Origin of the sequence: Kitasatospora sp. NPDC087314 (genome assembly GCF_044744365.1) — a bacterium.
Classification (GTDB): domain Bacteria; phylum Actinomycetota; class Actinomycetes; order Streptomycetales; family Streptomycetaceae; genus Kitasatospora.
Genome location: NZ_JBIUYE010000005.1, coordinates 382,000 through 425,148 on the forward strand (window position 1 = coordinate 382,000; position 43,149 = coordinate 425,148).

The 43,149-nt window shown below is 73.2% G+C and carries 17 protein-coding genes and 1 pseudogene (1 of these 18 only partly in view); 16 read left to right on the forward strand and 2 right to left on the reverse strand.

The genetic code is table 11. The features are described from left to right. Nucleotides 1–54, reverse strand: partial view of an N-6 DNA methylase gene (locus ACIO5E_RS13750; RefSeq protein ID WP_400666952.1) — the 5' end (the start) only. 1,602 nt of this gene lie to the left of the window's left edge; only the first 54 of its 1,656 coding nucleotides appear in the window; the start codon lies at nucleotides 52–54; the stop codon falls past the left edge of the window. Nucleotides 55–254: 200 nt separating this feature from the next. Here ACIO5E_RS13750 and ACIO5E_RS13755 point away from each other — a divergent pair, with 200 nt between their 5' ends. The 8 genes and pseudogenes from ACIO5E_RS13755 (at nucleotide 255) to ACIO5E_RS13790 (ending at nucleotide 13,253) form a co-directional block, all read left to right on the forward strand. Beyond that, nucleotides 255–3,338, forward strand: a complete 3,084-nt coding sequence (locus ACIO5E_RS13755; protein WP_400666954.1) for an AAA domain-containing protein — start codon at nucleotides 255–257, stop codon at nucleotides 3,336–3,338. A 560-nt stretch (nucleotides 3,339–3,898) separates the two neighbouring features. Further along, nucleotides 3,899–4,063, forward strand: a pseudogene (locus ACIO5E_RS13760) (pirin family protein); the annotation flags it as partial. A gap of 649 nt (nucleotides 4,064–4,712) precedes the next feature. Continuing rightward, entirely contained in the window at nucleotides 4,713–6,080 is a 1,368-nt protein-coding gene (locus ACIO5E_RS13765; protein ID WP_400666956.1) for an ABC transporter substrate-binding protein, read from the forward strand. Beyond that, nucleotides 6,080–7,033 carry a carbohydrate ABC transporter permease gene (locus tag ACIO5E_RS13770; protein WP_400666959.1) on the forward strand — a complete coding sequence of 318 codons (954 nt, stop codon included), beginning with the start codon at nucleotides 6,080–6,082 and terminating at the stop codon, nucleotides 7,031–7,033. The genes ACIO5E_RS13765 and ACIO5E_RS13770 overlap by 1 nt, the downstream gene beginning before the upstream one ends. Further along, nucleotides 7,033–7,878, forward strand: coding sequence for a carbohydrate ABC transporter permease (locus tag ACIO5E_RS13775; protein ID WP_400666961.1), 846 nt, complete (start codon nucleotides 7,033–7,035; stop codon nucleotides 7,876–7,878). Before ACIO5E_RS13770 ends, ACIO5E_RS13775 begins: the two co-directional genes overlap by 1 nt. A 40-nt stretch (nucleotides 7,879–7,918) precedes the next feature. Continuing rightward, nucleotides 7,919–9,721: a glycoside hydrolase family 36 protein gene (locus ACIO5E_RS13780; RefSeq protein ID WP_400666963.1), complete on the forward strand. Its 1,803-nt coding sequence runs from the start codon at nucleotides 7,919–7,921 to the stop codon at nucleotides 9,719–9,721. 76 nt (nucleotides 9,722–9,797) lie between these two features. Then, entirely contained in the window at nucleotides 9,798–10,787 is a 990-nt protein-coding gene (locus ACIO5E_RS13785) for a LacI family DNA-binding transcriptional regulator (protein WP_400666965.1), read from the forward strand. A 45-nt stretch (nucleotides 10,788–10,832) separates the two neighbouring features. Further along, nucleotides 10,833–13,253 carry an RICIN domain-containing protein gene (locus ACIO5E_RS13790; RefSeq protein ID WP_400666967.1) on the forward strand — a complete coding sequence of 807 codons (2,421 nt, stop codon included), beginning with the start codon at nucleotides 10,833–10,835 and terminating at the stop codon, nucleotides 13,251–13,253. 349 nt (nucleotides 13,254–13,602) lie between these two features. On the opposite strand, the gene ACIO5E_RS13795 is transcribed toward ACIO5E_RS13790, so the two are convergent. Further along, nucleotides 13,603–14,613 (reverse strand): LacI family DNA-binding transcriptional regulator, encoded by a 1,011-nt coding sequence (locus tag ACIO5E_RS13795; protein WP_400666970.1) that lies wholly within the window; start codon nucleotides 14,611–14,613, stop codon nucleotides 13,603–13,605. Nucleotides 14,614–14,793: 180 nt separating this feature from the next. Between ACIO5E_RS13795 and ACIO5E_RS13800 the strand changes: the two genes are divergently transcribed. The 8 genes from ACIO5E_RS13800 (at nucleotide 14,794) to ACIO5E_RS13835 (ending at nucleotide 43,023) form a co-directional block, all read left to right on the forward strand. Then, nucleotides 14,794–16,521, forward strand: a complete 1,728-nt coding sequence (locus ACIO5E_RS13800; RefSeq protein ID WP_400666972.1) for a glycoside hydrolase family 36 protein — start codon at nucleotides 14,794–14,796, stop codon at nucleotides 16,519–16,521. Between the two features lie 625 nt (nucleotides 16,522–17,146). Continuing rightward, nucleotides 17,147–18,916: a hypothetical protein gene (locus tag ACIO5E_RS13805; protein ID WP_400666974.1), complete on the forward strand. Its 1,770-nt coding sequence runs from the start codon at nucleotides 17,147–17,149 to the stop codon at nucleotides 18,914–18,916. Next, nucleotides 18,913–19,644 carry a thioesterase II family protein gene (locus tag ACIO5E_RS13810; protein WP_400666976.1) on the forward strand — a complete coding sequence of 244 codons (732 nt, stop codon included), beginning with the start codon at nucleotides 18,913–18,915 and terminating at the stop codon, nucleotides 19,642–19,644. Before ACIO5E_RS13805 ends, ACIO5E_RS13810 begins: the two co-directional genes overlap by 4 nt. After that, on the forward strand, nucleotides 19,641–28,640 hold the full coding sequence (locus ACIO5E_RS13815) for an amino acid adenylation domain-containing protein (protein WP_400666978.1): 9,000 nt from the start codon (nucleotides 19,641–19,643) through the stop codon (nucleotides 28,638–28,640). Before ACIO5E_RS13810 ends, ACIO5E_RS13815 begins: the two co-directional genes overlap by 4 nt. Then, complete coding sequence (locus ACIO5E_RS13820) at nucleotides 28,633–40,404, forward strand: amino acid adenylation domain-containing protein (protein ID WP_400666980.1); 11,772 nt, start codon at nucleotides 28,633–28,635, stop codon at nucleotides 40,402–40,404. The genes ACIO5E_RS13815 and ACIO5E_RS13820 overlap by 8 nt, the downstream gene beginning before the upstream one ends. Continuing rightward, a complete protein-coding gene (locus tag ACIO5E_RS13825) occupies nucleotides 40,401–41,444 on the forward strand; it encodes a DUF2817 domain-containing protein (protein WP_400666982.1) in 1,044 nt (347 codons plus the stop codon). Before ACIO5E_RS13820 ends, ACIO5E_RS13825 begins: the two co-directional genes overlap by 4 nt. Beyond that, a complete protein-coding gene (locus tag ACIO5E_RS13830) occupies nucleotides 41,444–42,238 on the forward strand; it encodes a CmcI family methyltransferase (RefSeq protein ID WP_400666984.1) in 795 nt (264 codons plus the stop codon). Before ACIO5E_RS13825 ends, ACIO5E_RS13830 begins: the two co-directional genes overlap by 1 nt. Next, complete coding sequence (locus tag ACIO5E_RS13835; protein WP_400666987.1) at nucleotides 42,235–43,023, forward strand: JmjC domain-containing protein; 789 nt, start codon at nucleotides 42,235–42,237, stop codon at nucleotides 43,021–43,023. The genes ACIO5E_RS13830 and ACIO5E_RS13835 overlap by 4 nt, the downstream gene beginning before the upstream one ends. The last annotated feature ends 126 nt before the right edge of the window (nucleotides 43,024–43,149 follow it).

The following is a 43,149-nucleotide window of genomic DNA, read 5'->3' on the forward strand; positions in this document are numbered from 1 at the left end:
GATCTCGGCACCGGTGATCAGCGGATCGGGGGCGGGGCGAGTGTCGTCCTTCATCCGGCCACCGTACACGGCTTGGCTGTCTTTCGGAAAGGTCATGCGTGTTGGCGGCGTACACATGCCTTCAGTCGGAGTCCCGTTTGCGCACATGATCGGAGTGCTTCAAGGCGGCGCTTGACGGAATTGGGTCCGGGTGTCGGTCGCACTCCGTACAGTGGGCGAAGCACTATGCACACGCCGCGGGGGAGCGCACACGTATGACGCAGGTCGAGCAGCCCTATCCGGTTTCCGAGCTACTGGCCGCCGTGCAGGCAGAGATCCGGGCGGAACGCCGCGACGACGCGAAAGAGGCGGAGAAGGCAGCGCTCTCGGACGGGCGGCCGGTGTCCGTGTCGGAGGGCCGTTACGAGTACCTCTTCGGTTGCCGCCGGTGGCCGGGCTCCTTCGATGGCAGCCCCGTCCTCGTGCGCCCCTCGCAGGCGCGCGGTGCCTGGATCCCCGGCGAGGCGTCCCCGATGCCGGACGGACAGGTCCGACTGGTGGTGGCCGAGAGCCTGCCGTCCGGGGCTCGCAACGTGCAGGTGCGGAAAGACGATTCGGCAGGCTTGCTGGTGCTCGCCGAACGCCTGGAGGCCGCAGGTACGGACGACGGCGGCATCCGGGTCGAGAGCGCCGGGTGGATCGTCGGACAGGGAGCACCGGCGGTGGGCCGGGTAGCGGATCCCGAACGGTGGGTAGCGGGCTGGCACGGACTGAAGCTCAACCCGCGTCAGCGGACCGCCGTCGCCCAGGCTCTCGCGAGCGAGGCGCTGTTCCTCTGGGGTCCGCCAGGCACGGGGAAGACCGATGTCGTCGGGCACATCGTGGAGGGCAACGTCCGGCAGGGGCACAATGTCCTGTTCCTGGCACCGACCAAGGTCGCCGTCGACCAGGCCCTGGAGCGGATCTGCGACCTCCTGAAGGCCGAGCCGGGTTTCACCGAGGGCCTCGTCCAGCGTGCCGGGGAGATCGAACTGTCATCGCTGCGCGAGCGGTACGGAGACTTCGTTGACCCCGCCCGGATCGCTGGTCGGGTCTCGGCGCAGCTGGATGAGGCGGTACGGACGGCGCGGGAGGCCCTGCAGCGTGCCCGTGCCGGCGTTGCTTTGTATGACGAAGTCCGGGAGCTGGAGCAGCGTCTCGCCGACGACCGGAAGGCCCACCAGAACGCGGCCGACTCCACCGGAACCGTGGAACGGGACGCCCTGCGGGCGGAGGCAGAAGCGGCCCGGCTGCGGCTGGCCATCAGCGAGGCGGGGGAGGCGAAGGGTTTCTTCGCCGGGCGAAAGGAGCAGCGGCTCGCTGCACTGCGGGAGGAACTCGCCCAGGCCACCGAGGCTGCCTTCACCTCTCAGTACGTCGGAGCGGCTGCCCGGAAGCAGGCGGAGGAACTGGCTGCCCGGATCAGCGCGACGAGCGGAAGCCTCGCGGGCCTCCGACCCCGACTCGTCGGTCTTCCCGCGTACGCGACGCTCGTCCACGAGGCCGGCACCTTGCAGGAGCGCATCCAGGATCTCGACCGGCAGCTCTCCCGTATCAAGCAGACCGTACGGTCTCGGTGCCGGGTCATGGGGGCCACAGTGGCCAAGGCGGTCCAGTCGCGCAAGCTGCTCGACCGGGTGGACGTCGTGGTGGTCGACGAGGCGGGCATGGTGGACCTGCCGTCGGCCTGGCTGGCCGCCAGCCTAGCCGGCAAGCGAATCGTCGTTGCGGGTGACTTCCGGCAGCTGCCTGCGGTCACCAAGGGGGACGGCGATCGGAAGGCCACGGAGGACGAACGTAGTCACTCTCGGTACTGGGCCGCCCGTGACGCCTTCCACGCCGCCGGCCTGGTGAGCGAGGAGGGATCTGTGCGCCAGGACCCCCGCCTGGTGGCACTGGACACCCAGTACCGCATGCGCGAGCCGATCTGCCGGCTGGTCAACGCCGTCGCCTATCCTGACGCGCCGCTCGCCACCGGCCGTGCCGACAGCAGCCGGATCCCGGCCAACCCGCTGATCGATGTCCCTGTGATCCTCGTCGACACTTCCGGACAGCGCATCCCGGGCCCCGACTACCGGGCCAACACCGTGAACGAGGCTGTCGTGCACGAGCTCGTCCGCGGCCTCCAGTACGAGGGGGTGCTTCCTGGCCGCAAGTGGGGGAGTGCCGAGATCGGAGTGGGCGAGCGAGCGACCGACCGGCTGGCGGTCATCGCGCCCTACCGCGCGCAGGTCAAGGCGCTCAAGGGAAGCCTGAAGTACCGGTTCGGAGAGGACTACGAAGGCCTGGTGGACACGATCCACCGATTCCAGGGCAGTCAGCGCCCGATCGTCGTCTTCGACACCGCCGTCGGTGCCGGAAAGGACCCCGGCATCTTCTACGCCGGAACCGGCCTTTCCTCGCAGACCTGTCGCCTGCTGAACGTTGCGCTCAGCAGGGCCCAGGACCACCTCGTCGTCGTCGCCGACGTCGAGCATCTGCGGAAGCACCTCAGCGTGCACAGCGAAGCCCGCGCCATGCTCGACCACCTGGAGAGCCACGCGCAGGTGATCTCGGCCGATCAGCTGATCCCGACGCGCGATGCCGCTCAGCTGTCGGTTCTGTCCGAAGAGGAGCTGGCACGTCCGGCCTTCTTCCCCGCTGACGAGGTGCAGAAGGCTGTGGAGTGGGACATCGCCCGGGCCCAGGCCAGCATCGAGGTCTATTGCGCCTTCCTGGATCCGCAGCCGGTGCGCCGTTGGTCGGGACTGCTCGGTAACCGCGTGGCCGACGGTGTACGGGTGGTCGTCCACACCCGGTCGCCCGAGGAACAGCGGGAAGCGACCGGAGCAGCCCGCCATCAACGGCAGATCGACATGCTCAGGGCGGCCGGCTGCGAGGTGAGCTTCCGCGAGCGGATGCACGAGAAGGTGCTCATCCTCGACAGCACCGTGCTCTGGCACGGCTCGCTCAACCTGTTCGCGAGCAGCGGCCCGACCGACCTGATGATGCGTTTCACCGACCCCGCATCCTGTGAGCGGGTCAGCCGAGTCATCGACCGGGCCCGTAAGGAGCGGGCTGCGTGGAACCCGCGGGCCGCCGGGGAGGCTGCCGGCAGCGTGAGGCCTGCCGCAGCCCGGCCTGCTGATCGCGGCGCGACTGGGACGGCGGGAATCCGCCCCGGGGACGTCATCGACGGGCGGCTCTACCTCAACGTCCCGTACGGGGAGAAGGATGAGGCCAAGGCTCTCCTCAAAGCCCGTTGGGACAAGCCGAACGGGCTCTGGTACGTCGACGCCGCGCGGGTGGCCCGGGAGCAGGCCGCCCGCTGGCTGCCGTGAGAAGAGGACGCGCGTGTCCAGCTGTGTTCCGGCAGCGGTGGGCGGCTCCTGCTGGCAGCCGCCCAGAGCGACGTCATGTCAATTGCGGAGCCGTAGTGCGCTTCAGGCGATGCTGGCGTCATCGCCGGGGTACGGTGCGGAGGGGGAGGCGGGATGGCGAGGGTGAACCTGTCGGCCGCGTGTATGAGCAGGTTGTAGCCCATCGGCGCGGCGAGACATGGCTTTTGCGACCGAGTCGACGAGTTGCTGCCTTCAACCGGCCGGTGGAGCGCCGGTGCCGGGCGCTGGATGGGGCCGAGGTCTGCGCCAGTGATGGGCTGGAAGCAGGGCGCCGCGCCGGACCTCGTGCAGTATCGCCCAGTGTCGCCCGCATTGACTGCTCATGGTCTGACCCAGTGTGCGGCTTCGACGACGCAGTGACGATCACAGGGATCCACCAGGCGGCGTCCGAAGCGTGACAGTTGTTGATCACCGTCGCAGTCCTGCCTCATGCTGACGCTGTGCTGACCGCGGATGGTCCACCAGGCCCCTGACCTGGGAAGAACCGTGGAGCGCGTGGTATGTGGTGGAACTTCATCGGGCGCACCGGTGAGGAGATCACCCAGGCGCGCGACGACTGGATGGCCACCTCCCGCTTCGGTGACGTCCACGGCTACGACGGCGCCCGCCTGCCCGCCCCCGATCTCCCCACCACGCCACTGAAGGCGCGAGGAAGGGTGCGCTGACCTGTGGTAATGCTGGCCGCGGGGGTACGTGCAAGGTTGCTGGCCCGGCTGCAGGATCCGGCGCCGCCTGCGGTGTCGGGCGTGGGGGCAGGTCGTGATGCCCGTGCCGGCGAACCCGGCGGCCCTGTCGATGATGCGGCCGCCTGCCCCTGACCCGGAGCTGGAGACGGGCGAGGGTCTGAACGCCGACCTCGCCGGCGCAATGGAGCTGCGCCTCCTGGCCACCGATGGTGGCGACGACAGCAGCAGTGACCACGCCGACCGGGCCGGGGCCTGGCGGCAGCCGCAGGCCCGTCGCTCGTTCGTCTGCGGTCCGGCCAGGGCGCTGCTTCGGGGCACCTGGCGGGGTCCGGGTTCCCCGATGGGCGATCAGCTGCCCTCGGGAGGGTGCTCGGGGAGGACGGTGACGACATGTGGCGTCCCGTGCCCGGTCGGTGACCGGCACTCTGCATCTCTGCAACATTTTCGCTATGCATGACGAAAGCTGAACGAAAACTATTGTTCACTCCTGGATGCGTTGACTACATTCGCTTCCGCCGCTCGTCAGGGGAGTGGCGCGGCGATCCCGGCCAGTGACGGTGGAGTCGTGACTACGCACGCGATCGCCGGAGTGCGGCGCGGTGGCGCATCGAGAGAGGAAGACCCGGAGATGGGTGGCAGAGTCATGGGCGGGCCGAGCCGGCGCGGTTTCCTGAAGGGACTGGGCGCGGCGGCGGTCGCAGCCGGCGGGAGTTCGGTCCTGGCCGCGTGCGGGGGTTCGAGCTCCGGTGGCGGCGAGAGCGGGGCCTCCGGCGAACTGTCCGGGTCGATCACCGTCTGGAGCTGGAAGAACCCCGCAGCGGAGTTGAAGGCCTTGGTGCCGGGCTTCAACGCCGTCCACCCGAAGGTGAAGGTGACCGTCCAGGACATCGGCAACCCGGCCATCTGGGACAAGATCACCATCTCGATGGCGGCCGGCGGGCAGGGGCTCGCCGACGTGCTCCACATCGGCGTCGACTATCTGCCCAGCTACATCGAGAAGTTCCCCGGCGGCCTGGCCGACATCTCCAAGCTCGGCGCCAACACGTACGCGACGTCGTTCGCGCCGGGCCTGTGGCAGACCGTTTCGCGCGACTCCAAGGTCTACGCGCTGCCGTGGGAGGCCAACGCCAGCGGCTTCTACTACCGTTCCGACCTCTTCGGGAAGGCCGGCGTCGACGACTCGACGCTCGCGACCTGGGAGGACGTCATCGCCGCCGGCAAGAAGGTCAAGGAAGCCACCGGTACCGCGCTGCTGGCGGTGGACCGGTCCGCCTCCCAGGCCGACTCGGTCAACCTCTTCCAACTGCTGCTCCAGCTCCAGGGTGCCTTCTACTTCAACCTGGACGGGAAGATCACCCTCAACTCGCCGGAGGCGGTCCGGGCGATGACGCTCATCAAGGAGATGAACGACGCCGGCCTGATCCTCGACGTACAGGGCTCGCCCGGCGCGCCGGGCTACGACTCCGCGGTGAAGGCCGGAAAGGTCGCGGTCTGCCCCAACCCGGCCTGGTACGGCGGGTACATGGAGTCCCTGGCCGCCGACCAGAGCGGGAACTGGAAGCTGATGCTCCCGCCCGCCGTCACCCCGGGCGGGTCACGCTCGGCCATCGTCAACTCCACGCACCTGGCGGTCGCCGGATCGAGCAAGAACCAGCGGGCGGCATTCGCCTTCGCCGAGTTCGCGCTGACCCGGCCGGAGTCGCAGGTCGCGATCTACAAGAACAAGGGCATCTTCCCCGCCCTGCTCAAGGCCTACGACGACCCGGTGTTCCACACCGAGGCCGCGTACTTCGGCGGACAGAAGTACGCGGAGGTCTTCCTGGACGAGCTGTCCAAGCCGTCGGTGGCGACCAACTACACCGCCGACTACGCCAGGGCGCTCAAGGTCATCGACGACGCTCAGACCAAGGTGCTCCTCCAGGGCGCGGACCCGGCCTCGGCGCTGAAGTCCGCCGCAGAGCAGCTCGCCCAGCAGACCCGGCGGGCGCAGGCGTGATGACCGCTGCACTCGATCGGACGGCTCCGCCCGGGGCCGGCCCCTCGCCCACGCGGACCGGTACCGCCCCGGCCCCACGGCGGGCCGGGCGCGGCGGCCGCGGCGCCCGCCTCGCGCCCTACCTCTTCGTGGCCCCGGCCCTCGCGCTGTTCGCGGCGTTCCGGCTCTACCCCGTCGTCTGGTCCTTCGTCCTCAGCCTCTACCGGACCGACGGCGTGGCGCAGACCTGGACCGGCCTGGGCAACTACGACCGCCTGATCCACGACCCGCTGTTCTGGAAGGCGCTGGGGAACACCGCGCTGATCCTGGTGGCCCAGGTGCCGGTCATGCTCGCGCTCGCGCTCGGACTCGCCGTGGCGCTCAACTCCGTCCTGTTGCGCTGGAAGCCGGTGTTCCGCCTCGGGTTCTTCCTGCCCGTGGTGACCGGCCTGGTCACCTACGGCCTGATGATGGGCGCGCTGCTGAACCAGGACTCCGGCGCGGTCAACTGGCTTCTGCAGTTGGTCGGACTGCCCGAGGTGCACTGGCTCAGCGACCCGTTCTGGGCCCGCGTCTCGATCATGCTCGCCCTGACCTGGCACTACACCGGCTACAACGCCGTCATCTATCTGGCCCGGCTGCAGACGATCCCGGCCGAGCACCACGAGGCCGCCGCCGTCGACGGAGCAGGCGCCTGGCGCCGGTTCTGGCATGTCACCCTGCCCGGACTGCGGCCCGCCATGCTGCTGACCGTCGTGCTGTCCACCATCGGCACCCTCCAACTGTTCGACGAGCCGTTCATCATGACCGGCGGCGGACCTGACAACGCGACGACCACGATCGGCGTGTACCTGTACCAGACCGGATTCCGGTACTTCGACTTCGGCTACGCGTCCGCGATCGGCTACGCGCTGGTCCTGATCATCTCGCTGCTCGGCCTGGTCCAGGCCAAGCTCGCCAAGGAAGAGGACTGATGGCCGGCACCAGCCCCGCCTTCCGTGCGTCCCGACGCGGCCAAGTGCTGCTCACCGGAGCGATGCTCGCCCTGCTCGCCTTCACCGTCGCACCCCTGTACTGGCTCGTGATCGCCTCGACGCACACCTCTCACGACATCTTCGGCCGCCCGCCCCACCTGCTGCCCGGCGGCGAACTCGGCACCAACCTCGCCCACCTGGAGGAGTCCGTCGGCTTCGGCCGCGTCGTGCTCAACTCCGTGCTGCTGTCCGTGACCTACACCGTCCTCGGTGGCATCGTGTGCACGCTGGCCGGCTACGGGTTCGCCAAGTACCGCTTCCGCGGCCAGGGCCTGCTGTTCTCCCTGCTGCTGCTCGCGCTGGTGGTGCCCACCCAGCTGACCATCGTGCCGCTGTTCAAGATGATGGTGAACCTGGACTGGCTCAACACCTACCAGGCCGTCCTGCTGCCCAACCTGGCCCTGCCGTTCGGGATCTTCCTGATGCGCCAGTCCATGCGGTCCCTGCCGGACGAACTGCTCCAGGCCGGACGGATCGACGGCTGCGGCGAGTTCCGCCTGTTCTTCCGCGTCGCGCTGCCGACCATGCGCCCGGCCCTCGCGGCGCTGGCGATGTTCCTCTTCCTGTTCCAGTGGAACGACTTCCTGTGGCCGCTGGTGGCGCTGCGCGACCCCGCCTCGTACACCGTCCCGGTCGCGCTGGCCGCCCTGACCGGCAGCTCCGACGTCGACTACGGCCAACTGCTCACCGGCACGGCCGTGGCCGCGGTGCCGATGGCCGTCCTCTTCCTCTTCCTGCAGAAGCACTTCGTCTCCGGGATGCTCGCCGGGGCCGTCAAGCAGTGACCGACCTCCGGACCCCGAACCGACTTCAGAGAGGCCTCCAGTGGAGACCGGCTACCTCGACCTCGCGACACTGCCCACCTTCACCCCGGACCAGTGGGGGAGCGGCACGCGCCAACTCCGCTTGCACGACGCCCGGATCACCGTCGACGCCGCACCGGACACCGCCGTCCTGGAGCCGACGGACGGCGACACCGCCGTGGTCACCGCCACCACCGCCACCGACGTGACACTCCGCATCGACGTGCCGCTCGGGGACGCCGCGGGCTTCTGGCACCCGAACGCCAACTGGGAGCGCACCCTGCCGGCGGACTGGTCACCCTGGCGCTCGGTCTCCCTCGTGGACTCGGCCCCGGCCGGCTGCCTGTACGACACCGCCGGACACGCCGTGCTCGCGTTCGCCGCGGACCGCACCGTCCGGCAGACCGCCGTGCGGTTCGGAGTCTCCGAGGAGCACAAGCGCTTCGGCGTGTGGCTGCGCTTCCCGCTCGGCCCGGGGGAGTCCTTCCGGCTGCGGCTCGCCGAACCGGGCACGACCCTGGCCGCCGCACTGCGCGAGCTGAGGACCTGGTTCGCCGGCCTGCCCGGGGGCGCGCCCCTGCCCACGCCCGACTTCGGCCGCACCCCGGTCTACTCGACCTGGTACGCCTTCACCCAGGACGTGAACGCCGCCGAGATCGAGCGCGAGGCGGTGCTCGCAGCCGAGCTCGGCTGCGGCCAGCTCTTCCTCGACGACGGCTGGCAACTGCACGGTGACGGCCGTGGCTACGCCGGCTGCGGCGACTGGCAGGCCGACCCGGCGAAGTTCCCCGACCTCCGCGCCCACGTGGGCGCGGTCCGGGCGACGGGCCTGCGCTACGTCGCATGGATCGCCCCGCTGCTGCTCGGCGAGCGCTCCGAGGCGCACCGCACCTGGGCTCGCCTGGCGCCCCACCACGTCCACCGCCTCGACTGCCGCATCCTCGACCCCAGGCACGCGCAGGTACGCGAGCACGTCGTGCGCACCTGCCGGGATGTGGTCGAGAACTACGGCCTGGACGGCCTGAAGATCGACTTCCTGGACGAGGCGGTGGCCTACGCCGGAGCACCCGCCCCCGGACAGAGCGGCCCCGGCTACGTGTCCGATGTCGGCGAAGCCATGGCCCTGTTGCTGACCGGGCTGCGGGAGGAGCTGCGGGAGCTGCGCGGCGACGACTTCGTGATCGAGCTCCGCCAGCGTTACACCGGCCCGGCCATGACCGCCTTCGGCAACCTGCTGCGTGCCATCGACTGTCCGGCCGACGCCGTCGCCAACCGGGTCCGGACGCTGGACATCGCCATGCTCGCGCCCGGCGGCGCCGTCCACTCCGACATGCTGATGTGGGACCCGCAGGGGCCCCCGGAGGTCGTGGCCCGGCAGATCCACGGGGCCCTGCACTCCGTTCCGCAGATCTCCACCCGACTGTCCGAGCTCTCCGGCTCCCACCGCGAGACCCTCGCCTTCTGGCTCGCCACCTGGCAGCGGCTCAGCCCGGTCCTCACCGGCGGCCACTACGAGCCCGGCCGACCCGACGAGCTGTACCCGCAGATCGTCGCCCGGCACGCGGACCGGTGGGTGATCACCAGCTACGCCGACCGGCCGGTCACCCTGCCCGCCGGACCGTGGCGCGACCTCACCCTGGTCAACGCCTCGACCGCGGGGCGCCTCCTGCTGGAGGTGGCCGGCCCTGCGCGCCGGGTCCGTCTGGAGGGGTACGACGCCGCCGGCCGGGCGCAGCGGCCGGTGGTCCTCGACCTGCCCGCCGGCCTCCACTCCGTCCCCGTCCCGGCCGGCGGGCTTTGTCAGGTCGTCGACGATGCCAAGTGACATAGTTACGGCCGTCGAGAACGATCAATGCATTGGGGGCAGGTAAGTGGAGCACGAAAAGGTAGGGATCACCGAGGTGGCCCAGCGTGCCGGGGTCAGCGTCGCCACGGTCAGCCGCGTGCTGAACCGCAAGGCGGGCGTTTCGCAGAAGACCCGGCAGGTGGTCGAGCGGGCCATGGAGGAACTCGGCTACGAGCGCGGCACCGCTGCGGGCGGCATCGTCGGCGTGATCACGCCCGGGCTGTCGATCCCGATCTTCGGCGTCCTGGCCGAACGGATCGGCCTGGCGCTGGCCCCGCACGGACTGCGCGCCGTCGTCTGCCCCGCCCTGCCGGGCGGCGTGCAGGAACGGGACTTCCTCAAGTCGCTGCTGGACCTCGGCGCCACCGGCATCGTGTTCTGCTCCGCCAGCAACACCCTGGACAACGTCGACCCCGAGGTCCTCCAGCTGCTGGAGAACCGCCCCGTCCCCTATGTGTGCATCAACGGCTGCTTCGAGGGCGGCTCTTCGGTCGCCTACTCCACCGACGACGCCTACGCGGCCGAGCTGTCCGTGCACCACCTCCACCAGCTCGGCCACCGCAGGATCGGCATGGCCGCCGGCCCGGCCGGCAACCGCCCCGCCGACCGCCGGGTCGCCGGCTACCAGGCCGCCATGACGGCGCTCGGCCTCGGCCCGGACGAACAGCTGGTGGTCCATCAGACCTACTCGGTCGAGGGCGGCCAGTTCGCCGCCGAGCAGCTCCTCGCGCAGGGCGCCACGGCCGTCGTCGCGGCCAGCGACCAGATGGCACTCGGCGCGATCCGTGCCATCCGCCGTCAGGGGCTGACGGTCCCCGGCGACATCTCCGTGATCGGCTACGACGACGGCCCGCTCATGGAGTTCACCGACCCGCCGCTCACCACCGTGCGCCAGCCCGTGGACCGGTTGGCCTCCGAGGTCGCCCGCGGCCTGGTCGGCCTGCTGTCCGGGCACCAGGTCCCGGTCGGCGAGCTGATGTTCCAACCCGAGGTCGTCGTGCGCGGCACGACGGGCCCCCTTCATGACCGGCGGTCATCCACCTGAGGCCGCCGGGGACCGCCTTCCAACAACGCTGTCGGAGGATCCCCTTTGTCCCCCATCGTGTCTCCCGGCGCGCGCCGCCGCGCCCAGGCCCACCTGGGCCTGTTCTCCCTGGCCCTGAGCGCCCTCACGCTCGCCCCCGCGGGAGCGGCCCACGCCGCGTCCGGCGACTCCGTGGCCCCCGGAGGGAGCTACGTCCTCACCTCGGCCGCCACCGGACTCTGCCTCGGCGGAAAGTGGTCCGGCACCGACGCCCTCACCCCGATCGTCCAGCAGCCCTGCCAGGGGCTGCTCAACCAGCGCTGGCAGCTGGTGGCCGACGGCACCGGAGGCTACACCGTCGTGAACCGGTCGGCACCGGCCTCCTGCCTGAACGTCCAGGGCGGCTCGACATCCCCCGGGGCCCCGCTGATCGCGTACGCGTGCAACGGCGGTGCCAACGAGCGGTTCACGCTCGCCACCTCCGGCGGCGCGACCGTCATCCACCCGCAGAACGACGCGCTGTGCGTGGACGTGCCCGGCGGCTCCACCAGTTCGAACCTGCAGATCCAGCAGGACACCTGCCACGGCGGCACCAGCCAGGCGTGGCTCCTGACCCGGGCCGAGCCGCTGGTCTTCGCCAACCCCGGCTTCGAGCAGGGCGCCGCGGGCTGGACGTTCACCGCGCATGCCGGCACCGCCGGCAACAACCCGCACAGCGGCGGCGGCCTCGCCTACCTGGACGCCGGAAACGGCTACCGGGTCAGCCAGAGCATCACCGCCCCGCAGAGCGGCACGTACGACTTCAGCGCCTGGATCGCCTCGGGCGCGGGCGGCGGCACCCTGACCGTGCAGGTCAACGGGAACGGTGCTGGCTCCGTCGCCGTCCCCCAGCAGAGCACCTACGCCAAGTACACGGTGGCGCGCGTCCACGTCGACGCCGGCGACACCGTCACCCTCGCCATCGGCTCCGCGCCCGGCGGATGGGTCAACGTCGACGACGTCGCGGTCGCCCCCTCCGCCCCCAACGACCCGCAGATCAGCTCCTCCAACGCCACCGTCACGGCGCTGTTCGACTGGGCGAAGACCAAGGCCAACTCCTTCGCCAGCCAGCCCGGCGCCACCGGCCCGATCAACGCCGACCAGGGCCACAGCGGCGGAACGGGCCAGGGTATCTACAGCAACACCTACTGGGCGGGCTACCCCCACCGATCCGACTTCTACTCCCGCGACTTCGCTCACCAGCTGGTCGGCGCGCACCTGCTCGGCCTCGACGCGGCCAACAAGACCATGCTCCGCGCCTTCGCCTCCTCGGCCACCGCCGCCCGCGGCTACACGCCCTACTGGGCGATCAACTTCGATGCGAAGACCCCGGCCTCGATCGACTACCGAGGCCCCAGCTCCTTCGTCCGCGAGCTCCCGGCCCCCTTCGAACTCGCCCAGAAGATCAACGAGGCCTACACCTGGACCGGGGACAGCGACTACCTCGACGACCCGGCGCTGTCCGGCTACGTCGCCAACACCGTCGGGCCCTACGTCACCGGGCACACCGGCCCGATCGACAACGGGGGCGTCCCCGTCGCCCAGGCCACCAGCGGCGACATCTTCCAGGGCGTGGCCAGCTACAACGAGAACGGCGCCACCCTGGCCGAGGCCGGCGACGCGATCGGCTCCCAGTACCAGGCCTACCTGGCCGCCGCGGCGCTGGCCACCGCCAAGGGCGACACCGCCAGGGCCGCCACGTACACCAATGCCGCTGCCACGCTCAGGAGTTACTTCAACTCCACCTGGAGCGTCGACCCCGCCGATCCCGCCAAGGTGGTGCGCGCCTACGACGTCAACGGCACCAGGTACACCGACTGGGGCAAGGAGAACTCCTGGTTCATACCGCTCAAGGGCATCATGGACCCGGGCACCCGCCGCAGCGACTACCTCAACTGGATCGACGCCCAGGCGTCCGGCTCCGGCGCGCCCGACAACCTCGAGGCCGCCACCTACCTCCCGGACGTGTTCTTCGCCAACAACCGGGCCGCCACCGGTTGGAAGTGGATGCAGAACGTCTACACCAACGTCAACACCCTGCACAGCAGCGGCCGCTTCCTCAACGGCGACTACCCGGAGATCCCCTTCACCCTGCTCAGCCAGACCGTCCAGGGTCTGATGGGAGTCCAGCCCGACGCCGGCCCGCACGCCCTGACGACCACCTCCCGGCTCCCCGGTGACATCGGCTGGCTCCAGCTCACGTCCATCCCGGTCGGCCCGGACACCGTGACGCTGCGGCACGACGGCACCGCCGAGTCGACGCTGACCAACAACTCCGCCACCGGCAGCCTCACCTGGACGGCGCGGTTCACCGGCACCCACAGCGGTATCACCGTCAACGGCGCCGCGCGGACCGTGCAGACCGTTACCGTCGACGGCACGGCCTACACCTACGCCACCGTCACCGTGCCCGCCGGGCAGAGCGCGGTGGTTCAGGTCAGCGGCTGACCACCGGGCGGGCCGGTCCCGCCGCCTCGGCGCCGCCCGACTCCGGTGGCATCAGGCGTCATGCGGGCTGGACGCGATAGGCCCCGACCTGCGCGATGCGGACTGGTGAACATCGGCCGGGCACCCGTTCGGCCGCCGGGGGTCGAGGGGGCGCAGGTTCACATCCCGTCGTCCCGACTGTGAAGTCGGTCGTGAGAGCCGGTACTTGGGAAACCAGGTACCGGCTCTTTCGGTCTTTGCGTCAGCCGGTGGTCGCATGGTGGTCGCCGGCGACATCGGCCAGGGTGTCGATGGTTGTTCTGTTCGTGCCTGCTGACAGGCGGGCAGGTGCCGGGTGGGACGTCGCCGGTCAGGTGGAGGCCCGGACGGTGAGCTCGGGGCGGACGAGGGTGTGGGCCACCGGTCGGGCCGGGTCGGCGAGTTGGGCGACGACCTGTTCCACGGAGCGGGCGCCCAGGAGGTTCTTGTCGATGTCGAGTGTGGTCAGTGGCGGATTGGTGACCTCGGACATGGCGAGGCCGTCGCAGCCGACGACGGCGCAGTCCTGCGGGGCGGTCAGGTTCCGGCGTTCGAGTTCGCGGAGGGCGCCGACGGCCATGACATCGTTGTAGGTGATGACGGCGGTGGTGTCGGGGTGGGCGTCGAGGAGGCGGCCCATTGCCTCCTGCCCGCCGGGGATCGAGTTGCCCGCGCCGGCGATCCGGGTGGCCGGGTTCCCGGGAACAAGGGATGCCGCGAGTTCGCCGAAGACGAGTCCACGCGGGCTCCGGGGCCCTTCCCGGCCCAGGTCGAGCATGCCGATCCGGGTGTGGCCGCGGGCGGAGAGGTGCGCGAGGATCTGCGCGACGCCGTCGCGGAAGTCGATGTCGACGCGGTTGAAGAGTCTGGTCCCCGGGGGCAGTTCGGCATCCCAGCCGAAGATGGAGAAGGGTATGCCCAGCTGCTGGGCCTTGGCCAGTGCGGCGGGGTGGTGGAGGTAGCCGACGAAGCCGTCGGTCTGCCGGTCGATGAGGTCGAGGGCGGCGAGTTCTCCGTCCTCGGTTGCCCGGGTCGCGACCATGACGACGTGGGCGCCCGCCGTCTCGGCCGAGTGCATGACTCCGTCGGCGACCTCGGGAAAGAACGGGTTGGTGAGGTTGGGGAGGACCATGCCCAGCGTGAGCGTGTCGCGGCGCATCATGCCGCGGGCGAAGCGATTCGGCCGGTAGTCGAGCGCGCGGGCGGCCTCAAGGACGCGGTCCCTGGTCCGGGGGTCGATTTCGCCCTTGTCGTTGATGGCGCGGGAGACCGTCTGCCGTGAGACTCCCGCGGCCCGCGCGACGTCCTCGATGGTGGGTCGTTTGGCGGACGACGGGGGCATCCGGACTCTCCTCCTGAAGATCGGTTTCGCCGCAATAGCCGCGGCTTCGGACAGTTTATCTGTGCCCTCACCGGTGGGTTTTACCGGCGTAGACAGAGTCTTGACTTTGCTTGCCGTGATCGATGAGCATGATCCGTGACAGCTCACGTGAGCGCTCACGGATCAAGGGATTGGAGCCGCATGACCGAGGTGTGGGAGCCGTACGCCCCGGCTGTCGCCGACGTGCCGCACGAGATCCGGGTGGGGGATCTGGACCTGCGGATCATCGGAGCCGAGTCCGAACCCACGGACCTGGGGCGCGGAGTGCTCGAACTGGAGGTTCGCGGTGCGGGGGAGGTCCGGGTCGAGTGGCGTATCCCCTGCACCGGGGCCACCGCCTACTGGACGCCGACGAACAACGACGCCTACTGGCTGCCCACGGCCTGGGCTGCGCCGACGCCGGTGTCCTTCGTCCGCGGCGCGCCCGTCGCGGCCCTGATCGGGCAGAACGACCGGGCCCTGTGCGCGTTCGCGGCGATGCAGACCGACGCCATGATCGGCAGCGGGGTGGTCGAGGCGACCGGAGACTTCCGCTTCTGGGTCAAGTCCGACAAGGTGCTGCGGCTGCGGATCGACCGGTCCGGTCGGCACTTCGCCCGCTGTCTCCAGGACTTGGTGAGCTGGTGGCCGGGGAGCGACCGCCGGATTCCGGATGCCGCCCGGATGCCGGTCTACTCGACCTGGTACTCGATGATGCAGGAGGTCTCGCCCGAGCGGATCGAGCAGCAGGCGGTCCTCGCCAAAGCGATCGGCTGCGACAGCATCATCGTCGACGACGGGTGGATGACCACCGACCGCGCTCGCGCCTTCGGGCACTGCGGCGACTGGGAACCGCTGTCCCTGCCGGAGACGGCCGCGCACGTCGCGCGGGTCCGTTCGCTGGGCATGGCGTACATGCTCTGGTACGGCCTGCCGCTGGTCGGACAGGAAAGCTCGGTGTGGGAGAAGTTCCAGCCCTACGCGCTCCAGCGGGTCGAGCCACTGCGCGCGATCGTGGTCGACCCGCGCTATCCGGTGGTCCGCGAACACTTGGTGGAGACGACCGTCCGGGCGATCGCCGAGTGGGGGATGGACGGGTTCAAGTTCGACTTCCTGGAGCGGTTCACCTCCGTCGGCGCCCCGCCCGCAGGCCCCGAAGCGGACTTCCTCGACGTCGGCGATGCCGTGGCCGAGCTGCTCCGGCAGATCGTGGAGGAGGCGTCCGCGGGGCAGAAGTCCGTGTTGCTCGAAAGCCGCCAACCGTACATCGGACACGGCTTCTGGCCGTACGCCACCATGGTGCGTGCCGTCGACTGCCCACTGTCCACGGCCCAGAACCGCAGGCGCACCATCGACCTGCGGCTGACGGCCGGTCCGATCGCCGTGCACGCGGACATGGTCATGTGGCACCCGCAGGAGAGTGCTGAGCAGATCGCCGCACAGCTGATCAGCATCCTGTTCTCGGTACCGCAGATATCCGTCGACCTGGCGGAGCAGACTCCTGAGCAGATCGAGGCGCTGTCCTTCTGGCTGGGCTTCTTCCGAAGGCGCGCGAAGGTCCTTCAGCAGGGCGAGTTCGAGCCGTCCCGCCCGGACCTCGGCTACCCGGTCGTCCGGGCCGGGGATGGCCGGGCAGTCGTGGTCGCGCGCTACGCGCCGGTGGTGGTGGACGTCCCGATGGAGGGCTGGTCGGAGTTCCTGCTGGCCAACGCCGACGCCGACAGCCGGGTGACTCTCGCCGGCGGGCCACGCAGGAACGTTTCTGCGACCGTTCGGAACGCGCGGGGACACGTGCTCCGGGAGGAGGTGCTGGAACTGGGCCGGGGCACCGTCGTGGTGGAGGTGCCGACGGGAGGCCTGCTCTCGCTGGCCGATGCCGCCAAGGCCTGACCGGGTCGCCGGCCCGGCCAGGCCTTGGAGCCTGCCAGCCGGTCGGGGTGACGTCTTCAGCCGCCGCCCGAAGCTCCGCTGCCCGGCGGCCCCGGCCGATCGGCTCGAGACCCGAGGGGCCCGGCATCGTTCCTCGGGGAATCTCCCGGTCACATTCCCCCCCGCAGGCACGGGGAGATTCCCGCTGTCGCGGACGTTCTGGGCCCGCCGCTTGGGCGGTCACGGCTGCTCCGCCGCGGCCGGCTCGTGTCGGATCGATCGGCGGGTCTTTCGCGACTTCGGAACGAATCCTCGGGTGACTCCTCCGTGGATTCGGCGAAGCTTCGCTGCTGCCGAATTCCACATTCCCGCATGTCCGATTCAGAATCCCCCGTGCGAGGAATTCCGCCGCGCATTTCAGTACGGCACGCAACGACGCGCATTTCAGCACGGCACACAACGAACAGGGCAGAGCCGAACAGAAAGACGGCGCGGGGTGCGCCGCGCACGGACAACAGCGAGTCTTGGCGATGAGAGGCGAGTGTCTGGAGTGGCTCGACAAGGTGCGGTTCAAGGCGCGACGCTGGTGCTCGGTGGGTTGGGCGCAGACTCCCACTCCGTAGGTCTCTTCGTACTCCGGAACGCGTTGGAGGCAGCCGGCTTCGGGGTGGTCGACCTCGGTATACAGAACGACTTCGCACGCTTCGCCGCGATGGCGGACACCTGCGACGCAGTGCTGATCTCCAACATGGACGGGCACGCGGAGTACTACCTGCGCGACGTCGAGGCCCTGCCGGGAGGGTGTCTTTGGTACCTGGGCGGGCTCCCGGCAGTCGCCGGGCGGACACAGGAGCTCCTCGTTCGGGGGTTCTCCCGGGTGTACGGCGGCTTCGTCGATACCGATGAGGTGGTCGCAGCCCTGGGTGAGGACCTCGCCGGCCGCGCCCGATGTACCCAGCGTCTGCCGGTCCTTCCGGTTCCCCCGCCCCGGTCGGGGCGGGGTACGGATCCGGACCTGCCGGGGCGGGCAGAGGTCCTTGCCCAGTGGCCGACGGGTGCAGGGGCACGCGACATCGAGGCCAACTCGGAGGTGCTCGCCGCGCGGCCCTCGCTCGCCCTGCTGCAGGGTGGCGACGCCGCTCGGACTCTCCTGCACCCGCGATCGGGGGTGCGCGGCAGCGGCGACCAGCAGCAGCTCTTCGCGGACCTGTGCTCGGCGGGCGCGGAGGTGCTGTCCTTCCAGGTGGACTCGCTGACTCGGGACGGGCGTTACGCCGAGGTCGAGCAGGTCGCCCGGGACGGCGGCGCGCTGAACGGCTTCCCGGTCGTCAACCACGGCGTGGACACGCTGCGGAGGATCAGTGCCGCCTGCCCGGTGCCATTACAGACCCGTCACAGCGCGCGCGATCCACGGCTGCTGGCGGAGGTGAGCTACGCGGGTGGCGTGACGGGCTTCGAAGGCGGTCCGATCTGCTACAACATCCCGTACTACGCGGAGCTTCCGCTGGCGGTGTCGTTGGCGCGCTGGCGTTACGTGGACGAGCTCACCGCCCGATACGCGGAGCTCGGGGTGGTGCTCGACCGGGAGTTCTTCGGCACTCTGACCGCCACCCTGATCCCCCCGGCGCTCGCGATCTGCACCAACATCCTGGAGGGCCTGCTCGCGGTCGGGGCCGGGGTGCGCTCCGTGTCGCTGGCCTACGCGGAGCAGGGGAACCGGGCCCAGGACGTGGCGGCCGTCGAGGTGATGGGACGGCTCGGGCGGGAGTACCTGGGGCGTGGCGGCCAGGTGCGGGTCGCCACCGTCTTCCACCAGTTCATGGGGGCTTTCCCGGCCGACCGGGACGCGGCCGAGCTGCTGATCCGCGAGTCGGCCCGGACGGCGGCGCTCGCGCGGGCGGACCGGGTGGTGGTGAAGACGCCGGCCGAGGCGCTGCGGATCCCCGACGTCCGCGACAACGCGCGCGGCCTGGCTCTGGCGGCCGCCGGGCTGGAACTCGCCGCCGCCGACCCCGGCGCCGTCGACGTGACGGAGGCGCACCGGATCGAGCGGACCGTACGGCACCTGTTGGAGGCGGTGCTCGCGCTGCGCCCGGGCGATGTCGGGGGCTGCGTTGAGGAGGCGTTCGCCAGCGGGATGCTGGACGTGCCGTTCTCGCCGAGCAGGTTCAACGCGGGCCGGCTGCTGACCGGCCGGGACACGAGCGGTGCCGTCCGTGTCATCGACCCGGGGGGAATGCCGCTGCCGGAGGACGTCCTGGCCTTCGAGACCGACCGCATGCGCGAGCGGCTGGCGATCGCCGGGGTGCCGCGCGACGAGGCCTGGCGGCTGGTCGCCCGGGACGTGCTGGAGGCGAGCCACCCGCGGGCGGGCTGGCCGCTGGATGGGCGCCGGACGATGCGAGCGGCCGGGTGATCCCGGACCTCTGGCTGCCCGCCGCGGCCCGGCCCGGGGCGTCCCGGCGGCTGGTGATCCTTCCGCACGCGGGCAGCGGCACAGCCGTCTGGTTCCGCTGGGCCGCCGGCCTGCCCGCCGACGTGGAGGTGCGGGTAGCCAGGCTGCCCGGCCGGGAGAACCGGTTGGCCGAGCCGCCGCTGACCTCGGCGGCCGAGGCGGTCGACGCCCTGGCACGGGCCCTGCGGTCACTGCCCGCGCTGCCCCTGGTCGTCCTGGGGCACAGCCTGGGTGCCGTCCTGGCCCATGGACTGTGCGCGGCGGTACCCGGCGCCGCGCGGGCGCTCGTCCTCTCGGGGGAGGTGGCGCCCGGCGCCTCGCGCGACCACGACGACCTGCTGGGGCTGGGGGACCGGGAGCTGGCACGGACCGCCGACCAGCTCTGGGGCGGCGTCCCGCCGGAGGTCCTGGACCACCCGGAGGCGCTCGCGCTCTTCCTGCCCGCGCTGCGCGGGGACCTCGCTCTGGCGGCGAGTGTGCCGGCGCCGGCGGGCCCGCCGCTGGACGTTCCCTTCGATGTGTTCGTGGGTGCGGACGACCCGCTCGACGAGGACGGCTGGCGCGGCTGGGCTGCCCACACACGCGGCGCCACCACCTTCCACCGCCATCCGGGCGGGCACATGGCCGTGCTCGACGACCCGGCCGTTGCCGACCGGATCACCCGCACCTGTCTTGGGAGACTCTCGTGACGTTCCTCCACCGGGCTGTCGCCTTCGCCGAGATGGCGCCGGACACGCCCGCGACCACCTTCCTGTTGCCGGATGCCGAGCCGATCACCCTGACCCGTCGTCAACTGATGGACCGGGCCGGCAGCGTGGCGCGGCAGGTCCGCGGGCGGACGGCGCCCGGTGACCGGGTCCTGCTCGCGCTGCCGACCGGGCCGGAACTGGTCGCCGCGCTGGTCGGCGTCCTGGTGGCCGGCCGGGTCGCGGTCCCCGCCCCCGCGGACCACGGCGTCCGGACGCGGGACCGGCTGCGCGGCATCGTCGCCGACGCCGGGTGCGCGCTGGTTTTCACCCGGCTCGACGTCGCGGACGCGGTGCTTCCCGACCTGGAGGGCGAACCCGACCTCCGGGTGGAGCCCGCCGACCTCGCGGTGCTCCAGTACACCTCGGGGTCGACCTCCGACCCCAAGGGCGTCCGGGTGAGTAGGGCGAACCTGGAGGCGAACCTCGCGGCGATCGAGCGGGCCTTCGACCAGCGGCACACCGACGTGGTCGCGGGCTGGCTGCCGCTCTTCCACGACATGGGCCTGGTCGGCACGCTGCTGCACCCGTTGCGGATGGGCCTGCACACGGTCCTGATGTCCCCCGAGCACTTCGTGCGCCAGCCCGAGAGCTGGCTGCGGGCCGTCTCCGACTTCGGCGTCACGACCAGCGGTGGGCCGGACTTCGGGTACGCGTGGAGTGCCGACCGGGTGGATCCGGCGCGACTGGCTGACGTCGACCTGAGCCGGTGGCGGGTGGCCTTCACCGGGTCCGAGCCGATCTCGTCCCGCACGCTGCGGCGGTTCACGGAGGCGTTCTCCGGGAACGGCTTCCGGGCCGAGGCACTGACGCCCTGCTACGGCCTCGCCGAGTCGACGCTCCTGGTCTCCGCCCACCCGGTCGGCGCGGTGCCTCGGACCGGCGGGTCCGGGGTGAGCTGCGGACGACCGCTGGAAGAGGTCGTGATCGTCGACGCCGACGGCGCACCGGTCGACGGCGTCGGGGAGATCTGGGTGCGCGGCCCCAGCGTGGCCGAGGGCTACCACGGCCGGCCCGGGGACCGGTCATTCGACCTGCACACGGTCGACGGGCGCGGCGGCTGGCTGCGCACCGGCGACCTGGGCGAGCTGCGGGACGGTGAGCTGTACGTCCGTGGTCGGTCCAAGGACGTGGTGATCCTGCGTGGGGAGAACCACCACGCGCCCGACCTGGAGGAGATCGCCGGTACCGCGGACGGGGTCCTGGCCGCCTGCGCCTTCGCCGCGCCGGGCGGCGACGGCCGGGAGCGGATGGTGGTCGCGGTGGAGGCGCGCCGGGCCGCCGGGGAGATCGTCGAGCGGGTCCGTCGGGCGTTCCGCGACAGGCTCGCGCTCGAACCGGACGAGGTGATGGTGGTCCGTGGCCGGGCGCTGCCCCGGACCACCAGCGGCAAGCTCCAGCGGTCCGCGTGCCGGGACGCCTGGGTAGCGGGCGAGCTGCCGGTCCGGCACCGGTGGACGGCGGCCGAGGCCACCGGCGGAGCGGCCGCCGACCGCGCGGACCCCGACGGCCCGGTCGAGGAGGCCCTGGCGGAGCTGTGGCGGGACCTGCTGGGGGCGGAGCTCCGCTCCGCCCACGAGAGCTTCTTCGCCGTCGGCGGAGCCAGCGTCCTGGCCGTGGAACTGTCTGCGCGGGTGGCCGACCGATTCGGCGTCCGGGTCACGCCGGCCGAGCTGCTCGCGGCCGGCACCCTACGGGCCCAGGCCGGGCTGATCGGGACGGCCCCCCGGGGTATCGCTGCCGTATCCGAGCCGGACACCGCGCCGCTCTCGCTCCAACAGGAGGGCCTCTGGTTGCTCTCCCGGCTGTCCCCTGATGCGCAGCCCGCGGTTCGGGTCACGGTGGGCGTGCCGGAGGGCGCGGACGTCGACGCGGCCCTGTCCGAGCTGGTGCGCCGGCACCCGGGGCTCGCAACGGCGGGTCCCGACGAACGAGGCCACCAGCGCCGGACGTCGTGGAGTGCCCCGACGGGTCGGCCCGCCCCGGCTGCGGGCCGCCCGTTCACGGCGGAACTCCGAGGTGACCGGCTGGAGTTGGCCTGGGACCACCGGGTGGTCGACGGCTGGTCGATACGGGTGTTCCTGGAGGAGCTGGACGCGCTGCTGGCCGGTCGGCCGCTGCCGCCGGCCCCACCGTCCGCACTCGCCTGGGCGCAGGCACAGCGCGAGGCGTTGGCCGTCGGCGACGTCGCCGACGACCTGGCCTTCTGGCGCGACCGGCTCTCCGGCGGCCGCACCGCCCTGCCGTGGGCCGAACCGGGGGGCGGTGCCGAGGCCGGCCTGACCTCCCGCCGCCTGCGCGACGCCGAAGCCCTCGGACGGCTGGCGCGCGAGCTCGACACCACGGTCGCCGTGCTGGTGCTGGCCGCAGTCACGGTCGTACTCGGCCGGCTGAGCGGCCAGCAGGAGGTCGCCGTCGGCATCCCCTTCGCCAACCGCACCCCGCCGTGGACGCGCACCGTCGGCTGCCTCGTCTCCGTGCAGCGCGCGGTGGCGCAGTTGCCCGACGGCGTCACGGGCGCCGAGCTGGTACGGCAGCTGACGGCGGAGCTGCAGGAGCTGCGCGGGCACGTGTCCGTCCCGCTGGAGGCACTGCCGGGGCAGCTCGGCATGCCCGGGGATCTGGCCCAGACCGACGTGGTCTTCGACCACCTGCACGTGCCCGGCCGGGTCGGCGCCCTCACCGTGCACGGGACCTCGCTGGAGAGCTGCCCGCCGCAGGCCAAGGCCCCGCTCACGATCACGGCCGTGGAGGACGGCGGCTTGCGGCTGCACCTCCTGCACCGGCGCTCGTACCTGAGCGACGAGACTGCCGGGGAACTGGCCGACCAGGTGCAGCTCGCCCTGGACGCCTTGGTCGCCGCGGCGGACACCCCGTGCCTGGGCTGGTCCCTGCGCAGCGCTCGGGCCGATCGCGAACTCCCGTTGGTGACAGCACCGTCGAAGCGGCCCGAGGTTCCCTCGGTGCCCGCGTCGGTGCTGGCCGTCGACCCGGGCCGGACCGCCGTCCGGCGCGGTACGTCGACCTGGACCTACGGTGAGCTCCGGCACCGGGCCCTGCAAGCGGCAGGGACGCTCCAGGAGGCAGGCCTGTGCCCCGGGGACGTGGTCGGCGTGCTCGGCAGCGCGGGCTTCGACACCATCGCCGCCGCGCTGGGCACCATGCTGGCCGGCGGGGCCGTGCTGCACCTGGACCGACGGCTCCCGGCAGGCCGGCTGACCACCATGGTGCGGGAGGCCGGAGCCGCGCTGGTGCTCCGCGCGCAGGGCCGGGACGTCCGGGACGTCGAACTCGGGACGGTGCTGGACCTCGGTACCCGGCCCGGCCACGTGGTGGCCGTCGACCCCGGCGCGCCTGCGTACGTGGTCTTCAGCACCGGGACGACGAGCACGCCCAAAGCGATCGTCGGCACCCATCGCGGCCTCGGCCACTTCCTGGACTGGCAACGGCGGGAATTCGCCGTCGATGGCGAGGACCGGTTCGTCCTGCTCACCAACCTGGCCTTCGACATGGCGTTGCGGGACCTGTGGCTGCCCCTCGTCACCGGCGGCGTCCTGCATCTGCTGGAGGACCCCGAGCGGGTCGGCGGCGACCACGTGGTGCCGCTCCTCGCCGCGCGCGGAGTGACCCGGCTGCACCTGGTGCCGACACTGGCCCGGTCCTGGCTGGCGACCTCGGAGCCCACGCCACTGCCCGCGCTGCGCAGTGTCTTCCTGGCCGGCGAGCCGCTGAGCGGCGCGCTGGTGGAGCGGTTCCGGCAGCACTTCCCCGGCGACTACGAGGTGCTGAACTTCTACGGCCCCTCCGAGACCACCCAGACCAAGGTGTTCCACCGGGTACCCGACCGGCCGCCGCTCGGCGTGCAGCCGATCGGACGCCCGCTGCCGCACACCGCGGTCACGCTGGTCAACCGGGCCGGAGCCGCGTGCGGCCTGGGCGAGCCCGGGGAGATCGTGCTCAGGACACCGTTCGCGACCCAGGGGTACGCCAACGCGCCGCAGACGCAGGCGGAGCGGTTCCTCCCCGACCCGTTCGGCAGCGGGGAACTCGTCTACCGCACCGGCGACCTCGGCCGGGCCCGGCTCGACGGGACACTGGAGATCCTCGGGCGCGGCGACCGCCAGGTGAAGGTCCGCGGGGTGGCCGTCGACCCGGAGGAGGTCGCGGACCTCCTCGGCGGCCTCCCCGGGGTCCGGCAGGCCGCGGTCCGTGCCGAGCCCGGGGAGGACGGGGACCACCGCCTGGTCGCCTGGTTCGTCGCCGACCGGGACTGGGACGCCCTGCGGGCGGAACTGGCCGACCGGCTGCCCCGGGCGCTCGTCCCCGAGCGCGCCCTGGCATGTGAGCGGCTGCCCGTCCACCCGAACGGAAAGGTCGACCTGCGCTCCCTGCCCAGCCCCGGAGCGGCGGCACCGACCGCCGCCGAGCCGCCGGCGGACGCGCTGGAGGCCGCCGTGCTCACGATCTGGCGGGCCGTCCTCGGCGAGCCCGAACTCGACATGCACGCTGACTTCTTCGTCCACGGGGGGCACTCGCTCAAGGCCCTCGAACTGGTCGCCGCGCTCGCCCGCGAACTCGGCCGTGACGTCCGGCTCGCCGACGTCCTGGCCGCCCGAACCCCGCGCGAGCTGGCCCGGCGGCTGCCCTCGGCCTCGGCCCCGGTCGGGGCGGGCCTGCCCGAACTGGTCCGGGCGCCGGACCGGGCCCACCTGCCGTTCCCCATGACCAGGGTTCAGGAGGCGTACTGGGTCGGGCGTCGGGACTTCCTGGAACTCGGGGGCGCGGCCGCCCAGACCTACCGGGAGCTGCGCTGCCCCGCCGGCCTCGACCTGGACCGGCTGGAGCAGGCGTTCCAGCGCCTGGTGGAGCGGCACCCGTCGCTGCGCACCGTCGCCACCGAGGACGGGCAGCAGTACGTGCTGTCCGACACTCCGCCGTTCCGGATCCGGGTGCAGGACCTGCGCCCGGAGGCCGACCCGGAGGCCGACCCGGAGGCCGGCCTGCGACGGTGGCGGGAGGAGCTGGGTCATCGGGTGCGCCCGCTGGAGAGCTGGCCGCTGATCGAGGTCCGGGCCAGTCTGCTCCCGGACGAGGTCCGGCTGCACATCGGGATCGACGCCTGGGTGTGCGACGCCTGGTCGCGGGTGATTCTGGTGGACGAGCTGAAGGAGCTCTACGAGCGGCCGGGGGCGCCGCTGCCGGAACTCGGGCTGACCTTCCGCGACTACGTGCTCAGCGCGGACGCCGTCGTCAAGGACACCGATCTGGAGTGGTGGCGCGGCGAGCTGGAGACCCTGCCGGAGGCTCCCCGGCTGCCCCTGGCGCAGCGCACCGGCTCGCGGTTCGTCCGGCGCCAGGGCCGCCTGGACGACGCGGCCTGGTCCGCATTCCAGCGGCGGGCGGGCGAGAGCGGGGTCACCCCGTCGGCCGCCCTGCTGGCCGCCTTCGGTTGGGTGCTGGCACGCTGGGGAGGCCAGGACCGGCTGGCGCTGAACGTCACCGTGTTCCGCCGGCTGCCGGTGCACCCCGACGTGAACCGCATCCTCGGCGACTTCACTTCCGTGCTGCCGCACGCGATGGCCTGCCGGTGGGACGACTTCCAGGGCCACGCCCGCGACGTCCAGGCCCGGCTCTGGCAGGAGCTGGCCCACGGCTCGGTCTCCGGCGTGGACCTGGCCCGCGAGTCGGCCCGCCGGTCCGGGCGGCTGGACGCGACGAGCCTGCCCGTGGTGTTCACCAGTGCCCTGACCGCCCCCGGCTTCGGGCGTGCGTTCGACTGGGCGTGGCTCGGCGAGCTGGTGGACGGCATCTCCCAGACGCCGCAGGTGTGGCTGGACCTCCAGGTCTACGAGCACCGCGGCGAGCTGCACTTCAACTGGGACGCGGTGGAGGAGATGTTCCGGCCGGAGGTGCTTGACGGTCTGTTCCGGGCGTGGACCGCCCTGCTGGCCGAACTGGCCGGCGGATCCTGGCGGACGCCCGCCCCCGAGCTGCTGCCCGAGGACCAGCGCGCGCTGACCGACGCGGCCAACGCGACCGACGGCCCGGTGCTCGCGGAGACCCTGGTGGACGGGGTGCTGGCGACGCTCGCCCGGACGCCGGACGCCCTCGCGGTGGTCGACGCCGACCGGTCCCTGACCTTCGCCCAGCTGGTGGAGGAGGCCGAGCAGGTAGCCGCCGCCGTGTTGGCGCGGGGCGTGCCGGCCGGCGGCAGGGTGGCCGTGCTGCTGCCGCACGGCCGGCGCCAGGCCGTCGCCGCCCTGGGCGTCTCGCTCGCCGGCGCGGCCTACATCCCCGTCGACACCGCACAACCCGCCGAGCGCGTCGACCGGATCCTCGCGGACGCGCTGCCGGACTGCGTGCTGGACCTCGACGGCTCCCGCCCCGGCGCGATCGGGTTCGACACCCTGCCCGCGGGCCGCGCCCGCCGGCTGCCGGGTCCTGCCGACGTCGCCTACCTGATCTACACCTCCGGCACCACCGGCCGCCCGAAGGGCGTCGTCGTCCGCCACGAGGCGGTGGTGAACACCCTCGCCGACATCGCGGCCCGGATGGACCTGTCCGCGGGTGACCGGGTGCTGGCGGTCTCCCCGTTCGCCTTCGACCTGTCGGTGTGGGACCTGTTCGGCAGCTGGCGGGTCGGCGCGGCGGTCGTCTACCCGGGCGACCGCGCGGACCCGCGCGACTGGGCCGCGACGGCGCACACCCACCAGGTGCGGCTGTGGAACTCGGTGCCCTCGCTCCTGGGCATGCTGGTCGACGCCCGGGAGACCGATCCGGATCTCCCGCTTCCCGCGCTGCGCACCGTCATGCTCTCCGGTGACTGGATCCCGCTCCAGCTCCCGGAGCGGCTGCGCGGCATCGCGCCCGAGGCCGCGCAGTGGTCGCTCGGCGGGGCCACCGAGGCCGCCATCTGGTCGATCGCCCACCGGATCGAGAAGGTCGACCCGGCCTGGTCGAGCATCCCCTACGGCCGGCCGCTGACCAACCAGACCGTCGAGGTACTCGACGAGCACCTCCGCCCGTGTCCCGTCCACGTCACGGGCGCGCTCTTCATCGGCGGGCGCGGCCTCGCCGACGGCTACTGGAGGGACGAAGCCCGCACGGCCGAACGGTTCCTCGTCCGCGACGGGGAGCGCATCTACCGCACCGGGGACCTCGGGCGCCGGCTGCCCGACGGTTCCATCGAGATCCTCGGCCGGGACGACTCCCAGGTGAAGATCCGGGGCTATCGGGTCGAACTGGGGGAGATCGAGCACGCACTGGAGCAACTGCCCGGTGTGGAGCGCGCAGTGGTCCTCGTCGTCGGCGACCCGCAGGGGGACCGGCGGTTGGTCGGCTTCGTGGTGGCCCCCGGCTGCAGTGAGGAGGAGCTCCACCGGGGGCTGTCAGACCGGCTGCCGCCCTACATGGTGCCGTACACCTGGCGGCTGCTGGACACGCTCCCGCTGTCCGCGAACGGTAAGGTCGACCGGGCCGCCCTGCTGCTGCGGGCGCCCGGGGAACCGGCGGTCCGCGCCGTGCTCCCCACCGACTCCGAGGTGCTCGCCAAGGCCTGGACCGACCTCCTGGGCAACCCGCCGACCGGGCCGGACGACAACTTCTTCATGGCCGGCGGCGACTCGGTCACCTGGCTGCGCCTGTGCGCGCAGGTCTCCCGCGCCGGCCGGAGACTGCCGGTGGCGGCGATCGCCCGGGACGCCACGTTCGGGGGGATCAGCGCCGAACTCGGCCCCGCCGAACCGGAGCAGCCGCTGCCCGAGGGGCCCGTCCCGCCCGGACCGATGCGGACCTGGCTGGCGGCCAGGGGCCTGCCCGGGCACTTCAACCAGGCGATCGTCCTGCGGCTGCGCCGGCCGCTCGACGCCGGGACGCTGGACCGGGCCCTGGCCGCCGTGGTCTCGGCGCACCCCGTGCTGGCCACGACCCTCGGCGGGGAGACCGACGGCGGCCACCTGGTCGAGCAGGGCGGGAGCGTCGCGGACGCCTGCCGGGGCTTCCCGCCGGACGGGCCGCTCCTGCGCGCCACCCTGCTCCCCGGACACCTCGTCCTGTGCGCCCACCACTGGGTGGTCGACGCGCAGTCCTGGCGGGTCCTGGTTGCCGACCTGGACCAGGCTCTGGACGCGCTGGAGGCGGGCGAACGGCCGGACCTGCTGCCGGAGGCCACCGGGTACGACGCCTGGTGCCATGCCGTGGCCGCCCTGCCGGTCCCCGACCTGCCCGTCCCGCCCGCGACGTCCCCGGCCGGTGCCGAGGGTGAGGCCCGGGTCACCACCAGGGCCTTCCCGCAGGCCGGTGAGGAGCAGACGGCCGCGGCCCTGCGGACCCTGCGCTGCACCCGGGAGGAACTGCTGCTCGCCGCCGCGGCCTGGGCCAACGGAGCCGCCACCGGCCACTGGGAGGTGGAACTGGAGCGCCACGGCCGGAGCCTGCGGGACCTGGACCTCAACCGCACCGTCGGCTGGCTCACCACCCTGGTGCCGCTGATCCTGCGGCCGGGAACACCGGCCGAGGTCCTCGTCCAGGTCAAGGGGCTCCTCCGGGCGTTGCCCGAGGGCGGGCTCGCCCTGGGCGCGGCCTACGCGGCCTCGGGACGCGCCACCACCCTCGCCGTGAACCCGCTCGGCCGCTTGGACGACGAGGTCTCCGGACGCTTCGAACTGGTCAGGGACGCGGAACTTCCGCTGCGGTCGGCGGACCTCCCCCGGCCCAACGAACGGCGCGGCACGCTCTTCCATCGCGAGGGGACGCTGCACGTGGAGCTCAACCACCGCGGCGACGGCGAGAGCTGGCTGGCCGCACTGGACGACGCGCTGACGCGGCTGCTGGCCACCACCGGCCGGGCCGCCGCCAGCGCCCACGACTTCCCCGACAGCGGGCTCGACGATCAGGAACTACAACGGCTTCTGGCCGGCCTGGAGAACGCAGATGACTAGGATTCAGGACATCCACACGCTTGCCCCGCTGCAGCAGGCCATGCTGGTGCGCGCGGTACTGGAGCCCGACTCCGGGGCGTACGTCGAACAGCTGCGGATCGAGCTGGCGGCGGCTCCGGACCCGGACGCGCTCCGGCGGGCATGGGCCGAACTGTCCCGGCGCCACCCCGTGTTGCGCAGTTCGTTCCACCACGCAGGACTCTCCGAGCCGCAGCAGGTCGTGCACGCCGAGACGGCGCTGCCGTGGCGGGTCGAGGACTGGCGGGACGGCGGCGGGCCCGACCTCGACGCGCTCGCCGTCGCCGAACGCGAGCGCGGCTTCGACCTCACCCGTCCACCGCTGTTCCGCCTGGTCCTGGTGCTGCTGCCGGACTCCGCCGTCCTGGTGTGGACCTTCCACCACCTGCTGCTGGACGGGTGGAGCCTGGGCCGGATCCTGACCGAGATCGACCAGGGGTACCGGGCAGCGCTCGACGGGCAGAGCGATCCCGCTGCCCCGGCGGAGCCGTTCTCGCACTTCGTCCGCTGGCTGCGGGCCGCCGACCCGGCCCCCGCCCGCGCGTACTGGAGCACCCGTCTCGCCGGTGCGGCCACGGCCCCGCTGACCGGCGAGCGCGGGGGCGGCGGCGGAGAGCGCCGAATCCTGCTGGGCGCCGAGGAGTCCGAGCAGGTCCGGGAGCTGTGCCGACCCCGTGCCATCACGCTGGGGACGCTGGCGGCGGCTGCCTGGGCGGCTTGCCTGGCGGAGCCGGGCGGTCTCCAGGACGTCACCTTCACCTCCCTGGTGTCGGGTCGGCCCGCCGATCTGGCCGGCGCTGACCGGATCGTGGGCATGCTCGTCAACACCGTCGCCAGCCGGGCGCGCTTCGCCGCAGGGGAGACGGTGCACGCCTTCCTCACCCGGTTCCAGGGCGAACTGGCCCTCGACAGGCGGCACGGCTGGCTGCCGCTCGACGAGGTCGCGCGCGCCGCCGGGCTCGGGCCGACCGAGTCGGTGCTGGTGGTCGAGAACTACCCGCTCGACCGCGCGGTGATCGAGGACTCGCCGCTCGCCGTCCGTGCCGTCACCGTCCACGAGCAGGCGGACGTCCCGCTGGTGGTGGCCGTGGTGCCCGGCGAGCGGATCGAACTCCGGCTGGCCACGCCGCCCGGAGGCCTCACCGACGAGGCGCTCGACACCCTGGGCGAGCGGCTGGCGGCTTGGCTGGTCGACCTCGCCGAGGGCATGGACCAGGAGCTGGCCGAACTGCTCGGCCGCCGCGAGCGGCTGGCTCAGCAGCGATTGCGGGAACGCGTGCGTGCGGCGCCGCCGGAGGCCGACAGCCTGGCCGCGGCGATTCTGGCCGCCGGACCGGCCGTGGACGACGGCGACGAGATCTGGAGCGCCGAGCGGGTCCTGACGGCCGCCCGGGAGTTCGCCCGCGCGGTCGCGGCGGGCGGGCCCGGTCCGGTCGCCCTGGTCGGCGACACCGACGCGGAGATGGTCGCCAGGATCCTCGGCTGCGTCCTGGCCGGACGGGCCTACGTGCCGCTGGAAGGTTCGGACCCGCGCCGACAGGAGCGGCTCGCCCACGTCGGCGCTCAGATCGTCGACCCGCTGCCGACAGACGGTCCGGCGGCCCGACCGGACCTTCCGCCGCCGGCGCCCGACACCACCGCCTACCTGCTCCACACCTCCGGATCGACGGGCCGACCCAAGGCTGTCGTCCAGACCCAGGCCGGGGTACACGCCCACGCCCGGCGCTACGCCGCCGCCATCGGGCTGCAGCCGGGCGACCGGGTCTGCATGACCGCGTCGTTCGCCTACGACGCCGCCGTGATGGACATCTTCGCCGCGGCGACCGTCGGCGCGACGCTGCTCCTCGGCTCGCCCAGGCGGCACACCCTGCGGGAGCTGCGGGAGCGAATCCTGGTCCGCGCCACCGTCCTGCACACCACGCCGAGCCTGTTCCGCCTGCTGGCCGAGGAGCGGCTGCCCGCCGGGATCCGGATGGTGGTGCTGGGCGGCGAGGGCGTCCTGCCGTCCGACCTCGACCTCTTCGACGCCGTGGCCCCGGCCGGTTGCCTCCTGGTCAACGGCTACGGGCCGAGCGAGAGCAGCACCGGGCTGCAGTGGTTCGCCGACCGCGGCACCCGTACGGTCCCGGTGCCGGCGGGCGTGCCGGTGGCCGGTACGGAAGCCTGGATCATCGACGCCGAGGGGCGACGCGACGACGCGCCCTGGGCCCGGGGCGAGATCGTCCTGGCGAGCGACGCGGTCTCCCGCGGCTACCACGGCGACGACGCGGCTGAGGCGTTCCGCGAGACCGGCGCCGGCCGTAGCTACGCCACCGGCGACCTCGGCCGGCGGCGACCGTCCGGCTGCATCGAAGTGCTGGGACGCCGGGACGACCAGGTGCAGATCGGCGCGGTGCGGGTGGAACCGGGTGAGGTGCGCGCCACGCTCGCGGCCCTGCCCGGGGTGACGGCGGCCGAGGTGCTCGCGGTCGGCGAGGGGGCCGAGACGCGACTGCACGCCTGGGTGACGCCCGGCATGCTCGACCCGGGCACGCTGCTGCGCGAGGTGGCGGCCCGGCTGCCCGCCGCGTTCGTCCCGCGCCGGGTCGACTGCCTGGACCGGCTGCCACTGCTGGCGAACGGCAAGGTCGACCGTGCCGCGCTGCGCTCCGGGCCGGTCCCCGTCACGGCGGGGCCGTCCGGCGATCCGGTGTCGGAGCCGGTGTCGGAGCCGGAGCCGGTGCTGGAGACGGTGCTCGCCGTCTTCACGGAGGTGGTCGGCTCTCCGGTGGACCCCGACCGGCCCCTGTTCGAACTCGGCGCCCACTCCCTCGATGCGCTGCGGATCGCGGGTCGGCTGGAAGCACGGTTGTCCCGTCGGGTCCCGCTGCAACTCCTCTTCGAGCACCCCGCCGCCCGCGCCCTCGCCGCCGCGCTGGCAGCGGCCCCCGGAGCAGCAGCCGCCGGGGCGATCCCGCGGGCCCGGCGGGACTGGCGTTCGGACGGCACCCCGATGGTGACCCGCCGGTGGCCGAGCCTCAGCCTGTTCTTCTTCGCCGGCCACGCCGAGGACCCGGCCGCCGCCTACCGGCTGATGCTGGACGCGGCGGTCCGCGCGGACGAACTCGGCCTGGAGGCGGTCTGGACCCCGGAACGGCACTTCGACGAGTTCGGCGGCGTCTATCCGAACCCGTCCGTGATCGCGGCCTTCCTGGCCGCCCGCACCCGCCGGATCAGGCTCCGGGCCGGCAGCGTGGTGCTGCCGCTGCACGACCCGGTCCGGGTCGCGGAGGAGTGGGCGGTGGTGGACCAACTCTCCGGCGGGCGGGTGGACCTGGCCATCGCCTCAGGCTGGCACCAGCGGGACTTCGTGCTGGCACCGGACGCCTACCACGACCGCAAGGGGCGGCTGACCGAGCGGATCGAGCTGCTGGGCCGGCTCTGGTCGGGCGAGCCGGTGGAGCTTCCCGGTCCGGACGGCGAGAGCCACGCCGTCCGGACCTGGCCGCGACCGGTCCAGGGCCGGGTGCCGCTCTGGCTCACCGCGCAGTCCGCGGAGACCTTCGAACTCGCGGGCGCCGCCGGGCACCACGTCCTGACCAACCTCAACTACAAGTCCCTGGACGAACTCACCGAGCGGGTGGCGCGCTACCGCCGCGCCGGCGGCGGTGACGGCCGGGTCACGGTCATGACCCACACCCTGGTCGGCAGCTCCGACCGGGAGGCGCGCGAGTCCGCGACCGAGGCCTACGCGGCGTACACCCGCCGGAACCTGGTGCTGCAACACGCCCACGCGCGCGGCGAGGACCGCGACCTGCGGCCCGCAGAGGCCGACGTCGCGGCGCTGGCGCGGCGGTCCGCCGAGCGCATGGTGCGGTCCGGCGGGCTCGTCGGCGACCTCGACCGGTGCCGCGAGCGACTGGCCGAGCTGGCAGAGGCCGGCGCCGACGAGGTCGCCTGCCTGATCGACTTCGGGGTGCCGGAGGCGCAGCTGCTGGAGGGCGTCGAACTCCTGGGCGAGCTGGTCGAGGGGCCGGCGCGGCGGTCGGGACCGCGCTCCGCCGAACTGCCGGCCGCCCCGCTCCAGGCGCAGCTGTGGGTGCTGGACCAGCTCTCCGACACCCCGGGGACCTGGATGATCCCCACGCTGGTCCGGCTGGAGGGCGTACTCGACCCGGCCGAGCTGCGGGAGCGGCTCCGGCAGGTGGTCGCCCGGCACGAGGCCTTGCGCACCTCCCTCCAGGAGCGGCGCGGCCGGGTGGTGCAGGTGGTGGAGCAGGACGGCACCGTCGACCTCGAGGTGCGGCCGGTGGCCGACGAGGCCGAGGCGTTGCGGCAGGCCCGGCGGATCCTGGACGAGGGACTGGACCTCACCAAGGCCCCGCTCGTGCGGGCGGTGCTCTTCGCGGTGACCGCCGAGCACCATGTGCTGCTGCTCGCCTGCCACCATGCCGTCGCCGACGGCAGCTCCACGGTGGTGCTGGCCCGCGAGCTGCTGAACGGCGTGTCCGGCCCGGACCCGCTGCAACTCGGCGACTGGGCGGCCTGGCAGGCCGCGCGCGAGGAGCGGGGCGAAACGGAGCAGCAGGAGGCCTGGTGGGACGCCGCCCTGCGGGACCTGCCGCCGCGCCCGCGGCTGGGCGACGGCGTCGCGGACGGGCGGCGCGCCGTCCACCCGGTGCCGTTCGAGCCCGGGGACGGCACCGCGCTGCGGGCCCTGTGCCGGGACTCCGGCTCGACCGCGTTCGAGGTGGTGCTGACCGCCTTCGCCCAGGCGCTCGGCGCGTTGTCCGGGCAGGACGACCTCCTGATCGGGCTGCACCACGCCAACCGCGACCGGCCCGAACTCGAAGGCGTCGTCGGCCCGTTGGTGAACCTCCTGCCGTTCCGCGCGCGGCTGGGCGCGGACGGCGGCCTGGCCGGCGTCCGCCGACAGGTCCGGGAGGCGCTGGAACACCACGCGGTGCCGTACGCCCGGCTGGCGGCCCGGCACGGGGGAGCGCGGCACACCGGCGCCGACCCGCTGCTCGACGCCGCGCTGCTCTACCAGAACCTGCCCGAGGTCAGCTCGGGTGGCCCGGTCCGGTGGACCAGGATCGACCTGCCGGGTGGGCGGGCACGTTTCCCGCTGACACTGGTGGCGACCGAGCGTGCGGACGGGCTCTCGCTTCAGCTGGAGGTGGACGCCGGACTGATCCGGGAGGCCGAGGCCGACCGGCTGGTCCGCGGCCTGCGGACGGCCCTGGACGCCCTGCTGGGCGTCCCGCGAGCGGCGGCGCCGGCCCGGATCGATGCCGCTGCGGCGCGGTACTCGGCCGGCCCGCACCTGCTGGCCGCGTTCGTCGAGCACGCCGGTGCGGCGCCGGACGCAGTGGCCGTCACCGGGGCGGACGGCAGCCTCACCCGGGCCGAACTGCTGGACTCGGCCAGGAGGTTGGCAGGTGCGATCCGCTCCCGGGTGCCGGCCGGCACCCGGGTGGGGGTCCAGGTGCGGCCGGGCGTGGACATGCTGGTCGCCGTCTACGGAATCCTGCTGGCGGACTGCACCGTCGTTCCGCTCGACCCGAGGACTCCCGCCGTCCGGCGCCGGCTGGAACTCCAGTTGGCCGAGGTGGAACTCGCGGTCGCCGACACGGAGGTGGAGGTGCCGTGGCTGGCGCCCGCCCAGAGCGGCCCGCCCCGGACGGATCCGCCGTCCGGCCGGCACCTCGCCTACGTGATCTTCACCTCCGGGTCGACCGGGGTGCCGAAGCCGGTCGCGGTCGGCCACGACAGTGTCCGGGCGCTCATCGGCTGGGCCCGCACGGCCTTCTCCGAAACGGAGTTGAGCGGGGCGCTGCTGACCGCCCCGATCCGCTTCGACATGTCGGTGTTCGGCCTCTACACGCCGCTGGCAGGCCCGGGCTCGGTGGTGGTGGTCGACGACCTGACCGCCCTGCTCGACGGCCCGCCACCGGCGCCGGTCAGCCTCGTCTACACCGTGCCCTCCGCCCTCCGGGCCCTGCTGAGCGTCGGCGAACTCCCCGGCACCGTAGGCACGGTGAACCTGGGCGGGGAAGCACTGCCGCCCGACCTGCTGGCCTCCCTGCTCGACCGGGTCGGTCGGGTGTGCAACCTCTACGGCCCGACCGAGAGCACCTCCAACGCCTTCTTCGAGGATTACACCGGACCCGCGGAGCCGACCATCGGCCGTCCGATCGCCGGGACCGGCGCCTGGATCCGCGACACCGTGACCGGCGGATGTGCCGCGGTCGGCGAGACGGGGGAACTCGTGCTGACCGGCGCCGGCCTGGCCGTCGGCTACCTCGGCGACCCGCAGCACCCGTCCTTCACCGCCGACGGCTACCGCACCGGCGACCTCGCCCGGCTGCTCCCGGACGGCCGGACCGTCTACCTCGGCCGCTCGGACGACCAGGTCAAGGTCCGCGGCCACCGGGTGCAGCTCGGCGAGATCGAGACGGCGCTCAACGCGCTGGACGGCGTGCGCGCGGCCGCCTGCCGGCACGACGACGGAACCCTGGAAGCCTGGATCGTCCCCAGCGCCGGCTGCGCCCAGGCCGCCCAGGCGGAACCGGCGCGGGCCCGGGCCTGGGCCGACGAGCTGGGAGAAGCACTTCCGGCCCACCTGCTGCCCTCGCGCTGGATCCTCCTGCCCGAACTACCGCTGACCCGGCACGGAAAGCTCGACCGCGCCGCCCTGGCCGCCGTCACCTGGGCACCCCTGCCCGCCGGCGCGTTCACCGGCCCGGCCCAGCTCCGGCTCGCGGCGGTGTGGGAAGAGGTGCTGGGCACGCCGGTGCCCGACGCCGAGGCCGACTTCTTCACCCTGGGCGGGCACTCGTTGCTGGCCATCACGCTCTGTCGGCGGATCGAGGACGAACTGGGCGTCCGGGTACCGCTGCGCACCCTCTTCGACCACCCCACGGTCTCCTCCCTGGAGGCGGCGCTGCGGGGGGCCGAGCAAGCCCCGGCCACGGCCGCGGAGCTTGTGGCCGACCCCGCGGCCGCTGCCGAGCCGTTCCCGCTCACCGAGCTCCAGCAGGCCTATTGGGTGGGTGGACGGGACGACCTGGAGCTGGGCAGCGTCGGCACCCAGGGCTACGTGGAGATCGACACCGAGGTCCCGGCCGAGCGGGTCGCGGCCGCGATCCGCGCCCTGGTCGACCGCCACGCCATGCTGCGCGCGGTCGTCGAGCCGGACGGTACCCAGCGGGTGCTCACCGACCCCGGGGAGTTCCCGATCGTCGTGGAGGACCTCGGCGACGTCCCCGAGGCCGAGTTGACGGCCCGTCGCGCGGCCCGCTCGCACCACCGGCAGGACCCGGCCGACTGGCCGCTGGTGCGGGTGTGGATGGCCCGGCTGCGGGAGCGCACCCGGATCCAGCTGAGCGTCCCGGCGCTCGTCGCCGACGCGCACAGCGTCTACCTCCTCGCCCGCGAGCTGACCGCGCTCCTGGAGGACCGGCCGCTCCCTCCGCCCGGCCCGAGCTACCGCGACCTGGCCCTGGCCCTGGCGGCCGAGGACCGGACCGCCGACGACGCCGAGTTCGCCGAGCTGGCGCCGACGTTCCCCGGCGGCCCACTGCTGCCGCTGGCGGTCGACCAGGCCGAACTCGACGCAGTCCGGTTCGACCGCCGGGAGCTACGGCTGGACGCCACCACCTGGCACGCCGTGCGGGAGGCCGGCGCGGCCCACGGCCTCACCCCGGCCGGCACCCTGCTCGCGGCCTACGCCTGGGTCCTCGGCGCCTGGGCGGAGGACCCGCACTTCGCGATCAGCGTGACCTTCTTCGACCGGCCGCCCGTCCACCCTGAAGTGGACCGCGTGGTGGGCGACTTCACCAGCGCCCGGCTGGTGCAGGTGACCCCGGCGGACGACCTGGGCGCGTTCGCGAGCGGCGTGCAGCGCCGGCTCTGGGAGGCACTCGACGGGCGGGCGCGCGACGCCGTCCGCTGCGTACGCGCGCTGCGGCGGCTCGGCAGACCGCACACCTTCCCGGTCGTCTTCACCAGCACGCTCGGCCTCGACGTGCCGGCCCGCGGCAGCCTCGGTGAGGTGGTGTACGCGCTCACCCAGACCTCGCAGGTGTGGCTGGACCACAAGGTCCGGGAGGACGCCGGTGAACTGGTCAGCACCTGGGACTTCGTGGACGGCCTGTTCCGGCCCGGCGTGGTCGAGGCGATGATGGAGGCCTTCGAGGCGACCCTGCGCGCGTTGCCGGAGGACGGCTGGCGGTCACCCTCTCCAGGGGTCCCCGCCGGGCAGGCCCTGGTACGGCCCGCAGCGCGGGCCGTACCCTGGGAACGGACCGGCCCGGCGCTGCTCCACGAGACGCTGCTCGGGAATGTGGACCCGGACGCCCCAGCCCTGGTGGCCCCGGACGGGGAGTCGCTGACGCGTCGCCAACTGGCCTCGGCGGCGGCCGCGGTGGCAGGCAGGCTGGTCGCCGCCGGCCTGCGGGTCGGCGAGACCGTGGCGGTCGAGTCGCGCCACGGCTGGCGCCAGGCCGCGGCCGCGCTGGGCGTGCTCGCCGCAGGCGGCGCGTTCGTCCCGGTGGACCCGTCCTGGCCGCAGCGCCGGATCGACGCGGTGCTGCGGACCGCTGGCACCGAACGTGCCGTCGAACCGGGCGACTGGGGCGCGGGGCTGCGCCGCGTCACCCTGGACGACGGCGACCGGTGGGCCGACGCCACCCTGCCGGACGTCCCAGTGGGCCCGCAGGACCTCGCGTACGTCCTCTTCACCTCCGGATCCACCGGGGAGCCCAAGGGCGTCGAGATCACACACGCCGGGGCGATGAACACGATCGCGGACCTGTGCGACCGCTTCGGACTGGACGGGGACCGCGTCCTGGGCGTCTCCGGGCTCCACTTCGACCTGTCGGTGTTCGACCTCTTCGGCAGCTGGCTCGTCGGCGGCGCCGTGGTCCACCCGGACTCCACCCGGGACCCGGCCGTCTGGGTGGAGCGGCTCACCGGCGAACGGATCACGGTGTGGAACAGCGTCCCCGCCCTTGCCGAGATGCTGGTCGCGCACCTGGAGACGACCGGCACGCGCCTGCCCGGGCTACGCCTGGTGCTGCTCTCCGGCGACTGGATCCCGGTCACCCTGCCGGACCGGCTGCGCGCCGTGGCCCCCGGCTGCCGGGTGGTGAGCCTGGGCGGCGCGACCGAGGCCTCGATCTGGTCCATCGCCCACGAGGTCGGGGAGCACGACCCGGGCTGGGCCAGCGTGCCGTACGGCCGCCCGCTGCGGAACCAGGGCGTGCACGTCCTCGACGGCCGGCGTCACGAGCGCCCGGACTGGGTCACCGGCGAGATCCACCTCTCGGGGTTCGGCGTAGCCCTCGGCTACCGGGGCGATGAGGACCGCACCCGCGCCGCGTTCTGGCGGCACCCCGACACCGGCGAGCGGTACTACGCCACGGGGGACCTGGGCCGGTACCGCCCCGACGGCACGATCGAGTTCCTCGGTCGGCGTGACAGCCAGGTGAAGGTGCGCGGACACCGGGTGGAGCTCGGCGAGATCGAGGCCGTCCTGCTGGAGCACCCGCTGGTGCGCCAGGCCGCGGTGACCGCTCCGCGGGGCCGGTCGGGACAGCGGCAGCTGGTCGCCCACGTGGTGACGACGCTGGACCGGGCTGAGCTGCGGGCCCACCTGGCCGCGTCGCTGCCGGACGCCCACGTGCCGCGGACGCTGCGGCTGATCGACGCGCTGCCGCTCACCGCCAACGGGAAGGTGGACCGGTCGGCGCTCGACTGCGGGCCGGAACCGGAGCCGGTGGCGAGCACCCCGGTCGGGGACGCCGTGCTCGGCCTGTTCCGAGCGGTGCTGGAACGGGACGGGATCGGCCCCGAGGACGACTTCTTCGCCGTCGGCGGCGACAGCGTCCTCGCCATCAGGCTGCTCAGCCGGGTCGAGCGGGAGTTCGGCCGACGGGTGCCGATCCGCAGCCTCTTCGCGAACCCGACCGCCCGGGGCCTCTCCGCTCTCCTGCGGCCCGACCCCGCCGACCCCGCCGGACCCGACGGGCCGCTCGACCCCGCCGACGCGGCCGGGCTCATCGCCTCCGCCACGTGGCCTGCGTCGGTGGCCGAACTCGACCCGCGGCGTCGGGCCGAAGCCAAGGCACGCCAGGGACAGCGCGCGTTCGACGGCCCGGCTCGGCCCCTGCCCCGGCCCCGGGTGCCCGACGCGCTCCGGGCCCGGCGCAGCGTCCGCGAGTTCGACCGGGACCCGCTGCCCGCAGCGGCGGTCGAGCAGCTGCTCGGCCTGGTGACGGCCGAGGACGGCAGGCGGCTGTACCCGTCCGACGGCGACGCGCACGGCGTGCAGGTGTACCTCCAGACGGCCCCGGGCCGGGTCGCGGACCTGGCCGGCAGCTGGTTCGCCGACGGTCTGAACGCCCGGCTGCTCCAGGTCTCGGCGGAGGGCTGGGACCCGGGCACGGCCGGCCTGCCGCCGAACCGGGCACTGTCCGAGGGAGCCGCCTTCGCCGTGGTGCTGGTGGCCGACCTCGACACGCTGGAACCGCTCTACGGCGAGCGGGCCCAGCAGCTCGCCACCCTGGAGGCGGGCTACCTGGGCCAGCTGCTCGCCGGCCAAGCCGCAGACCACGGCCTCGCCCTGTGCCCCGTCGGCGCCATCGACGACCGAGCGCTCGACACCGCGCTGGACCTCGGCCCCCGCCGGCGGGTCCTGCACGTCCTGCTCGGCGGCCGGCCGCTGTCCGCCCGGCTCCGCAGCGACGCGGCGTGGAGCGGAACCGTCGCCGCGCCCTCGCCCGGCCCGGTACTGCTGACCGGTGCGACGGGTCTGCTCGGCACGGCGCTGCTGGCCGAACTCCTGGAGCGCGGGCACGAGGTGCACTGCCTCCTGCGGGGCGACGCAGCGTCCCGACTGGCCACCGTGCTGAGCGCGGAGGGCCTGGAGGAGCACGCGGACCGGGTCTTCGCCTGGCCCGGCGGGCTGGACTCGCTCGGCCGCGACGTCCGGGAGCACATCGGCACGGTGGTGCACTCGGCGGCCGACATCTCGCTCGCGAAGGACTACGTCGCACTCGCGCCGGTGAACGTCGAGGGAACCCGCCGGGTACTCGACCTGTGCGCCCGAGGGGCCGAACTCCACTACGTGTCCAGCCTGTCGGTGTTCAGGGAGCACGGTCGGGCCGCGCTGCAGGAGGGGACACCGCCGCCGGCGGACCCACCGGGCCGCTCCGGCTACGCGCAGAGCAAGTGGGTCGGGGAGAACCTGGTCAGGTCCTTCGTCGCCGCCGGCGGCCGGGCCCACATCCATCGGCTCGCCCTGGTGACCGACGCCCGCCCGGGGGCCGACGACTACTTCGGAGCCATGGTGCGGGGCAGCCGGACGGTCGGCGCCTACCCCGAGTCCGACCTCGACGTGCCGGTGATCCGGCGCCGGGTGGCCGCCGCCGCCATCGCCGCAACCCTGGGCACGCCGCCGCGAACCTGGCACCTCCAGGAAGCCGCACCGACCCTCGCCGAACTGGCGGTGGCGGCGGGGAACCTGGCCCCGACCTCCCCCGAAGAGTGGCTGCAGCGCGTCGAGTCGGCCGTCGCCGACCGGCCGGGGCACCCGCTGGCGTCGTACCTGGACCGGCTACGCGGCTCGCTGGGCGCCGGGGTGCTCGGACCGCTCGGCCCACGCGGAGGCCGACTCGACAGCACGGACAGCTGGCGCCGCCTGGCCGACCTGGGCGTCCGGCCCGACCGGGACCTCACAACACTGCTTCAGGAGCTCGTATGACCTGGCTGTACGACTGGCCGACGGCCAGCGAGGCGTTCCGCGCGCTCGCCGAACGCCACGGCGAACTGCACCGGATCCCGCACGGCGGGCTCGGACCAGGGGGCGAGAAGCTCTCGGTCGATGTCGCCCTGATCGGCCCCGCCGACGCCCGGCGCTGCGTCGTCGTCTCCTCCGGCCTGCACGGCGTGGAGGGCGTCGCCGGCTCCGCGATCCAGCGGGCCTGGCTGGAAGCGTACCGAGGCGGTGACACCCGGCTGGTGATGGTGCACCTGCTCAACCCGTTCGGCTTCGCCTGGCAGCGCCGGGTGGAGGAGGACAACATCGACCTGAACCGGAACTTCCTGCTGGCCGGGGAGCAGTACCGGGGCGCGCCGCCGGGGTGGGACCGGGTCACCGGCTGGCTGGCCCCCGAACGGCCCGCCAGCCGGCTGGACCCGCTGCTGCCGAAGGCGCTCCTGGCGCTGGCCCGGATGGGACGCCGGCCGCTGCTGCAGGCCGTCGGTGGCGGGCAGTACGAGACCGGGCGCGGCCTGTTCTACGGCGGGTCCGGCCCGTCCTCGCTCCAGCCGCTGCTCCGCGACGCCCTCCCGGCGTGGACCCGGGGCGCGGAGGAGGTGCTCCACCTGGACATTCACACCGGCCTGGGCCGCAGCGGGGATCTGCAGCTCCTGCTGCCACGCCTCCAGGGCACCCCGGCGGCGGACGAACTGGTCGCCAGGTTCGGCCGGGACGCCCGGCCGGCGCTGGAGACGGTCCGGCACTACCGGGTGCAGGGCGGGCTGGGCCCATGGTGCGAAGCCCTGCTTCCGGACGTCCGGTACACCCTGTGCGCGGCGGAGTTCGGGTCGGTGTCCTCGGTTGCCGTGCTGTCCGCGCTGCACCAGGAGAACCGCGCCTGGTTCTGGGGCGGTCGCGACGACCGGACGTCCGCGTGGGCGCGGACCCGCCTCGCCCACGCCTTCGCCCCCGTTTCGGAGATCTGGCGCCGGCGCGTGCTGGAGCGCGGGGTCCACCTCATCGACCAGGCCATGGAGGGCTGATGACGATCGACCGGTTGATCCGGCAGACGCACGCACGGGTCGCGGAGGCCCAGCAGGGTGTCCCGACCTACTACGACCGGAGGGTGATCCGGCAGGAGAAGGAGCACGACCCGGTGTGGCGGGCGCGGCTGGAGCATCACCTCGCCGACCGGCGGGAGGGACGGTTCGTCCCCTGGACGGCCCGGGCCGCCGTCCGCCGCGAGGGGCTCGACCCGCACCGTCGGAGCGAACTCCCCGACGAGACCCTGATCATGAGCCAGGGGACGGCGCAACCGATGCGCTGGCGTGGCGGACACCTGTTCAAGAGCGTGTACGACTTCGCCCTCACCACCATGCTGCTGGAGGAGCTCCGGCCGGCCAGCATCCTGGAGATCGGCTCGGGCACCGGGACGAGCGCCCTCTGGCTGGCCGACCTCGCCGAGTCGATCGGCTTCCCGTGCCGGATCGTCTCGCTCGATCTGCACCGGGTCGCACTCTCGCACCCAGCGGTGGATTTCGTGGTCGGGGACGCCCGCAGGATCGGCGAAGTGCTGTCCTCGGACGTGCTGGCGGACGGGCCCCGGCTGGTGTTCGAGGACGCCCACGTGGGAGTCGCGGAGGTCCTCGGGTACGTCCACCCGCGTTTGCGGGAAGGCGACTACCTGGTGGTGGAGGACAGCGTGGGCAAGGGGGAGCAGCTGGCCGCCTTCGATGCGGCGCACCCGGGGGAGTACGCCGTGGACACCGGCTACACCGACTTCTTCGGCCGGAACGCGACCAGTTGTGTCGACTCGATCATGCGGAGGATGACGTGACCTCACTGCTGCCGGTCTTCCCGGACGGCCTGCCGCTCGGCGGCGCGGAGCCGGTCCGGGCCACCGTGCCCGGCCTCGCCGCCCTGCTGACCTGGGGCGACCTGGAGCGCATCCTGGCGACGTCGTGCTTCGAGGGAGCGGGGAGCGAGGCCATCCGCGACGCGCTGAACCTGCCCGGGCCGGGCCTCAGCCGGGTCTGCGTGCTGACGAACGGCGAGTCGATCTGGCGCGCGCCGCGCGGGACGGCGCTCGCCGACCTCCGCCGGCGACTGCCGGGGGCGACGCTGAGGGTCGAGGCCCTCGAAGAGGTCCATCCGCCGCTGGCCGCCCTCGCGGCCGAGTTGTCGAGCGTCGGCGGAGCCGTCTACATCAACGCCTACGCGGCCTGGAGCGACAGGAAGGGGCTGGCGCTCCACTACGACTACACCGACAACCTGGTGCTGCAGATCGAGGGCCGCAAGCACTGGCGGATCTACCGGCCGACCCGCCCGGCGGTGCGGGGGCCCGAGTCCTCGGCCTACAAGGAGGGGCTCCAAGCGGCCGCGCGCGGCGAGGACCCGGGCGACCACGAGGGGCTGCGCGAGGTGCGGGCAGGGCTTTTCTGGGAGGGCGATCTGACGGCGGGTGACGTGCTGTACGTCCCGCCGGGCTGGTTCCACGAGGTGGTCCCGGTCGGGGAGCCGACCCTGCACCTCGCCTGTGCGTACGCGTCTGCGGGGCCGGGCTTCCGGGATGCCGGGACGATCCGGCTGCCGGAGGAGCTCCGGCCCGCATCGGCCTCGTAGTTCCGTGTCCCGGAGCCGCCGGCCGGCGGCCGTAGCCGGGGGCGGGCCTCGGGGGTGGGGCCGCGGCCCCCCGGCCCCGGAGGGGCTGGGGCGGGGGGGCCGGGAGGGGGCGCGGGGTGGCGCGCG

Bases quoted from the DNA above. Each gene is read 5' to 3' on its own strand.
- ACIO5E_RS13755 (WP_400666954.1), top strand. From the start codon at position 255: ATGACGCAGGTCGAGCAGCCCTATCCGGTTTCCGAGCTACTGGCCGCC.
- ACIO5E_RS13765 (WP_400666956.1), top strand. From the start codon at position 4,713: ATGGGTGGCAGAGTCATGGGCGGGCCGAGCCGGCGCGGTTTCCTGAAG.
- ACIO5E_RS13770 (WP_400666959.1), top strand. From the start codon at position 6,080: ATGACCGCTGCACTCGATCGGACGGCTCCGCCCGGGGCCGGCCCCTCG.
- ACIO5E_RS13775 (WP_400666961.1), top strand. From the start codon at position 7,033: ATGGCCGGCACCAGCCCCGCCTTCCGTGCGTCCCGACGCGGCCAAGTG.
- ACIO5E_RS13795 (WP_400666970.1), bottom strand. From the start codon at position 14,613: ATGCCCCCGTCGTCCGCCAAACGACCCACCATCGAGGACGTCGCGCGG.
- ACIO5E_RS13800 (WP_400666972.1), top strand. From the start codon at position 14,794: ATGACCGAGGTGTGGGAGCCGTACGCCCCGGCTGTCGCCGACGTGCCG.
- ACIO5E_RS13820 (WP_400666980.1), top strand. From the start codon at position 28,633: ATGACTAGGATTCAGGACATCCACACGCTTGCCCCGCTGCAGCAGGCC.
- ACIO5E_RS13825 (WP_400666982.1), top strand. From the start codon at position 40,401: ATGACCTGGCTGTACGACTGGCCGACGGCCAGCGAGGCGTTCCGCGCG.
- ACIO5E_RS13830 (WP_400666984.1), top strand. From the start codon at position 41,444: ATGACGATCGACCGGTTGATCCGGCAGACGCACGCACGGGTCGCGGAG.